Below are 55178 nucleotides of genomic sequence, written 5' to 3'. Positions count from 1 at the left end.
CACTTCTCGGGGTTGTGCCGCACTTCACTGATATTGCGACAGTTCTCCAAGTGGACGACCATCCCTTTGCCTGCAGACAAGTGGCCAACGATGGGGTCGCCGGGTATAGGCGTACAGCACTTGGCATAGCTCAGCACCAGGCCTTCGGTGCCCCGAATGGCCAATGGGTTTTCGTGGCTAGGCGAGGCCTCGCCTTCCGAAGCGAGCATTCGCCGCGCGACTACGTAGGCCATGCGGTTGCCCAGGCCAATCTCTTCGAGCAGGTCTTCGACTACATCAAGGCGGTACTCAGCCAGCAAATGCTGAATACGGTCGGCCGGTACGTGCTCCAGCGAGGCATCGAAGCTGTTCAACACCTTGTTCAGCAGCCGCTCGCCCAGGTTTACAGACTCTGACCGGCGTTGCAGCTTGAGCGCATGGCGTATATGCGTGCGTGCCTTGCCTGTAACCACGAAGTTGAGCCAGGCGGGGTTGGGCCGGGCGCCGGGTGCGCTGACGATTTCCACAGTAGACCCGCTTTGCAGCGGCTCGGACAGCGGTGCCAGGCGACGGTTGATCCGGCAAGCGATGCAACTGTTACCCACATCAGTATGCACAGCGTAGGCAAAGTCCACCGCCGTAGAGCCCTTAGGCAGCTCCATGATCTTGCCCTTGGGCGTGAACACATAGACCTCGTCCGGGAACAGGTCGATCTTCACACTTTCAATGAATTCCAGGGAGTTGCCTGCGCGCTGCTGCAGCTCCAGAACACCTTTTACCCACTGGCGCGCCCGTGCATGAGTACCTTTGGGCAACTCCTCGTTGTCGGACTTGTACAGCCAGTGCGCGGCAATACCGTTGTTGGCCATCTCCTCCATTTCCCGCGTTCGGATCTGGATTTCAATGGGCACGCCATGCATCCCGAACAAGGTGGTATGCAGGGACTGATAGCCGTTGGCTTTGGGAATGGCGATGTAATCCTTGAAGCGGCCTGGCAACGGTTTGTACAGATTGTGCACGGCGCCCAATACGCGGTAGCAGGTGTCCACCTTGTCTACCACGATGCGGAACGCATAGACGTCCATGATTTCATTGAAGGCGCGCCGCTTGCCGCGCATCTTCTTGTAGATACCGTAAAGGTGCTTCTGGCGCCCGCTCACGTCTCCTTCGATACCGTCCACGGCCAGGCAGTTGGCCAGGGAACTCTCGATCTTGTTGACGAGCTCCTTGCGGTTGCCGCGGGCACGCTTCACAGCCTGGTGGATACGCTCGGAGCGCATGGGGTGCATGGCCTTGAAACCCAGGTCTTCGAATTCCACGCGCACGTTGTGCATGCCCAGCCGGTTGGCAATGGGGGCGTAGATTTCCAGGGTTTCCTTGGCAATGCGTCGGCGCTTTTCACCAGAGAGCACTTCAAGCGTGCGCATGTTATGCAAGCGGTCAGCGAGCTTTACCAGAATCACGCGAATATCTCGCGCCATGGCCATGGCCATTTTCTGGAAGTTCTCGGCCTGCGCCTCTGCCTTGGTTTCGAAGTTCATCTGGGTCAGCTTGCTGACACCGTCGACCAATTCGGCCACAGTATCGCCAAACTGCGCGCAGAGCGCTTCCTTGGCGATACCTGTGTCTTCGATCACGTCATGCAGCATGGCCGCCATCAAGCTTTGATGGTCCATGTGCATGTCGGCAAGGATATTGGCCACCGCAAGAGGATGGGTGACGTAAGGCTCTCCGCTACGGCGGCGCTGACCGTCGTGAGCCTGTTCGGCGTAGTAGTACGCCCGGCGGACCAGGTTGACCTGGTCGTTACCGAGATAGTCCGACAACCGCTGGGCGAGAACGTCTATGCCTGGCAAGGAGGAACCTCCCGCCAGCAAGGCGCTATCGCCCAAACAGGTCGACAGGGCATACCCTTAAACGGCCTCGTTGGCCTCGTCTTCGAATGCGGTAAACAGCGGCTCTTCATCAACGATCTCTGCCTCGGCGATTACGTCGTAATCTATCAGGCCAGCAGCAATTTCGCGCAGGGCGACCACGGTAGGCTTGTCGTTTTCCCAACCTACCTTGGGCTCCTTGCCACCGGTTGCCAGCTGACGGGAGCGCTTGGTGGCGAGCATGACCAGCTCGAAGCGATTATCGACATGTTCAAGGCAGTCTTCAACGGTCACGCGGGCCATGGTGTTCCTCGTTACAAATACAGTGAGCCCCCGCATAAGCGGGTGAGCGGACTCGGTAGTTTAGAAAAACGCTAGCCTTAATGGAAGGGCTAGCGCTATGTCAGCCGGTATTTCCCTGGCCGTTGGTCAGCCGCGCTCGGCCAGCAGGCCCTGCAGCAGCTGCGCATGGCGCGTATTCTGCAGTGGCTGGGACAGGCGATTGGCGCGGAATATGGCTTTTAAATCAGACAAGGCTGTGGCGAAATCATCGTTGATGACCAGGTAGTCATACTCCACATAGTGGCGCATTTCGTTGACAGCCTCGCGCATCCGCCCCTCGATGATGTCATCACTGTCGGTGCCGCGGTTGGTCAGCCGCTGGAACAGGGCTTCCTGGGACGGCGGAAGAATGAAGATGGAGCGTGTGCCAGGAATCAGCTTGCGAACCTGTTCACCACCTTGCCAATCGATTTCCAGGATCAGGTCCTGGCCTGCATCCAGCGTCTGCTGAAGGCTGCTCATGGAGGTGCCATAGAGGTTGCCGAACACCTCAGCCTGCTCCAGGAAGTCCCCATGCTCGATCATTGCCAGGAAGGTGTCTCGGTCCACGAAGTGATAGTTCACGCCGTTCACCTCGCCGGGGCGCATGGCGCGCGTGGTGTGGGACACGGACACGCAGATGCCAGCGTCGGCGTCGATCAATGCGTTGACCAGGCTGGTTTTGCCAGCGCCGGAAGGCGCGGAAACGATGTACAGGGTGCCGGGTGTTGGTTTCATCAAAATAGCCTACTCAATGTTCTGTACTTGTTCGCGCATTTGTTCGATCAGCACTTTCAGGTTTACCGCAGCCTGGGTGCTGCGCGGGTCGAAAGCCTTGGAGCCCAGGGTGTTGGCCTCACGGTTGAGTTCCTGCATCAGAAAATCCAGGCGGCGGCCCGAGGCGCCGGGGCTGGCCAGCACACGACGCACTTCCTGCACATGGGTGGAAAGGCGATCCAGCTCCTCGGCCACGTCGCTTTTCTGTGCAAGCAGTACCATCTCCTGTTCGAGGCGGGCGGGGTCCAGTTCGGCCCGCATTTCGGCAAAGCGATCGAGGATCTTCTGCCGCTGGGTGGCCAGCATGTGCGGTACCTGCTCACGCAGGGCTGTAATGTCTTGGGCCATGGCATCTAGCCGATCGTTGATCAGCCTGGCCAGCTCGGCACCTTCGCGTGCTCGCCCAGCTTTCATTTCTTCCAGCCCTTCGCTGAACAGCGCCAACGCACTCGCCTGCAGCGCCTGGGTGTCCATGGGCTGGCTGGCAAGTACACCCGGCCACGCCAGAACGTGAAGCGGGTCAATAGGCGCCGGCTGCGCTATCAATGCAGCCACGGCTTCTGCAGCCTGGATCAACTCCCGGGCACGGTCTTTGTTCAGTTGCGGTGCGTGGGTAAACGTTTCTTCGTTCAGGCGAAGCGTACACTCTACTTTTCCGCGCGACAGGCCGGTGCGCAACGCCTCGCGCACGGCGCTTTCAAGCTCGCGAAAGGCATCTGGCAGGCGCAAGTGCGGCTCGAGGTAGCGATGGTTGACCGAACGCAGTTCCCAGGACAAGGTGCCCTGTGCACTGGCGCGCTCAACGCGGGCAAAGGCGGTCATGCTGTGGGCCATGGGCGCGAACCTCGTAGGGGCAGGTCGCCTGCAGGCGACAATAAAGGCGCAAGAGTGTACCTCAAGCACGCGCTGCTCCCAATGCACGGCGATGGTGCAACCCCGGCCCGTGTGTCGGTTTTGGTGTTTTAAATACCGGCACTGGCACTACGGCTTTATACTGTCGGGCAGTTTTTCAATCCGTACAGGTAAGCCAGATGAAACGTCCAAGTGGTCGCGCCGCCGATCAGCTTCGCCCGATCCGCATCACCCGCAACTACACCAAGCATGCTGAAGGCTCGGTGCTGGTGGAATTTGGTGATACCCGGGTGATCTGTACCGTCAGTGTCGAAAGCGGCGTGCCGCGCTTCCTCAAAGGGCAAGGGCAGGGCTGGCTTACGGCCGAATACGGCATGTTGCCGCGGGCCACGGGCGAGCGTAACCAGCGTGAAGCCAGCCGCGGCAAGCAAGGTGGCCGTACCTTGGAAATCCAGCGTTTGATCGGCCGTTCGCTGCGCGCTGCTCTGGACATGTCCAAGCTAGGCGATATCACGCTGTATGTGGATTGCGATGTGATTCAGGCCGATGGGGGAACGCGTACCGCCTCCATCACGGGCGCCATGGTTGCGCTGGTGGACGCGCTGAAGGTGATCAAGAAGCGCGGTGGGCTCAAGGGTGGTGACCCGATCAAGCAGATGATCGCGGCTGTGTCAGTGGGCATGTACCAGGGCGAACCGGTGCTGGACCTGGATTACCTTGAGGATTCGGCGGCTGAAACGGACCTAAACGTGGTAATGACCAGCGGCGGCGGGTTTATCGAGGTACAGGGAACAGCCGAAGGTGCACCGTTCCAGCCTGAAGAGCTCAATGCCATGCTGGCCCTGGCGCGTCAGGGTATGACAGAGCTGTTCAGCGTGCAGCAAGCTGCGCTGGCCGACTGAAGCCATGGCTCCTGTGCAGGCGTGAATTTCGCCTGCAGCGGGGCGGCCTGGCTTAGGGCCTGGCTTAGATAGTCAGCGTCCAGTCGTAGTCGGCAATGAAAGGCGCATGCTGGGAGAAGCGCGGTTGGCGCGGTAGCCGTGCACTGCGCACGAAGCGGCGAAGCCCTGGCGTTAGCAGCTGGTAGTCGAAGCGCCACCCAAGGTTCAGCATCTCGGCCTGCTCACTGTCTGGCCACCAGCTGTACTGATCGCCTTCGCGGCTGACTTCGCGCAGGGCATCCACGTACCCCATGTTGCCAACGACCTCGTCCATCCAGGCCCGCTCAGGCGCCAGGAAGCCCGGCGACTGCTGGCTGTCACGCCAGTTCTTGATATCCAGCTTCTGCTGGGCCACATACAGCGAGCCGCAGTAGATGTATTCCCGGCGTTTGCGACGCTGTTTGTCCAGATACCGGGCGAAATCGTCCATCAGCTTGAATTTCTGATTCAATTCCTCATCGCCGCCTCGCCCCGAAGGGAACAGCAGGGTCGCGATGCTGACCTTGTCGAAGTCTGCCTGCAGGTAGCGGCCGAAGCGGTCTGATGACTCGATCCCCAGGCCGCTGATGATCGCCTTGGGTTGCAACCGGGAATACAGTGCAACGCCACCCTGCGCTGGCACTTCCGCGTCCGCTGCATACAGGAAGTAACCATCGAGCTGGTAGGCGGAGTCGTCCAGTTCGAACGCCGAAGCGCGTGTATCCTGCAAGCAGATCACGTCGGCGTTCTGGGCCTGCAACCAGCTGAGCAAGCCACGCTCCACAGCTGCCTGTATCCCATTGACGTTCACACTGATGATCCGCATAAATGGCCCCAAAAATCTCGTGCGTGTATGATACCCGAGGTCAAGTTATTTAGCTAAATCCGTGGTATTCAGGACTTTTACATGCAAGCCTACCAGCGTGACTTCATTCGTTTTGCCATCGAGCGGGGCGTACTGCGCTTCGGTGAGTTTACCCTGAAGTCCGGGCGCACCAGTCCTTACTTCTTCAATGCCGGCCTGTTCAATACCGGCTCTGCCCTGGCGCACCTTGGGCAGTGCTATGCCTCGGCCATCGTCAACAGTGGCCTGCGCTTCGATGTGTTGTTCGGCCCTGCCTACAAGGGCATCCCTCTGGCGTCGGCAACTGCCGTAGCCCTTGCAGACAAGCATGGCCAGGACGTGCCCTGGTGCTTCAACCGCAAGGAAGCCAAAGACCACGGGGAAGGCGGTAGCCTGGTGGGCGCCCCCCTCAAGGGCAATGTACTGATCATTGATGACGTGATCACCGCCGGTACGGCCATTCGTGAGGTCATGACCATCATCCAGGCAGAACAGGCACATGCCGCCGCCGTATTGATCGCACTCAACCGCCAGGAGCGCGGCAAGGGCGAATTGTCTGCCATTCAGGAAGTAGAGCGTGACTACGGTATTCCCGTGGTCAGCATCGTGTCCCTGGACCAGGTGCTCGAATACCTTGCCGAGGATGTGCAGCTCAAGCAGCATCTCCCGGCGGTCGAGGCCTACCGCGCTCAGTACGGTATCTGATCATGGCCCGCGGCCTGGCGGGGTATGCAGTGTGGCTGCTGCCATTGGCAGTGTTTGCTGCTCCGCCGGTCGCACCCGTTCAGCTCTATCGCTATACGGATGACAAGGGGGTGACCGTGCTGGACCGTCAAGGCGTGCCCCCGGAGTTCGTGTCCAAAGGTTACCAAGTGCTCAATGCTCAGGGGCGTGTGCTGCAAACCATTGCGCCCGCCTTGACCGCACAGGAGGCGCAGGCCGCCGCTGCCGCACAGGCGCAGGCGCAGGCAGACGCCAAGCTAAGAGCGCGGTACACAGGTGTGGATGATCTGGAGCGGACGCGGCAGCGTCAACTGGCAGAGGTTGATGGGCAAATTTCCGCGACCAATGGAAACCTGCAGACTTTGCAGGCTCAACAAGCTTCGCTGCAAGGTGAAGCGGCCAATCAGGAGCGCAATGGCCAGCCCGTGTCGCCCGTGGTATTGGATCGGCTTGAAGCGCTACGCCAGCAGCGGGCGGCATTGACCGATCAGGTGCAGCACTATCAGCAGATGAGAGCAGACATAGATCGTGCCTTCACTGCTGATCGCGCCAGGTTGCAACAGCTGATGGCGCCCTAGAGGCTTTGGCAGGGTGCGTGAGCTTGCCCCACGCCTGCCTTAGGGCGGTGTCAGTGCTGTTTCTGGTTGCTGATCAAGGTGCCCACGCCGCTGTCTGTAAAGATTTCCAGCAATACGGCATTGGGTACACGCCCATCGATAATATGCGACGTGGTCACGCCACCCTGTACGGCTTCCAGCGCACAGCGAATCTTGGGCAGCATGCCGCCATAGATTGTGCCGTCGGCGATCAGCTCGTCGACTTGCTGTGTGGTAAGGCCGGTCAGCACTTTGCCTTCCTTGTCCATCAAGCCAGCAATGTTGGTCAGCAGCATCAGCTTTTCAGCCTTTAGTGCTTCAGCCACCTTGCCAGCCACCAAGTCAGCATTGATGTTGTACGACTCACCGTCGGCACCCACGCCGATTGGGGCGATTACCGGAATGAAGTCGCCTTTCACCAGCATATTGAGCAGGTCGGTGTTTACGCCGCTGACTTCGCCTACCAGGCCGATATCGATGATTTCAGGCTTGTCCATGCCTGGGGTTTGGCGCGTCACCGTAAGCTTGCGCGCACGGATCAGCTCTGCGTCCTTGCCTGTGAGGCCAATAGCACTGCCACCGTGACGGTTGATCAGGTTGACGATGCTCTTGTTCACCTGCCCACCCAGCACCATCTCCACCACGTCCATGGTCTGCGCGTCGGTCACGCGCATGCCATCGACGAAGTGGCTTTCGATGCTCAAGCGCTTGAGCAGGTCCGCGATTTGCGGCCCGCCGCCATGCACGACCACCGGGTTGATGCCCACTGCTTTCATCAGCACAACATCGCGGGCAAAACCGGTTTTCAACTCCTCGCTTTCCATAGCGTTGCCGCCGTACTTGATCACCAATGTTTTACCGACGAAGCGTCGGATGTACGGCAAGGCTTCGGACAGTACCTTGGCGACATTGGTGGCAGCAGTGCGGTCGAGGGTCATGCAGGGCTCCTAGCAGTTAGAAAGGTATGTTCAGGTCAGGTGCGACACGCTTGAGTTGCTCGCGGAAAACAGCCTTGATGCGCTCCAGCTCGGCCTCGTCTTCGGCCTCGAAGCGCAGCACCAGCACAGGCGTAGTGTTGGATGCACGCACCAAGCCCCAGCCGTTGGGGTAGTCTACGCGCACACCGTCGATCTTGTTCAGGCTCGCCTCGCCCCACTGAGCGTCGCTGATCAGCGAGTCAATGATGGTGAACTTGGTTTCCTCTGTCACCTTGATATTGATCTCAGGCGTGGAAACGTCGTTCGGGAATTTGGCGAATACGGCCTCGGCCGTTTCTTTGGTCTGGCTGAGAATTTCCAGCAGGCGAGCGGCGCTGTAGATGCCGTCGTCAAAGCCAAACCAGCGTTCCTTGAAGAACACATGGCCGCTCATCTCGCCTGCCAGCAAGGCGCCGGTTTCTTTCATTTTTTTCTTGATCAGCGAGTGGCCGGTCTTGTACATGACCGGGCGGCCTTGGTAGCCCTCGATCAGTGCCTTCAGGCGGCGGCTGCATTTCACGTCATAGATGATGTCGGCGCCTGGGTTGCGCGAAAGCACGTCCTGGGCAAACAGCATCAACAGGCGGTCCGGGAACACCACGGTGCCTTCGTTGGTTACCACACCCACGCGGTCGGCATCGCCGTCGAACGCCAGGCCTAGGTCAGCGCCGGTTTCCTTGACCTTGGCAATCAGGTCTTCAAGGTTTTCCAGCTTGCCTGGGTCCGGGTGATGGTTGGGGAAGTTGCCATCCACGTCGCAGAACAGCGGGATCACTTCGCAATTGAGGTGCTCGATCAGCTGTGGTGCGATCACGCCGCCTACACCGTTGCCGCAGTCTACGACCACTTTCAGTTTGCGGGGTACGGCGATGTCTTTCTGAATGTAGGCATCGTAGTGGGTAAGGATGCCGACCTGCTTGATTGTGCCCTGGCCGCTGGCCAGGTCATTGTCACGAATACGCTCGTACAGCTTCTGAATCTGTTCATTGGCCAGTGTGTCGCCAGCAATGATGATTTTGAAACCGTTGTAATTGGCCGGGTTGTGGCTACCGGTGAGCATTACGCCGGAACCGGCCCGTGCCTTGATGCCAGTTTCCAGGTTCTCGAGGTCGATCGCGGCGGCAAAGTAGAGCGCCCCGGTAGGCACCATGCCTACATCGGTGACCTGGCAGCCGCTGTCGGCCACGCCTTGGATCAGCCGTTCAACCAGCTCCGGGCCGGACAGGCGGCCGTCGCGGCCTACCGACACATGGGGCTCGCCCTGGGCCAGGCTCTGCGTGCCAATGGCACGGCCTATCCAGTAGGCGGTGTCGGCAGTCAGGGTATCTGGCACGATGCCGCGAATGTCGTAAGCGCGGAAAATGCTAGCGGGGACGGCTTGTGCATTGCTGTTCATAGCGGGGGAGTGCTCCATTCGCAGAAAGTCCTGGTCGGCGTCGAGAATCCCGACACCAAGTACGTCAGTCTCTTGAAACGGCGGCCGCGCACCCTCCGGCTCGGCGGAGCGGTGGGGGTTGGCAACCGAGGCGCTGCGATTCGTAATACTGTTCGGGTCAGGCGCCGTTGGGGCGCCGGGATTGGTCTGACGGTCACGCAAAGAGAAGCGAGCCATGGCTTGAGCCAGCCCGTTCAATTCCGAGAGGCTCAAACTGAACGCTTTGACGGCTTTTCCGCCTGAGAGTTCGTGCAGCAGGTCGTTCAATTGTCGTGCATCGTCTCGCAAGCGCCCTCGCAGCCCGCGGACGACCATTACCAAGGCTACCCAGAACGCACCGGCCACGATCAGCAGGGCAGCCAGGGTTAGCACAATCGAGACCCACTGCAGGGGCGCATCGTAAGCGCTGCCGGGCGTGAAGCGAAGGGCCCAGTGGGGGTTGCCCAGGTCCAACGTATAGGGCCGCGCCGCCCCCGGTGTGCCTGCCTGGTAGAGCACTTGTACCGGGCCATCGCCAAAGCGTTGCTGCAGCAGCAGTTCACCGGCCTGTGGAGGCAGAGAAGGCAAGCCACGCAGTGCTCGCTGCAAGTCCAAGGCAAGCAACACGGTCCCTACTACGGTTTGTGTGCCAGGCGCTCGTACGGCCGCCACGCTGTAGATCAGCCAGCGCTGGCCGGCCTGTTGGGCTTCAAGGGCAGGCGCCGGGCCCATTTCGCCACGCCGTAGCAGGTCTAGCGCTGCGAAGGTGAAGGGGGCGGCACGCCGAGGGTCGGGCTCACCTTGGCTGGTAGGTGTAACAAAAGCGTCCACCACCGCATCGCGAAAACGTAGCCCCGCTTCGGCGTTGCGCAACCGAGCCGAATCACCGCTTTGCAGTGCCGCTGCCAAGGCAGGGTCACTGGCTGCCGCTTGAGTATCGGCAGTGATTTGAGCAAATGCCTGGCGCAAAGTGGCGGCCTGTGCCGACGCAGCCGACTGCGCCAGCTGCCAACGCCAGGCCTGCTGCGAGGGCCCTGGCTGCCCGATCCATAGCAGCAAGGCCGCGACCAGCAGGCCGACCGCCGCGACGATCAGGCCTGGGCGCAACAGTTGCAGGTCAGTGGCACCTTCCTCGGAGGGCGGTGCTTTCGAGGCTTGCTCAGTAGTGCCTTTCACAACAGCTCCTTGTCGTTGTCCTTGAAAAGGCCTTGCGGTACTCAGTGGCTCCCGGAGTGCCCAAAACCGCCTGCGCCACGCTCGCTTTGGTCAAACGCTTCCACAATGTCGAACTGCGCTTGTACCACAGGTACAAGGATCAATTGCGCGATGCGCTCGCCTACTGCAATGTCGAAGGTGGTATTCCCACGGTTCCAGCACGACACCATCAGTTCACCCTGATAATCCGAATCGATAAGGCCCACCAGGTTACCCAGCACAATCCCATGCTTGTGACCCAGGCCTGAGCGCGGCAATACCAGTGCTGCCAGCCCAGGGTCGGCAATGAAAATGGAAAGCCCGGTAGGAATCAGCACCGTCTGGCCAGGCTCCAGGGTGATACTTGCGGGCAGCATGGCACGCAAGTCCAGGCCTGCAGAGCCGGGGGTAGCATAGGCGGGCAGGGGAAATTCGTTGCCCAGGCGCGGGTCGAGAATACGGGCTTGCAAAGCGTGCATGTTATTGAACCTGGTGAATGCGGGTGGCAATGAGCGCAATCAATTGTCGTGCGATCTTGCCCTTGCTGGTCTGGGGTAGCAGCGTTTCATTGAGCTGGCGATCAATGACGCTACAGGCGTTTTCTTCGCTGTTGAAGCCGATGCTGGGGTTGGCCACATCGTTGGCTACGATCAGGTCGAGGTTCTTGTCACGCAGCTTGCGGGCGGCGTAATCCAGAAGGTTTTCCGTTTCAGCTGCAAAACCTACGCTGAACGGCCGGTCCTGGCGACCAGACAAGGTAGCCAGAATGTCAGGGTTGCGCACCATGCGTAGCAGCATGCCATCTGCCGTGGCGGGATCTTTCTTGAGCTTCTGTGCGGCGATCACTTCTGGCCTGTAGTCGGCAACAGCGGCCGAGGCAATCAGAATGTCACAGGGCATCGCCGCTTCGCAGGCGGCCAGCATGTCACGCGCGCTGACCACATCGATACGGCTGGCGCGGTCAGGCGTGGGCAGGTGCACAGGGCCTGTCACCAGCGTTACCCTGGCACCGGCTTCTATGGCCGCCTCGGCCAGGGCAAAGCCCATCTTGCCGGAACTGTGGTTGGTGATGTAGCGCACAGGGTCGATGTTTTCCTGCGTAGGGCCGGCCGTGATCAATACATGCTTGCCGGTCAGCGCCTGGCGCTGGAAACAGTCGGCCGCCAAATGCGCTAGGTCCGTAGGTTCGAGCATCCTGCCCAAGCCTATGTCGCCACAGGCCTGGCTGCCGGATGCTGGGCCAAACAGCTTCAACCCACGGGCTTGCACCGTGTCGAGGTTGGCTTGGGTGGCCGGGTCGCGCCACATGGCCTGGTTCATGGCGGGGGCCAGTGCAACGGTGGCATCAGTGGCCAGCACCAGTGTGGTGAGCAGGTCATTGGCCAAGCCCTGTGCAATACGGGCTATCAAGTCCGCCGTGGCGGGCGCGATCAGCACAAGGTCTGCCCAACGCGCCAGTTCGATATGCCCCATGGCGGCCTCGGCCGCAGGGTCCAGCAGGTCCAGGTGCACAGGGTGGCCAGAGAGCGCTTGCAGCGTCAGGGGCGTGATGAATTCGCTACCACCGCGGGTCATCACCACACGCACTTCGGCACCCTGCTCCAGAAGCCGCCGAACCAGTTCAGCGCTCTTGTAAGCGGCTATGCCGCCGCCGACGCCGAGAACAATGCGTTTTCGATACAGCCGCTGCATTAAGCCTGCCTTTGTTCGGTAAAAGTTACGGTGGTTACGACTGGAAATAATCCCATGACGCAGGCTGGATAGGCCCAGCCGGCGTGCCGGAAAAGTTGGGCTAAGATAGCACAGCGCTCGCAACGGAGCAGCGGCGCCAATGGCCTACCAGGAGGGAATCATGGCTATTCGAGATTGGCCCGCGGCAGAACGCCCGCGGGAAAAACTGTTGAGCCGAGGCGCACAGGCGCTGACTGACGCAGAGCTACTGGCTATTTTCCTGCGCACCGGCGTAAAAGGCTGTGACGCTGTAGAGCTGGCCAGCCGATTGCTGGACGAGCTGGGTGGCCTGCGGGGGCTGCTGCAGGCAGACCTTCCTACCTTTAGCGGGCATATGGGGCTTGGCCAGGCCAAGTACGCACAGTTGCAGGCCGTGCTAGAAATCGCCAAGCGGCACTTGGCTGAACAGCTCAAGAGGGACTCTGCATTGGAAAGCTCCACTGCCGTGCGTGACTACCTCAAAGCCATGTTGCGCCACGAGCCTCACGAGGTGTTCGCGTGCCTGTTTCTGGATTCACGCCACCGAGTGCTGGGCTTCGAAGTGCTGTTCCAGGGGTCCATCAACAGCGCCAGCGTGTACCCTCGGCAAGTGGTGAAACGTGCCCTGGCACACAATGCAGCAGCCCTTATCCTGTGTCACAACCACCCTTCAGGTGTTTGCGCGCCCAGCCAGGCGGACCGTGACCTTACTGCCTTGATCAAGGACGCCTTGGCACACATCGAGGTTCAGGTGCTGGACCACTTCATTGTGGGCGAAGGCGAGCCTTTATCCATGGCTGAGCACGGGTTGTTATAGGCGCGCTGTGCTTATTCCACGCTAATGTGTGAGAAATCCTGGCGGCCGAACGGGCTGGGCAGGTAGCCCTTCAAGGTTTTGCTGGCTAATACGGTGACCTGGGGGTGAGCCAATGGGAGCCAAAGGGCCTGCTTCTGTATGAGCGCCTGGGCCTGCCGGTACAGTTCGGTACGTGCCTTCTGAGTACTGCCGGTTTTGCCCTTGGTAATAAGGCTATCCAGTGCAGGGTCGCAGTAGCGCGCGAAGTTGGTGCCGGACTTGACCGCCGCACATGAAAACTGCGGTGTAAGGAAGTTGTCGGGGTCGCCGTTATCACCTGCCCAGCCCATGAACAGCAAATCATGCTCACCGGCCTTGGCGCGCCGAATAAGCTCGCCCCATTCGATGGTGCGGATGTCCGCCTTGATCCCCACCTGCGCCAGGTCGGCCTGAAGCAACTGCGCGCCAGCCGCAGGTGCAGGGTTGAGCAGGCTGCCGCCAGGCCGCGTCCAGATCGTGGTACTGAAGCCGTCCTTCAAACCCGCTTCTGCCAGCAAGGCGCGGGCCTTTTCAGGGTTATGGCTGTACAGGTGCGGGTCCGCTGCATAACCCCAGGTGGTAGACGGATAGATACCATTGGCCGGTTGAGCAGTGCCTTCGAAGACAGCCTTCAGGTAGCTGGCCCTATCAAACGCCAGGTTGATGGCCTGGCGCACTTGTGGCTTGTCCAGCGGCGGGTGTTGGCTGTTGATGGCCACAAAGGCAGTCATGAAGGCGGGTGTATCAAGTACCTGTAGCTTGGTATCGGATTTGGCGCTGGCGATATCCTGCGGCTTGGGCGACAGAGCAACCTGGCATTCCCCCGCGCGTAAGCGCTGCATGCGGGCATTTGGGTCCGGGGTGATGGCGTAGATCAACGGGTCGACGGCAGGTTTGCCACCGAAGTACTGCGGGTTGGCCTTGTAGCGAACCTGGGCGTCCTTTTGATAGCGCACAAATATAAAAGACCCGGTACCAATAGGTTCTGAGTTGAGCCTTTCAGGCGTACCTGCCTTCATCAACTGATCGGCGTATTCGGCAGAATAAATAGAAGCGAAGCCCATGCTCAGCGTAGCCAGGAACGTGGCATCGGGATGGTCCAGCACAAAGCGCACCGTGGCGGCATCGGGTGCTTCTACCTGTTTCACGAGCCCAGGCAACTGCATGGACTGAGCATGGGGGAAGCCGCTTTGCGCCACCTTGTGCCAGGGATTGGCCGGGTCCAGCATGCGCTTGAAGCTGAATACCACGTCTTCAGCCGCCAGGTCGCGGGATGGCTTGAAGTAATCGGTACTATGGAAATGTACACCTTTGCGCAAGTTGAAGGTGTAGGTAAGCCCGTCGTCACTGACTGACCAGCGTTCAGCAAGGCTGGGTATCACTTTGCCGGCGGCCGCATCGAAGTCCACCAGGCGGTTCATCAATACATCCGCTGACGCATTGGTAGTGGTCAGCGAGTTGTACTGCACCACGTCAAAACCTTCAGGGCTGGCTTCAGTGCACACAGACAGTGGTTTGGCCTGGGCGGTGGCGCAAGCGCCCAGTATCGCGAGCAGCAAAGGGGTATAGGCAAGACGCATGGTCGATTCCTTGGCTTTTAAGGTGGGCCATCTGCCGGTGCAGTCTGGAAAATCCTAACCCTAGAGATCTTGTTTCGTTCGCGCCATTCAAATTTTCGTATTGGCTCGACGAATGGTGCTGTGGCTACAACCGTTGTACGCCAAGCGCCGCGTGCGCTTGCGCGGTTTCCCTTTACCCTTGAAGGTTGTTGTGGCACGGGCTTTCTGGTATAAAGCAGCGCTCTTTTCTAGGGGTAGAGCGTTTACGCTTGTGGCCGAGCCTGTATAGCCGAGCCGTCCGCCCCTGCGAAACACGGTGTTTGAAGGGTTTCGAGCCTTCGCGCCAATTTTGACTGAGAGATAAAGCGGCCAACCCATGCCGGGTTGGGCATGTGGTTTAGAGGGCTGAGGCATGTCGAGAGTCTGTCAAGTTACCGGTAAGGGTCCGGTAACCGGGAACAACATTTCCCACGCAAACAACAAAACCCGTCGTCGTTTCCTGCCGAACCTGCAGCATCATCGCTTCTGGGTTGAGTCGGAAAAGCGTTTCGTGCGCCTGCGCGTATCTGCCAAAGGCATGCGTATCATCGACAAGCGCGGCATCGATGCCGTTCTGGTTGATATCCGCCGCGATGGCATCAAGGTCTAAGGGAGAGAATCATGCGTGAATTGATCCGTTTGGTGTCAAGCGCCGGTACTGGCCATTTCTACACCACCGACAAGAACAAGCGTACTACCCCCGACAAGCTCGAGATCAAGAAATTTGATCCGGTGGTTCGCAAGCACGTGCTCTACAAGGAAGCCAAGATCAAGTAATTGGTCTGCGCTAACGAAAAAACCCGCACCCTGGTTTCACGGTGCGGGTTTTTTTATGCACAAGGCAAGGCCGATGCAAGGGTCAGTTGAAGGCGAATCCGGTGATCACACCCTTTTTGTCTGTCTGAACATGGATACGCATAGGGTCATAGTTTCTGGTAGACACTTCGTTAGGGCCTACTACCCGGTCTCGGCCGGTTGCCTGGGTAATCTGAGCCTTTACGCTGTCAGCGTACTGGGTGCCAATCAGGTGCTGAAGGGCTTGGGTCACTTCTTCGTTGGTCATGGTCAACGCCTTGTAGATAGGGTGCCTCGGTCGAGGCAGGCCGATCATCCGGCGGAGTCTGTGGGCCATGGTGATACTTATTTAGGCTCGAACTTTAGGGTCGAACACCACGTACACCTTTCGGCACGCCTCCAGCACCTCCCAAGTGCCTTTGAAACCAGCTGGTATCACGAAGCGATCGCCAGCCCGAACCGTGCGGGCGTTGCCGACATCATCGCGTATCACGGAAACGCCTTGCACGATTTCGCAATATTCATGCTCGCTGTAGTTGACGGTCCAGTGCCCTACGGCCCCTTCCCACACACCTGCAGAGAACTGGTCGCAAGGGCTGCTGTAATGATTGAACACTGCCTGGTCAGGCTCCCCTGAGAGGATCTTTTCAGCAGCAGGGCGATAGCGCAGTGGGTCAGGGGTAGCAACAGCGAAGTCTAGGATCTGCTCGATGCCCATGGCGGCCTCCGGTTTGTTCGATAAAACATGCATGAGACTGCCGCAGGCCTGGCCCTGTCAAATATATTGAAAGCGGTGCAGGGGTGGTTTAGGGTAAATGCCCTTGGTCGAGCTCGGAGCCGGTTACTGTTGCAGCGCTAATGCAGTGCGGACGCAGTGCGAGCGCAGTGCGAGCGCAGTGCGAATGAACCGCAAACCTCCCTTGGCCCATCCCTATAAAGGAGTTCGTTATGTCTGATCTGACGCTGGCTGACTGGCAGCAGCGCGCCCAAGGCTTGAACGTCGAAGGCCGTGCCTTTATCAATGGCCAGTACACACCTGCGGCCTCGGGCGCGACCTTCGAATGCCTCAGCCCGGTAGACGGTCGGCTGCTGGGCCAGGTCGCCAGCTGCGACGAAGCCGATGCCAACCTGGCCGTGGAAAATGCCCGCCAGGCCTTCAATGCAGGGGCCTGGTCACGCCTTGCACCGGCCAAGCGCAAGGCCGTGATGATTCGTTTCGCAGGCTTGCTCAAAGCCAACGCTCAAGAGCTGGCACTGCTTGAAACCCTGGACATGGGCAAGCCGATCAGCGATTCGTTGAACATTGACGTACCAGGCGCTGCCAATGCCTTGAGCTGGAGCGGTGAGGCCATCGACAAGCTGTACGATGAAGTGGCCGCCACGCCCCACGACCAGCTTGGCCTGGTAACCCGCGAGCCAGTGGGTGTTGTGGCCGCCATTGTGCCTTGGAACTTCCCACTGATGATGGCTTGCTGGAAGCTGGGCCCTGCACTTTCAACGGGTAATTCGGTGGTACTCAAGCCCTCCGAGAAATCCCCACTGACCGCTATCCGTATCGCACAGCTGGCCATCGAGGCCGGTATTCCTGCTGGCGTACTGAACGTATTGCCAGGCTACGGCCATACCGTAGGCAAGGCGCTGGCCTTGCACATGGATGTCGATACGGTGGTATTTACCGGCTCTACCCGCATCGCCAAGCAACTGATGGTGTATGCCGGTGAGTCCAACATGAAGCGGGTATGGCTGGAGGCAGGGGGTAAGAGCCCGAATATCGTGTTTGCCGACGCGCCGGACCTGCAAGCCGCAGCCGCCTCTGCGGCCAGCGCCATTGCCTTCAACCAGGGCGAAGTGTGCACCGCCGGGTCGCGCCTGCTGGTGGAACGCTCGATCAAGGACCGCTTCCTGCCGATGGTGGTAGAGGCCCTGGCGGGTTGGAAGCCCGGTAACCCGTTGGACCCAGCGACCAACGTGGGTGCCCTGGTCGACACCCAGCAGATGAACACGGTGTTGTCTTACATTGAAGCCGGGCATAGCGAGGGTGCCACCTTGCTGACCGGTGGCAAGCGCATTCTGCAGGAAACAGGCGGTACCTATGTAGAGCCGACCATCTTCGACGGCGTGAGCAATGCCATGCGTATCGCCAAGGAAGAGATCTTCGGGCCTGTCTTGTCAGTGATCACGTTCGACTCCGCCGAGGAAGCTGTGGCCATCGCCAATGACACGCCTTACGGGCTCGCCGCCGCCGTCTGGTCTTCCGACCTGTCCAAGGCGCACAACACCGCCCGCGCCTTGCGCGCTGGCAGCGTGTGGGTGAACCAGTACGACGGTGGTGACATGACGGCACCTTTCGGTGGGTTCAAGCAATCGGGTAACGGTCGCGACAAGTCGCTGCACGCCTTCGACAAATACACCGAACTGAAAGCGACCTGGATCAAGCTGTAAACCCTGGCAGGTGCTTGAATGGCCCCCGACCGACACCGGCCGGGGGCTTTTTTATCATGGTCGCAGGAGCGCATCTATGCGGTGGGGCACGTATTTCGCGGTACTGGCGTCGGTGCTGAGCGTGGGCCTGGCGCTGGGCATGAGCATGCCGCTGGTATCGCTGCGCCTTGAGCACTGGGGCTACGGTACGTTCGCCATCGGTACTATGTCGGCCATGCCGGCAATCGGTGTGCTACTGGGCGCGCGCGTGTCGAGCCGCCTCGCAGCAAGGTTCGGTACCGGCCGTGCCATGCAGCTGTGCCTATGGGCCGGCGCGGTATCCATCGGGCTGCTGGCCATATGGCCCAGTTACGCCGTGTGGGTAGTGCTGCGCCTGCTGATTGGCAGCGTGCTAACCATCGTGTTCGTGCTAGGCGAAAGCTGGATCAACCAGCTTGTGGTAGAGCAATGGCGCGGCCGGCTGGTGGCGCTTTACGGCTGCTGCTATGCCTTGAGCCAGCTGGCCGGGCCACTGTTGCTAGGAGCCATCGGCACTGAGCACGACTATGGGTTCTGGCTGGCAACCGGGTTGTTGCTGGTATCGCCGCTTTTATTGCTAGGCCGTGGCGGTGCGCCGCTTACTGAGGCAGTGACGGTGACCTTGGGGGACCTGGCGGTGTTCTGCCGGCGCCTGCCTGTGATCGCCTATGCCATTGCGCTGTTTGCCGGCTTTGAAGCCCTCATTCTTTCTTTACTACCGGTGTATTGCCTGCAACAGGGTTACGACACCCGCATCGCCTTGTACATGGTCAGCGCGGTAGTGCTGGGCGATGCAGTGTTGCAGTTGCCTATTGGCGCCCTGGCCGACCGCCTGCCCAGGCGTGGGCTGTTTCTGGGCTGCGCCGGGGCGCTGGCAGCTAGCAGCCTATTGATCCCATTGGCGATTCACCATCCCGTGGTATGGGGGCTGTGGGTGCTGTTCGGCGCAAGCGCAGGTGGCCTGTTTACGCTATCCCTGGTATTTATCGGGGAACGGTTTCGCCACGATGAACTGGTGCGGGCCAACGCGCATGTGGCGCAGCTCTGGGGAGTCGGGTGCCTGGCAGGCCCATTGATTGCGGGTGCGGGGAACCAGTGGCTTACCGGGCACGCTTTACCTCTGATGATGGCAGTGGGCGCAGCGGGCTTGGTTATCCTGGCATGCAGGCAATCCCAATGGGCAGTGCGAGTGCAGGCCTAGAGCAGTTTTTCCAGCCCAATACGCTCGCTCACCCAGGCATTGAACCGCCGCCACCAATCTCCGGGCTCCTTATGCAGCACGTGCAGCTTATGGTTGTCCTCGGTGACCCACTCAAGCCCATCGCCTTGAAGTTCGACCTGGTAGCTCAAGGCAGGTGACATGCCTTCGAGCGCCAGCGCACGGGTGTAACCGGCCAGTTCTGGGCTATCGACCAGCACGCCGACTTCGGTATTCCACAACACTGAGCGCGGGTCGAAGTTGAATGAGCCAATGAAGACCTTTCGCTGATCGAACACCATCGCCTTGCTATGCAGGCTAGAGGCCGAGCTGCCATGCAGGCGATAGGAGAACCCTGCGTCATCACCTGGTTGGCGTCGAAGCTCGAACAGCTTCACACCGTGCTCCAGCAACGCCTTGCGATAGGGCGCGTAGCCCCCGTGCACTGCTGGCACGTCGGTGGCTTCCAGTGAATTGGTCAGCAGCGCCACCTTCACGCCTTCGTCAGCCCGGCTGGTCAGGTACAGCAGGCCTTGGTCTCGGGGTACGAAGTAGGCCGAAATCAGCAGCAGCTCTTGCTGAACACTGAGAAGCTCAGGGGCCAGTTGGGTAGTGAGCAATAAATGAGGGTCGGGTTCGCCGCTGGACAGGATCTTGGCGGGCGCATCCCACATGACAGTGCTGGGTGCCCAGATCAGCTCCTGCCGCCAGGTCGCCAGGCGAGGCTCACTACGGTAGCTCATCAAACTGTCGTACAGCGTTTTCTGTTTTACGCTGGCTTTGCGCAACGAGGCATCGAGGCGCTCACGAAAGCCGGGCAGGGCCTTCTGTGCAGCAGGAATATCGTACAACTCCCGCAGCGGCCGGCTTAGCCGATGGTTCCAGTACTGATCGAAGCTGTAGCCCAGGTCTCGAGCCACAGGCCCCATGCCCAGCAGGTCGATATCGGTAAAGTTGAGGTTGGGCTTGGCGTCGAAGTATTCATCACCCAGGTTACGACCGCCTACGATGGCGGCGCTGTCGTCAGCAATCCATACCTTGTTGTGCATGCGCCGGTGCTGCTGGGACAGGTCCAGCAGGCGCCCAAAGGCACGCGTTGCACCTGTTGCGCGCCCCAGGTGGGTAGGGTTGAACAGCCTGACTTTGATGTTGGGATGGCTGGCGACGGTACCCAGCAGGTCCTGAAGGTCATCGCTGGCCGTGTCGTCCAAGAGAATGCGCACGCGCACGCCTCGGTCAGCCGCATCCAGCACTTCACGCATCAGGGCGCGAGTACTGAGGCCGTCGTGCACAATGTAATACTGCAGGTCGAGGCTGGTCCGGGCGTTGCGGATCAGCTCGGCACGCGCTCTGAAGGCTTCCCCACTGTTGGGCAGCAGGCGAAAGCCGGACAGGCCGGGGTGGGCGCTGGCCTGTTGGAGAATGGAGCGGCCAAAGGCTGATTGGCTTGCTGGAATACGCTCACTGGGTATGGGCTGCACTGTCTGGCCCGCACAACCGCACAGCAGCACACCGAGCAGCATTGTGGCCAGCAGGCGGGCATGTAAGGCCATAGGGTTCTCGCTGCCGTTTACACAGGGTTATTTACGATTGCGTATGTGACACCCGCTGGGCTTGGAAAGTTACGGCTGTGCCGTTTGCAGGTTGGCCAGCAACTCGCTTGCCGTTTCGCCTACTTTGCGAACCGCGGTTTCCACCGCAGGCGAAGGGCGAGACGCGAAGTTCATGCGCAGGCAGTTACGGAACTTGCCCGAAGCCGAGAAAATACTGCCCACGGCAATCTGTACGCCCCGAGCCAGAAGCATCTGGTTCAACCGCAACGTATCAAAGCCCTCGGGCAACTCGACCCACAACATAAACCCACCCTGGGGCCGGCTGGCGCGGGTGCCTGCTGGAAAGTACCGCCTTACCCACTCCGTCATCTGGTCGCGCCCACGTTGGTATTGAGTGCGCATGCGGCGCAGGTGCGGCTCGTAGTGGCCACCTTCCACAAAGTCTGCGATGGCCAGTTGGGGCTGGGTGGCCGTACTGCCGGTGCTGATGTATTTCATGTGCAGCACGCGCTCCAGGTAGCGCCCAGGTGCCACCCAGCCAACCCGCAGGCCAGGTGCCAGGGTTTTGGAGAACGAACTGCACAGCAATACGCGCCCGTCCAGGTCGAAAGACTTGATGGTCCGCGGCCGGGGATAGGTGTAGGCCAGGTCGCCATAGACGTCGTCTTCAATGATGGCAACGTCGAAGCGTTGGGCGAGGGTCAACAGTTGCTGTTTGCGCGCCTCAGGCATGATGTAGCCCAGGGGATTATTGCAGTTGGGCGTGAGCTGGATGACTTTGATAGGCCATTGCTCAAGGGCCAGCTCCAGGGCTTCCAGGCTGATACCCGTAAGGGGGTCGGTAGGAATTTCCAAGGCTTTCATGCCTAAGCCCTTGAGGGTTTGCATGGCCCCGAAAAAGCTGGGCGAATCCACCGCCACGATGTCTCCGGGTTCGCAGATGGCCCGTACGCTGCTGGACAGCGCCTCGTGGCAGCCGGTAGTCACCACCACGTCGGCGGCGGTCAGGCGGCAGCCGGAATCCACCATCAGCCGGGCAATCTGCTCTCGCAGGGCTTCGGTGCCATAGATGGTGTCGTAATGCAGCCCAGGCATGTCCTGCCGCCGGCTCAGCCGCGCCAGGCTCTTCATCAGCGGCGCAAGCGTTGGGCTGGTGATGTCGGGCATGCCCCGCCCCAGCTGGACAATATCCTTGCGAGGCGGGTTGCGAACCAGCTCTACCACCTGATCCCACTGGGAGATCTCCACAGGCCGCTGCGCCGGCCGGCCCACTTCAGGTAAGGCAGGAAGGGTTTTGCTGGACACGAAATAACCGGATTTAGGCCTGGGCACCGCCAAGCCGTTGTCTTCGAGCAAACGGTACGCCTGCTGTACGGTACTCAGGCTCACCCCGTGTTCGGTACTGAGCGCACGCACGGAAGGCAAACGATCGCCAGGGCGATACAGGCCCTGCTCAATTCGATCCTCCAGCAGCCGTGCAAGGTTCATGTACAGGTTCATGAGAGTGGCCTTCGAAAAAGACAATACAGATTGCGGAAAAATACAGCATTCAGCTGCTGATTGAACCTATCTGTATGGAGAATATAGCCAATAGTTGAATCTGTAATGGTTTTTGCCATCAGGGCATGCTCTCTCCATTGATACACGGAGGTGAGCACCATGAATGGCTTTACAGCGATACGGTTGTTGTCAGCACAGCAACAGACGCTTCACGCACCGGCAGGGCTGGGTTGCTGGGGCCTGTTCTGGCATCGCTGGACGACAAGGCAGCAATTGCGGGCGCTGTCTGCTCAAGAGCTGGCGGATGTGGGGTTGACCGTACAGCAGCAGCGCATGGAAGGTGTGAAGCCGTTTTGGCGCAGTTAACGTTCAAACAGCCCCCAGCCCCCAGCCCCCAGCCCCCAGCCCTATGCCAGCGCCTTCAACCGATGCCATAGCATGCCCATGGCCAATAACGGGGAGCGTAGGTATTTGCCGCCTGGGAAGGTCATGTGAGGCACCTTGGCGAACAGGTCAAAGCCGCCTCCTACCTGGCCTGTAATGGCCTCGCCGAGCAAGCGGCCGGCCAGGTGCGTGGCGTTGAGCCCATGGCCGGCATAGGCCTGTGCGTAATACACATTGGGATGGCTGTGCAGCCGGCCTATCTGGGGCAGGCGGTTGGCGCCGATGCCGATCATGCCTGCCCATTGATAGTCGATCCGAGTGCTATGCAATTGAGGGAACACCTTGAGCATCTTTGGCTGCATGTAGGCCGCGATGTCCCTAGGGTCGCGGCCTGAGTAATGGCACGCGCCCCCGAACAGCAGACGGCGGTCTGCAGACAGCCGGAAATAATCCACGGTCACCTGTTGGTCGCAGGCCGCCATGTTCCGGGGCAGTATCTCATGGGCTAGAGCCTCTGGCAGAGGCTCGGTCGCGATCACATAGCTACCTGCTGGTAACACCTTACCGCCTAATTCCGGGTTCAGGTCATTGAGGTAGGCGTTGCAGGCCAGCACCAATGTAGTGGCGCATACCGTGCCACCCTGGGCGTGCACTTTCACCTTCGGGCCGTAGTCGATCCGTGTTACCGGTGACTGTTCGAACACCTGCACGCCCAGCTGCTGCGCCACGGCCGCTTCGCCCAGGGCCAGGTTCAGGGGATGCAAGTGGCCTGATCCCATGTCCACCAGCCCACCTTTATAACGGTCTGAACCGACTACGCTGGCCAACTGGTGCGGTGCGATCAGCTCCATGGCATGGCGATAGCCCAAGCTGCGCAGCTCGGCAATATCAGCGGCAAACGCTTCGAACTGGGCAGGCTTGTTGGCCAGGTCGCAGTAGCCCCAGGTCAGGTCACACGCGATAGCGTACTTCTCTACGCGCTGCCGGACGATTTCAACCGCTTCAAGGCCCATGTGCTTGAGTGAAAGCACGCCTTCGTGCCCAAGCACAGGCGCAAACTGGTCTACATCGTGGCCCACGCCTCGAATCAGCTGGCCGCCGTTGCGCCCCGAGGCGCCCCAGCCTATGAGCCGGGCCTCCAGCACAGCTACGCTCAGGCCCCGCTCGGCCAGCTCAATGGCCGTGTTCAGGCCACTGAAGCCGCCCCCAACGATACACACATCGACGTTCACTTCACCCTGCAACGCAGGGTACGCCGTATGAGGCTGGCAACTGGCGGCATAGTACGAAGGAGCATGTGCTGGCGAGTAAGGTGCGCGCTGAGCCATGGCAGCCATGGGACCGTCCTGTGGAAAGGGGTGTTAGCTAAATTTAACAGCTTGCCGCGTGGGGGGCGAATTCAGTCAGGCACTGGCAAGGTGAGGCTTTCTTTTACTTCTTCCATCACGATATAGCTTTTGGATTCGCGCACATGGGGCAGCTTCAGCAAAATGTCGCCCAGCAATTTGCGATAGGACGCCATTTCCGAAATGCGGGCCTTGACCAAGTAATCGAAGTCGCCAGAGACCAAGTGGCATTCCAGTACGTGCGGCAACTTGAGTACGGCCCTACGGAATTCCTCGAAGGTGTCACCCGACTTGTAATCCAGGCTAATCTCTACGAACACCAGCAGGCTGCCTTTGAGGTGCTGTGGGTTGAGGCGCGCGTAGTAGCCCATGATGATGCCTTCCCGTTCCAGGCGCCGTACGCGTTCCGTGCAAGGCGTGGTCGACAGGCCCACCTTTTCGCCCAGTTCGGTAAAGGACAAGCGCCCGTCAGCCTGTAGCAGCCGCAGGATGCTGCGATCGATCCTGTCCAGCTCACGCTTGGTCTGATGCTGGGTGCGCATAGGTGATGCCCCTCCAAAAAAGCCGATTCTGCCGAGAATTCCCTCCAAATATAGCCTCGTATATAGTGAATAGCACTGGTTTTGACTCCTTATACTGCCGCTATTTCGCCACTTATACAGTCGGACTGCGGGCTGCCCGCGTTCCAGGAGTTGAACATGCGAGTTCTGGTGCTGGGCAGCGGTGTCATTGGCACAACCACGGCGTATTACCTTGCCCGGCAAGGGTTCGAGGTAGTGGTGGTAGACCGCCAGCCAGCGGTGGCGATGGAAACCAGCTTTGCCAACGCGGGCCAGGTGTCTCCAGGCTACGCGTCTCCCTGGGCGGCCCCTGGCATTCCCCTCAAGGCTCTGTCCTGGCTTGCCCAGCGCCATGCGCCGCTCGCTATCAAGGCAACCGGCAGCCTGGATCAGTACCTGTGGATGGCGCAGATGCTGCGCAACTGCACGGCCAGCCGCTACGCCATCAACAAAGAGCGCATGGTGCGGCTGTCCGAATACAGCCGCGATTGCCTCGATGAGTTGCGTGCCGAAACAGGCATTGCCTACGAAGGCCGCACCCTGGGCACCACACAGGTGTTTCGCACGCAGGAACAGTTAGATAACGCGGCAAAGGACATTGCGGTGCTCAAGCAGTCCGGGGTGCCGTTCGAAGTGCTTGACCGTGCTGGCATCGCACGCGTGGAGCCAGCCTTGGCGGCCACAGGCGATCTGTTGGTAGGGGCGCTACGGCTGCCCAACGACCAGACCGGCGATTGCCAGATGTTTACCACTCGCCTGGCGCAAATGGCCCAGGCCCTGGGTGTCGAGTTTCGCTTTGGCCAGACCATCGAGCGCTTGGTGCAGGCCGGTGGTGAGGTAAAAGGCGTGATGATAGACGGGAAGCTGGAAACAGCCGACCGGTATGTGCTGGCGCTGGGCAGTTACTCGCCAGCCCTGCTTAAACCACTGGGTATCAAGGCACCGGTGTATCCCCTCAAGGGCTATTCGCTGACTGTTCCTATTACCGATCCCGCCATGGCACCGGCCTCTACCATTCTGGATGAGACCTACAAGGTAGCCCTTACACGTTTTGACAACCGGATTCGTGTGGGCGGCATGGCGGAAATCGCCGGTTTTGACCTGTCACTCAATCCGCGCCGGCGTGAAACGCTGGAGATGATCGTGAATGATCTCTATCCTCGGGGCGGTGACTTGGCTCAAGCCAGCTTCTGGACTGGCCTGCGGCCGACGACGCCGGACGGTACGCCTATCGTAGGCGGCACCGCCCTGCGCAACCTGTTCCTCAATACCGGGCATGGCACCTTGGGTTGGACCATGGCCTGCGGCTCTGGCCGCCTGCTGGCGGACCTGATGGCACGCAAGAAACCGCAGATCAGCGCCCAGGGCCTTGATATATCCCGCTACACCCATTCACAGGAGAACGCCCGGCATGGTCATCCAGCGCCAGCTCACCAATGAGCGCATGAGCCAGATTGTCACCCACAATGGCGTGGTGTATCTGGGAGGGCAGGTTGGCGATGATTTGAACGCCAGCATCGAGCAGCAGACCCGGGAAACCTTGGGCAGTATTGAGCGCTTGCTCGACCTGGCAGGCTCCAGCAAGGAACATTTGCTGTCAGTCACCATTTACCTGAAAGACATCGATGCCCACTTTAAGGGCATGAACGCCGTTTGGGACCAATGGCTACCCAAGGGCGTAGCACCGGCCCGCGCCACTGTAGAAGCCAAGCTGTGCGAGCCGGGCATTCTCGTAGAGTTGTCGGTTACCGCTGCCCTCAAGTAATGCTTCCTCGCCCGGCCTGCTTATGAAGCAGCCGGGTTTTTTATTGTGTTTTAACCTTGAACGAGCACTTCCATGCGCCCCGCCCGTGCCCTCATCGACCTTCAAGCCCTACGTGACAATTACCAGTTTGCTCGCGAGCTGGCGGGCGCCCGTGCCTTGGCCGTGATCAAAGCCGATGCGTATGGCCATGGCGCAGTACAGTGCGCGCAAACACTGGCAGATAGCGCCGACGGTTTTGCCGTGGCCTGTATTGAAGAAGCACTGGCGCTGCGCGAAGCGGGACTTCAGGCGCCCATTCTTTTGCTTGAGGGGTTTTTCGAGGCCAGTGAGCTACCGCTTATCATCGAGCATCGCCTGTGGTGTGTCGTGCATTCGCTGTGGCAGGTCGACGTTATCGAGCAGGCCGTACTGCAAGGGCCTTTGACCGTCTGGTTGAAAATGGACTCGGGCATGCACCGCGTCGGTGTAAGCCCTGCTGAATATGCTCAGGCCTATCAGCGCCTGCTGGCTACTGGCAAGGTCGCGAAAGTAGTGCTGATGAGCCATTTCTCCAGCGCCGACGAGCTGGACAACCCCCGAAGCCTGGAGCAGGTGGCGCAGTTTACCCAAGCCACTGAAGGGCTACAGGCTGAAACAAGCCTGCGCAATTCCCCCGCTGTATTGGGTTGGCCTCAGGTGAAAAGCGATTGGGTGCGGCCCGGTATCATGCTGTACGGTGCCACGCCCTTTGAGCACGCCCAGGCCAATGCCGATGCGCTCAAGGCTGTCATGATCCTGGAGTCACGGGTGATCAGTGTGCGCGAGCTACCGGCAGGTGAACCTATCGGGTATGGGCAGCATTTTGTAACGGAGCGGCCCATGCGGGTGGGTGTGGTGGCCATGGGTTACGCCGATGGCTATCCGCGCCATGCGCCCACTGGGACGCCTGTCGTGGTGGCTGGCAAGCGCAGCCAATTGCTGGGGCGGGTGTCTATGGACATGCTGTGCATTGATCTCACGGATGTGCCAGAGGCGACGGTTGGCAGCCTGGTGGAGTTGTGGGGCCGCCAAGTGCTAGCCAGCGAAGTGGCAACCTGGGCCAATACCATTCCTTACCAGCTGTTCTGCAACCTGAAGCGTGTACCCTTGGTGTACAGCGAATAGCCCGTCCCTAAACCCTTGGCCCGGTACGGCTGTTGTAAATACTGAACACTGTTGCCATCATGCTGTTCATTATTTCCAGCAGATACCCCGGGGAGGGTCCCGCCATTGGACGTCGGTGAACGATTGCAAGCCATCCGCAAGCTCAAGGGCCTGTCTCAACGGGAGCTGGCCAAACGTGCGGGGGTGACCAACAGCACCATCTCGATGATCGAGAAAAACAGCGTAAGCCCTTCGATCAGTTCCTTGCGAAAGGTGTTGAGCGGCATCCCTATGTCAATGGTGGAATTCTTTTCCGAAGAATTGGCGCCTGAAAGCTCTGCGCAAATTGTGTACAAAGCCCACGAGCTGATCGACATTTCAGACGGCGAAGTCACCATGAAACTGGTAGGGCGCGGCCATTCCAGCCGGGCCATTGCCTTCCTTTCGGAAATCTATCCCCCTGGCGCTGACACGGGCGAAGAAATGCTCACCCACGATGGCGAGGAAACGGGCATTCTTCTGGAAGGCCGGTTGGAGCTGGTCGTTGGCCTGGACACGTTCGTACTGGAAGCCGGCGACAGCTATTACTTTGAAAGCTCACGCCCGCATCGTTTCCGCAACCCTTATGATGTTCCAGCACGGCTGATCAGCGCAGCCACGCCCGCGAATTTCTAGAAGCTGCAGCAAAAGATTCGGCAGGTTCCCGGCCTGCGCCTTCGGCTACAACCGGTCCTGCAGGGTGCTGTGCAAGGCGCCTGATGCGGGATAGGTTCCTGATACAGGTGGAGCGATCCTGCGGGAGCCCGCGCGCAGCGGGCGAACTTAGGCAAGTACGTAGCGTGAAACGAGCTCCGGATTCGCCTTCGACTGCAACCGATCTTGCAGGGTGCTGTGGTGGGCATGGCTTCTGCGCTTGAGCGGGCACCATGTGCTTACGTCAGCAATACCGAAACATTCCGCCACCCTGCGGTCATAATCACCAAAGCATCCGAAAGGGAGGTTGTGATGACTGAAGTGGTAAGCCTGGAACGTGCGGTTGATGTGGTGCTGGAACGCCTGCCCGCACATATCCGATTGGGCCTTCCCCTGGGCCTTGGCAAGCCGAACCGCTTCGTGAATGCACTGTACGCCCGCATCAAGGCACTTCCTGAACGGCAACTTACGGTCTATACCGCCCTGTGCCTGAGCCGTCCATCGTTGGGCGATGGCCTGCAACGCCGCTTCCTTGAGCCTTTCATCGAGCGCGTATATGGCGACTACCTGGAACTGGACTTCGTAGCAGACCTGGCTACCGATGCGTTGCCGCCTAATGTACGCATCGAACAGTTTTTCATGCAGGCCGGTGCTACGGGGAGCAGCCAGCAGGCTCAGCAGGCCTATGTCAGCAGCAATTACAGTCATGCGGCACGGGATATCAACGCACAGGGTATCAACCTGGTTGCACAACTGGTGGCCGAAGCCCCCGAACGCTCAGGCTTTCTCAGCGTGAGCTGCAACCCTGACATCACCCTTGACCTGCTACCTATGCTGGAGCGTCGACGCTGGGAAGGCCAGGCCATTCTGGTGTTGGGCCAGGTACATGCCGACCTGCCTTACATGCCTGGCGATGCCGAGTTACCCCGGGAGCAATTCGACCTGCTGATCGATACACCCGAGCACAGCACGCTGTTCTCCACCCCTAATCAACCAGTAGGTATTCGCGAGCATTTCATCGGCCTGCACGCCAGTACCCTGGTCCAGGATGGCGGCACGCTACAGATCGGTATTGGCGCATTAGGCGATGCGATCACGGCTGCACTGCTTACCCGGCAAGCCGATAACCCGGCGTACCGTACGGTGATCGATGAGGCCCAGACAGGCCAGTGGGCCGGCTTGATCCATCAGGAAGGCGGGCTGGCGCCCTTCGCGACAGGCCTGTACGGATGCAGCGAAATGTTTGTGAACGGCCTGCTGGTGCTGGCCGACGCAGGCATACTGCGCCGCCGTGTGCTGGGTGGGCCGGAAGGGCCCGACCCTGTGCTGGACACGGAAGGCGCGGTGTTGCACGGCGGCTTTTTCCTAGGGCCTTCGTCGTTCTATGCACGTTTACGGGAAATGCCCATGGAGGCCCGGGCGCGCTTCGCCATGACCGCCATCAGCTATGTGAACACGCTGTATGGCGACGAAACACTCAAGCGCCAGCAGCGTACTCATGCACGGTTCATGAACACCGTGCTGAGTGTCAATCTGCTAGGCGCTGCGGCGTCCGATCAGTTACCCGATGGGCGTGTACTCAGTGGCGTAGGCGGGCAGTTCGATTTTGTGGTGCAGGGGCAGGAACTGGAGGGCGCTCGCTCTATTCTCCTGCTGCGCAGCTGGCGTGAAAGCGGCGGCACGGTAACGTCGAACATTGTCTGGGAGCAGGGGCAGTGCACGATCCCTCGGCATTTGCGCGATATCGTGATCACGGAGTACGGCATCGCCGACCTGCGCGGCAAAAGCGACGCGCAGGTGATAGAAGCGTTGTTGAACATCGCTGACTCGCGCTTCCAACCCGCCCTGCTGGACCAGGCGCAAATGGCAGGCAAGTTGCCTCGCGACTTTCGCCTGGACCAACGTTTTACCGATAATACGCCGCAGTGGCTGGAAGACATCCGTGCCCGGCAGCCTCACGTCTTCCCCGAATACCCGTTGGGCAGCGATTTCACTGCCACCGAGAAGGACCTGCTGCGAGCGTTGAATTGGGTGAAAAGCAAGTTCCATTTCACCGAGCTGCTGGACCTTGGGCGTGCTGCACTGGAGGCGCCTGACGCCTCGTTGTACCCTGAGGAACTGGCGCGCATGCGCCTGGACGCGCCTTCAGGCCTGCGTGAACAGCTTGAGCAACGGCTGTTGCTGGCAGGGCTGCAGGCGACCCGACTGTAACCTTTTTAAAAAGTATCACCCATGAACACACCGCTGTTTTCAAGGCATGCCCGGCGCCTGCTCATGGCAGGATACGCCGTTCTAGGCGTTCAAAGCTTGGCTCAGGCCGACCTGCGCTGTGGCACGGCCCTTGTATCCGAGGGGGCGTCCACCTATGCCGTGCAGAAAAAATGCGGCCCACCCGTGCACCGTGAAGTGATCCCGGCAGCGCTGGCCGCCGACGGCACCCGGCGCGCCCAGGCAGCTACCATTGAACACTGGGTGTACGGGCCTCGCAATGGTGCGACCTACCAGCTGAAGTTTATCGACGGCACGTTGGTGAGCATCGACTTGTCACGCTGAGATCAGCTGGGCAGAAAACTCACCTCACCTCCGGCCAGGGAGGCAACACGCGCCAGAGACTCCACACGATAGCCTTGCTCTTCAAGCTGCGCGCGGCCGGTCTGGAACGACTTTTCAATCACGATACCTAGCCCGGCCACTTCCGCCTCGGCCTGGTGAATGATGGAAATCAACGCCTGCGACGCCCGGCCATTGGCCAGGAAGTCGTCGATGATCAGCACCTTGTCACCCTTTTGCAGGTGCCGGGGCGAAATGGCCACGGTGCTCTCGGTCTGCTTGGTGAACGAATACACCGAAGCGGTGAGCAGGTGCTCGGTCAACGTCAGTGACGCATGCTTGCGGGCAAAGATCACCGGTACACCCAGGCATAGCCCGGTCATCACGGCGGGCGCAATGCCGGACGCTTCGATGGTGACGATCTTGTTGATACCCAAGCCGCCGAAACGGCGGGCGAATTCTTCGCCAATAGCCTGCATCAGTGCGGGGTCGATCTGATGGTTGAGGAAGGCATCGACCTTCAGTACTTGGTCGGACAATACAATACCTTCTTCACGGATCTTGTTATGCAGGGCTTCCACGAGGGCTCCTTGGGTCAGCGCTTGAGCATGGCGCGGATGTCGGCCAATGCATGGTTGCCCCGGGCGGCTTTCACCTCCACGGGGGTGTCTTGCAAACCTTCCCAAGCCAGGTCATCGGCGGGAAGTTCGTCAAGGAAACGGCTAGGCGCGCAGTCGATGACTTCACCGTACTGCTTGCGTTTGGCGGCGAAGGTGAACGCTAGCGTTTGACGTGCGCGGGTGATACCCACGTACGCCAGCCGACGCTCTTCTTCGATGGTATCGGCCTCGATGCTGGAGCGGTGAGGGAGAATTTCCTCTTCCATGCCCATGATGAACACGTAGGGGAACTCCAGGCCCTTGGACGCGTGCAGCGTCATCATCTGCACACCATCGGCCCCTTCCTCTTCCTCCTGCTGGCGTTCGAGCATGTCACGCAGCACCAGTTTACCGATGGCATCCTCAATCGTCATGCCGCCGTCTTCATCCTTGTCCAAGGTATTTTTCAGGGCTTCGATCAGAAAGGCCACGTTCCCGATGCGGTAGTCGGCAGCCTTGTCACTGGAACTGTTCTGGCGAATCCAGTTTTCATAGTCGATGTCTGCCACCATGGCCTTGAGTGCGGCGATGGGGTCGTCTTGGGATACCTGCTGGCGCACGCCATCCATCCAGCGCTTGAAGCGCTGCAGGCGGTCTACGAAACGGCTGTCCAGGTGCTCGCCCAGGCCCAGCTCGGCACTGGCCTCGTACATGGAGGTATTGCGCTGGGTGGCGTAGTTGCCAAGCTTTTCCAGGGTTGTGGAGCCGATTTCCCGGCGCGGCACGTTGATCACGCGCAGGTAGGCGTTGTCGTCGTCCGGGTTCACCAGCAGGCGGAAGTAGGACATCAGGTCTTTCACTTCCTGGCGGGCGAAGAAACTTGTACCGCCTGACAACCGATAAGGCACCTGGTGGTGCTGGAGCTTGAGCTCGATCAGTTTGGCCTGGTAGTTGCCACGGTACAGGATGGCGAAATCCCGGTAGGGGCGGTCGGTGCGCAGGTGGAGTGTGAGGATTTCCATCGCAACGCGCTCGGCTTCAGCGTCTTCGTTCTTGCAGCGAATCACACGGATTTCATCGCCGTGGCCCATTTCGCTCCACAACTGCTTCTCGAACGCATGGGGGTTATTGGCGATCAGCGTATTGGCGCATCGCAGAATACGACTGGTAGAGCGGTAGTTCTGCTCCAGCATCACGACTTTCAGGGAGGGGTAATCCTCCTTGAGCAGCATGAGGTTTTCCGGCCGGGCACCGCGCCAGGCATAAATGGACTGATCGTCATCACCTACTACGGTGAACTGGTTGCGGGTGCCAATCAGTTGTTTCACCAACAGGTATTGGCTGGCGTTGGTGTCCTGGTACTCGTCGACCAGCAGATAACGCACACGGTTCTGCCACTTCTCCAGGATATCGGCATGCTCCTGGAACAGCTTGACCGGCAGCAGGATCAAGTCGTCGAAATCCAGTGCATTGTAGGCCTTGAGCGTGCGCTGGTAGGCTGCGTACACGATGGCCGCGGTTTGTTCACGGGGGTTGCGGGCCTCTTCAAGTGCCTGGGGCGGAAGGATCAGGTCGTTCTTCCAGCTGCCGATCATGTGCTTGATTTCGTCGGCACCGTCGTCCCCGGCGTACTCCTTTTGCATGATATCCGTGAGCAGCGCCTTGATGTCGCTTTCATCGAAGATCGAAAAGCCTGGTTTGTAGCCTAGCCGGGCATACTCCTTACGGATGATGTTCAACCCCAGGTTGTGGAAGGTTGAGACGGTAAGCCCGCGGCCTTCGCTGCCGCGCAACAGGCTGGTCACGCGCTCCTTCATTTCGCGTGCCGCCTTGTTGGTAAAGGTTACGGCCACGATGTATTGGGCGCGCACGCCGCACTGTTGCACCAGGTAGGCAATTTTGCGGGTAATAACGCTGGTCTTGCCTGAGCCTGCGCCAGCGAGCACCAGCAGCGGGCCGCCTACGTAGTTCACTGCTTCTTGTTGCCTGGGGTTGAGCCGAGACATGAATTCCAGATAGGTTTGCCAAAAAAAGGTCGCGCATTTTAGCAGGGCGTGCGCTATCTGCCGCGACCGTCTCTCGACCCCCTGAGATTTTCTATATATTTTGATACTTTTACGTCATGGCCGTAGCGCTGCTTACAGCCATGACGCAGATCGTGGCGTATGTGTCAGCGAAAATCATTATCATCTCCAGGGCGCATCCCTGTGCTACCCCTGCGTAAAGTGTCTTCACGCTCATAAGGAGCTCGCTTGTCCACGCTCACCGAACCCTTGCGGTTGCTGTTGATCTCGCAACAGGATGCGTGGGAGGCTGCGTTGCGCAGCTGTCTCGACACGCTGGGGGGGCCATGGACGCTGGCACGGGCAACCACGTGGGGGCCACCCTGGGACCTTGAAACCGTCACCGCTGAAGCCGGCCTGCTGGTGGTATTGGCCACGCCGGAGTGCCAGCCGGCTGCAGGCCGGTGCGGTTGGCCCCAGGTATTGCTGCTAGAAGCCGAGCCAGGCGAGCCGCCGGCCGGCGCTAGCGACTGGCTTGTCATGCAGGGCCTGGACGCCAGTGCGCTGCGGCGTTGTTTGCGCCATGTGCAGGAGCGCAACCTGTTGCAGAGCACGCTGCAGCGCTTGGCGGAGGAGGATACCCTCACCGGCATCGCCAACCGGCAGGGCTTTCTTGCCATGTTGGCCGCCCGGCTGGCAAGCGGCGACGGCCGTGGCCTGGCCCTTGGGCACCTGGACCTGGACAACTTCCGCCATGCCAACGATTGCCTGGGCTATCAGGCCGGGGACGGGCTGATACGCCAGGTGGTGGCACGGCTCAAGGCACAGCTTGCGCCAGGCGACCAATTGGCACGCCTGGGTGGTGACGAGTTTGCCTTGCTGATCGATACGCAGCGCGACCCCTCGCGTGCCGAGCGCCTGGCCGAGCAGATCACCGAAGCCTTGGCAGACCCCTATTGGATAGAAGGGGAAAGCCTGCTGATCGGCTGCAGCCTGGGCATCGCCCACGGCCGGCAACGTACAGACCCCGACCCGCTGATGTGGCATGCGCACATGGCCATGCGCCAGGCGAAAAGCATCCAGGGTTGTACGTTTCATGTCTTCAACGAGCAGGCCAACCGCCAGGCGCGCAACAAGGTAGACCTGGAAGGTGAACTTCGCCGTGCACTGCGCAGGGACGAGCTGGAGATGCACTACCAGCCACGGCTGGACCTGGGTAACGGCCGAATCGTAGGGCTTGAGGCCCTCGTGCGCTGGCGCCATGCCGAGCGAGGGCTATTGGCGCCCAGCGAGTTCGTGCCGTTGGCCGAGCAGAGCGGGCTGATCGTACCCTTGGGCTACTGGGTGCTCGCACGTGCGCTTGAAGACATGCAGGCCTTGCGGCAGGCGGGTATTGCGCCTTTGCATATGGCAGTCAACCTCTCGTTCAGGCAGTTTCAGGACAGTCAGTTGCTGGGCACCCTCAGCCGCCTGATCAATGATCGCGGAATCGATGCCAGCTGGCTTGAGTTCGAGCTGACGGAAACAGCGGTGATGCGCCGTAACGACCAGGTGCGCCATACCATGGATGCGCTGCGCCAGCTGGGCGTGCGTTTCTCGCTGGACGATTTTGGCACCGGTTTTTCTTCCTTCGTACACCTCAGCAGCTTGCCTATTGCGCTGTTGAAGATCGATCGCAGTTTTGTTGCGCATATGAATGAGCGGGCCGAAAGCCGGCAACTGGTGCGGGCTATGGTCAACCTGGCCCACAACCTCCACTTGGAGGTTGTGGCCGAAGGTGTGGAAACCGCCGAACAACTTAACGAGCTAAGGGCCTATGGGTGCGATCAGGCGCAAGGTTTTCTGATCAGCCGGCCCATGCCCTTGAGCGCCTTGCTGGCCTACTTGCAAACCGGCCTGAACCGGCACAGCGATGCCCGGCTGCGCTAGGCCTTGTACGAAAAGTGGCTGCGCTCGCCGGCTTTGCGTACAAACCCTAAGCAGTCATAGGGCTCCGCTGCCGGCTCCGGCCTGCACAAGCGGTGGCTTCAATCGTTTCATCTTGGCTTCGAATGCCAGTGTCAGGCAGATGGCCGCGCAGGCCAGCCCAAGCGCCAGCCCCCACCACACGCCTACGGCGCCATGGCCGAAGTGGAATGCCAGTAGCCAGGCAGCAGGCGCACCTACCAACCAGTAGCACGCCAGGCCCACCAGAAATGTAAGGCGGGCATCCTTCAGGCCGCGAATGGCTCCCATGGCTATGGTTTGTACGCCGTCGAACAATTCGAACCAGGCGGCCACCGCAAGCAGTTGCATGGCCAATTGGAAAATGGCAATGAATGCCGGGTCTGAGCCGTCAATAAACAGACCCACCAGCTTGCCAGGCACCAGCCACAACACCAGTGAAAAGCTGAGCATGATGATGGCCCCAAAACCAATGCCCAAGCGACCCGCCTTGTGGACCTGGCCCAGTTGGCCCGCGCCATAATGGCGCCCAATGCGTAGCGTTACCGCGTAGGAAAGCCCAGCAGGGACCATGAATGCCACGGACACGATTTGCAGCGCAATCTGATGTGCGCCTAGTTGAGTTTGCCCCATGTTGCCCATGCACAGGGCCGCGAAGGCAAAGAGCCCTACCTCTACGGCGTAGGTGCCGCCGATGGGAAGGCCCAGCCGCCATAGCTCCTTGAGTGCCTCACCACAGGGCCTGGACAGGCCATTGAGGAAAGGGTAAGCCGCATAGCTAGGGTTGCGATTGATGTAGAACGCCAGCGCCAGGCCCATGGCGGTAGCCACTGTTGCCGTGACCATGCCAATGCCGGCAAGCCCCAGCGGCGGCAGGCCAAAAGTGCCGTTGAGTACGGCCAGGTTGAGCACAAGGTTCAGCAATGTGCCTGCAATGCTGATCACCATGACCGGCGCTGCCTTGCCTACCGCGCTGGTAAAACCGCGCAGTGCCATGAAGCTGAGCGAGCCGGGCAGGGCGAATGCCAGTACTTTGAGAAATTCACTGGCCGCTGCCACGTTTTCCGGCGTTTGCCCGAGGCGGAGCAACACCGGTGGCAGGTTCCACAGCAGTAGGCCTCCGGCTATCGCCAGGCCCCAGGCCAGCCACAAACCTGCCTGGGTCAGCCGGGTCACCCCAGCCGTGTCTCCTGCGCCCTGGCGAATGGACGCCAATGTGCCTACCGCAGCCATCACACCGACGCAGAAAATGGACACGAATGAGTAGCTGGCGGCCCCTAGGCTACCCCCTGCCAGGGCTTGGGGGCCGATACGGGCCATCATGATGGTATCGGTCAGGATCATCAGCATGTGTGCCAACTGGGAGGCAATCAGCGGGCCGGCCAGGCGTAACAGGGCCTTGAGTTCAGAGCGGGCAGTAAGCGGCATGGGAGGACACGGATCCGACTGTAATCAGCCGGTGATTCTGCGCTTTGCCGGCTCTACCTACAAAAGGATAATAGCGATCGATGACATGAGTTTTAGTCATACTGGCTTTTGCTTTGGCAACTGAACCTATAGCCTGAAACCGCCCTTGGCTGTCTGAGCCCGAACCTCCCCATGACCCGTCGCCTACCCCCGCTATACGCGTTGCGAGCCTTTGAGGCTGCCGCCCGCTACAGTTCTTTCACCCGCGCTGCCGAAGAGTTGGCCATTACTCAAAGCGCAGTAAGCCGCCACGTGCGTACCTTGGAAGAGCACTTCGCTTGCAAGTTGTTCGTGCGGGCAGGGCGCAGCCTGGTCCTGAGTGAATCTGGCCGTCTGCTGCTTCCGGGTGTGCGTGAAGGCTTTTCTTCCTTGGAGCGAGCCTGCGCCACGCTTATTGGGGAAGATGGCATTTTGCGCATGAAAGCGCCTTCAACCCTGACCATGCGTTGGCTGCTGGCTCGCCTGAGCCGTTTTCGCCATTTGCAAAGTGGCAACGAAGTACAGCTCACCAGTGCCTGGATGGATATCGACGACGTGGACTTCAACCTGGAGCCCTTCGACTGCGCCGTGTTGCTGAGCAATGGAACCTTTCCTTCTGATTGGGAGGCCACGTGGCTATTTGATGAACTGCTGATTCCCGTCGGTGGGCCTGAACTCCAAGCCCAGGCGCCGTGGACTGCTGACCAGTTGGCCAATGCCGAGCTGCTGCACCCCACACCGGACCGGCGCGACTGGCGCAGCTGGCTACGGCGTACTGGGCTGGACCACAAGGTTTCCATTCGGGGTGGGCAGGTGTTCGATACCTTGGAGCTGGGCATGATCGCTGCGGCTCGCGGCTATGGGGTGTCCATCGGAGATTTATTGATGGTGGCCGAGGACGTAGCGGCCGGTCGTCTCAGTTTGCCCTGGCCCACGGCAGTGGCCAGCGGTGAGAGCTATTATCTGGTATGGCCTGGCACACGGCCCGGAAGTGAGCGTGTCCACCGGCTCAGCGAATTTCTTCGTAGCGAAGCCGCCAGCATGAAACTGCCTGCGGTCACGTTGCTTCGCTAGCCTCTTGAGCAAATAACCCTGCCTGACGCTCAAGTATGCGCCTGCCCCGCCGAAGTCATGACAGGGATCCGGCGGCAAGGGATCCATACGACCTTTGTCTATACCCTTGGAAGCGATCGAGACCGGCAAAGCTGGCACTTCCAACAGGAGCTGAAATGAAACAACCACGTGCCTTTATTGCCCGACAACTTGGTATTGCGATTGCGCTTGTACTTGTTGTGGTAATCAGCGGGAGTACCGTTTTTGCCCTGCGTTCGTTGGACCAGGCCAACCTGGCCACACGGCAGGAACACATGGCCAGTGAGGCACGGCTGCTGTCTGACCAGCTTGATACCTTCCACAATACCCTGCGTGAAAGCACCCAACGTTTGAGCGGCCTGTTCGAGTCCCGCTTCAGTGCTGGCTTAAGCCTTCACCCTGACCAGCCAGTAACGGTCGCCAACCTGGCAACGCCAGGCTTGTGGCTGGGCGAGGAAGTGTTGAACAACGACTTCCGGGAAGTGGATGATTTTCGCAAGATGACCGCCGGTGTGGCCACGGTCTTTGTACGCAGCGGTGAGGATTTTGTGCGCATCAGCACTTCGCTGACCAAGCAGGACGGTACCCGCGCCATCGGCACCGCGCTCGATCATGCTCATCCGGCCTACCAGCGGCTGTTGACTGGGCAGAACTACGTGGGTGCCGCCAACCTGTTCGGCCGCTCGTACATGACCCAGTACACGCCCGTGCGCGATGGGGGCGGCAAGGTGATCGCGGTGCTGTTCGTAGGCTTCGACTACACCGATGCGCAGAAAGCGCAGTTCGACAACCTGGCGCAGTTCCGTATTGGGAAAAGCGGCTCTCTGGCGTTGCTGGATGCGCAGAATCAGTGGCTGGTACCACCTGCCGGTGTGAAGAACCTTGAAGCGGCGGCTACGGCTATTCGTGAGGCGGGCAATACGGGTAAAGGCCACTTCTGGAATGACGGCCAGGCTGAGTATTACTCATTGGCACAACCGTTCGCCCAAGGGCCCTGGAGCGTAGTGGCCAGCATGCCGCTTGAAGAGCTGCGCGCCGTGACCTGGAACGTAGGCACCAAGTTGATGCTGGGTAGCCTGCTGGCTACGGTGCTGGCTGTGGGCGCGGCGATGATCCTGCTGCGCCGCCGGCTCAAGCCGCTGGGCGACCTGGTGAACCAGGCCGAAGCGTTGGGCGCCGGAGACCTGGAAGCGCGCTTGACGGTGGCGGGGAACGACGAAATCGCACAACTGGCGCGTAGCTTCAACCACATGGGCGAGGCACTGGCTACCATGGTGCGCCATATCCGTGTCGCATCCGAACAGGTCAGCGATCGTGCACAAGCGCTTTCAGGCCTGTCTGCCGGTGCGTATGAAGGAATGGAGCAACAAAGCGGCGAAATCACCAGCATGGCGGGCGCAGTGGAAGAATTCAGTGCCACCTCGTTGAATATCGCAGACAACATGAGCGAAACCGAGCGCGTGGCCCAGCAGAATGCCGAGCACACCCGCACGGGTCGCGCTTCCATGGAACAAGCTTCTTCCTCGCTGGAGCAGATCGCTGGCGCCCTGGGCGACACGGCAAAGGTCATCGACACCCTGGGGCAGCGGTCCCAGGAAATTGGCGGAATCGTTGGTGTGATCACGTCCATTGCCGAACAGACCAACCTGCTGGCGCTTAATGCTGCGATCGAAGCGGCACGTGCGGGTGAGCAGGGCCGAGGCTTTGCCGTGGTGGCAGACGAAGTGCGTAGCCTGGCTTCGCGTACGCGTCAGGCCACAGATGAAATCTCCACCATGATTGCCAGCATCCAGCAGCAGACTGGCCAAGCGATCCATACCATGGAGCAGGGCAACCAGCTGATGCAGGAAGGCCTGTCCCGCAATGCCAGGGTCGCTGATGCCCTGTCCCGGATCGACGAGCAAAGCCGCATGGCAGGGCAGCAGTTTGCAGCCATCGCTACCGCGACCCAGGAACAAAGTGACACCGCCACGTTGTTGAGCAGCAACCTGCAAAGCATTGCTCACGCCAACAGCGATCAGCGTGAAGTGGTCTCCAACCTGGCCACCACCGCACGCGACCTGGAGAGCGTGGCGGCTGGCCTGAGCCGTGAAGTGGACCGTTTCCGGGTTCGCGGCTGATTCACAGTAGCTTCACACCCAACTGTGCCTCGCATGCCAGTAGCGAGCGCCGTTGGGTGTTTTCATACACCTCCATTTCGTTGACCACGGGCCGCCCCAGCGCGCGCTCGAACTGCGCACGGTTGGCGTTGCTGCCGTATTCGGTGCGTGCTTCGTCGCCCAGGTTGGACTGGAAGATGCCTGCTGCACTGACCGGTAGAAAGTCTTCATACACCAAGGGGTCGCATTGGATATCGCCATCAGCGATCAACGTGTCCAGGCGTTTGCCTGAGGCGTCACCGGCCAGGCCTTGGGCTGTAGGGGTATAGCGGAACCACGCCAACCCTTGACGCCGCAGTGCTTGAGCCTCATCTGGAAACGCGGCGAATGCCTGTTCCAGCAGCGCTTGATAGCGCCCTGGGTCGCGCTCGGCAGGCACGCCCTCAAGCCCTGCCCGGGCTTTGTCCAACAGTTGGTCATACAATTCACGGCCGGCTGGCGTAAGCGCCGCGCCGCGCTGCTCGATTTCGCCAAAGCGGGCGGTGTGCGTGCCCAGGGTGGCTGGTTCACTGTCGGTGAAGGCGACCTGCTCTTCCAGAGCCTTGAAGCTGGTCTGCCGAAGCAGGATCGGCAGTTGGCGCCGTGGCGGCCCCTCGATCACGGCCTTGGGCGGAATGGCGCGGGTTGGCATCAAGGCCTGCACGTTGTCGATGTCCAGTGTGCGGGGCGTAAGGTGGTTGATATGGGGGCCATTGAAGGCCACCACGTCAGCGATCAACCGGTGCTGGTCATGCAATCGCTGGTACTGGGCCTGGGTAACCGTGGCCTGGCGGTGCCAGCGGAAGGTTTCCAGCGCCTGGGTCACGAACGTGTCCGCTTCGCTGTCCGTAAGGCCGCCCTGAGCTTCATGCTGTGCAATCAACGCCAGTGCCTTGGGTGTGAAGATCTGGCGCTTGGCCAACAAGCCTGCCGCCATTTCGCGCAGCCCCGCGTCGTTGATCAGTTCCAGGCGCAGCAGCGAAGTGAACACACGGAAGGGGCTGATGCCCAGGCTGTCTTCATGCACGGCACGGAAGGCTGTGGAATGGACCGGCACTCCAGCTGGAGACAGGTCGTAGTAGCCCACGGGTGTCATACCCATTACCGCAAACAACCGGGCAAGGGTAGCCAGCTCCTCGGCAGTGCCTACCCGAATGGCCCCGTGGCGTTCCTCATCCAAGCGCGCCAGGCCCCCGCTTCGCTGAAGTGCCTTGGCCATGGCCGGCTGGTTGGCCAGGGTTTCCTGGTTTACCTGCGCCACCAATTCCATCAGGTCGCCATACAGCGGTACTTCGGCCCGGTACATGGCTGACATGGCGCGCGAGAAGCGGGCGCGGATGTGGTCCGGGCTCACATAGTCGGGGGTAGGCATGGCGTGTTCCTTGGCGAGGGTAGGCAGGGCTTATTCAAGCGGCAGCGACGGCCTATGGGCAAGCGATAAAAAGTGCGGGCTTCATTCCTTATTTTCCGAAAGGCCCAGGTTACGACCTTTGCCAGGGGCGTGTGTTTTCTATCATTCCCCTGAGGAATGATGTGCTGCCAAATCATCGCTTGAGGGGGGCGGCCTGTGCCGTGGACTATCAACGTTATTGCGGCTGAACCTTATTGGAGATTTCACATGATCGACGGTTTGCTGGAGCGCCTGGGCGTGCCTGCCACGGCGTATCGCAACGGTAACCATCCTGTATTCACCCCCATTGATGGCAGCCAGATCGGTTCGATCACTCTGCAAGGCAAGGACGAGGTGGCTGCCCGTATTGGCGCCGCACAGGCAGCATTCCTGGCCTGGCGTAACGTACCAGCACCTCGCCGTGGCGAGCTGGTGCGCCAGTTCGCAGAGGTGCTGCGCGAGCACAAGGCGCTGCTAGGTGAGCTGGTGTCCGTGGAAGCCGGCAAGATCACCCAGGAAGGCCTGGGCGAAGTACAGGAAATGATCGATATCTGCGATTTTGCCGTGGGCCTGTCCCGCCAGCTGTACGGTTTGACCATCGCCTCCGAGCGCCCAGGCCACCATATGCGCGAAAGCTGGCACCCACTGGGCGTGGTTGGGGTGATCAGCGCCTTCAACTTCCCTGTGGCCGTCTGGTCCTGGAACACCGCGCTGGCGCTGGTGTGTGGCAATGCCGTGGTGTGGAAACCTTCGGAAAAAACCCCGCTTACTGCCTTAGCGTGCCAAGCGCTCCTTGAAAAAACCCTGGCACAGTTTGGTAGCGATGCGCCGCCGGGCTTGGCACAGGTGCTGTTGGGTGACCGTGAAGCCGGTGAGACCATGGTGGATGACGCCCGCGTGGCCTTGGTGAGCGCTACAGGCAGTACCCGCATGGGCCGCGAAGTAGGGCCACGTGTAGCCGCCCGCTTTGGTCGCAGCCTGCTGGAACTGGGCGGCAACAACGCCATGATTCTTGCGCCCAGTGCCGACCTGGACCTGGCCGTGCGCGGGATTCTGTTCTCGGCCGTCGGCACCGCGGGCCAGCGTTGCACTACCCTGCGCCGGCTGATCGTGCACCGTTCCATCAAGGACGACGTAGTCGCCCGTGTAAAAGCTGCCTACGGCAAAGTACGTATCGGAGACCCACGGGAAAACAACCTGGTGGGGCCATTGATTGACCAGCAAGCATTCCAGGCCATGCAGGATGCCCTTGACCGTGCCCGTAACGAAGGCGGCGTGGTCTTCGGAGGGGAGCGGCAACTGCAGGCCCAATACCCGGACGCCTACTATGTCGCCCCCGCTGTGGTGGAAATGCCCGGCCAGAGCGCGGTGGTGCGCCATGAAACCTTCGCGCCTATCTTGTACGTGATCGCCTATGACGAGTTTGAGCAAGCGCTGGCGCTGAACAACGAAGTGCCGCAGGGGCTGTCCAGCTGTATTTTCACCACCGATGTACGGGAAGCTGAGCGCTTCCAGAGCGCCTGCGGCAGTGACTGCGGTATCGCCAACGTAAACATTGGCACCAGTGGTGCAGAAATCGGCGGCGCCTTTGGTGGCGAAAAGGAAACGGGCGGTGGCCGGGAGTCTGGCTCCGATGCATGGCGCGCCTATATGCGCCGGCAGACCAACACCGTGAACTATTCACGTGAGTTGCCCCTGGCCCAAGGCATTGTGTTCGACTGATCTCTGTACTTAACCCCACCGTGAGAACCTGCGATGTCGCCTCGCCCCTTGCGTCAGGAATGTTTGTGGGAACGTGTGCTACCTCCGGCGGCCCCTGCTCTGGGGCTTACCGATCAGGTGCGCACCCAGGTGTGTGTGATCGGCGGTGGTATCACCGGCCTGTGCGCTGCCATTCGCCTGCGGGAACAGGGTTATCAGGTCGTCGTGCTGGAGGCCCACGAAGTAGGGCATGGCGGCTCCGGGCGCAACGTGGGGCTGGTGAACGCGGGCACCTGGATCAAGCCGGACGATGTGGAGGCTACGCTGGGCACGGCGGTGGGCGGCCGCCTGAACAAGGTACTGGGCGAAGCCCCCGCCCAGGTGTTCGACACCATCGCCCGTTACACCATCGACTGCCAGGCCCACCACCAAGGCACACTGCACATGGCGCACAGTGCCGCGGGCGCGGAGGACCTTCAGGCCCGCCACGACCAGTGGCGCCGCCGAGGGGCCAACATCGAATTGCTGTCCGGTGCTCGTTGCCGCGAATACTGCGGTACCGACAAGGTGGCGACCGCCTTGCTGGATCACCGCGCGGGCACGATCAACCCCATGGCCTACACCCGAGGCCTGGCCGCCACCGTCCAACGTTTGGGCGGCCTACTGTTTCAGAATGCGCCTGTTACCGGCCTGCAGCGCGAGGGCACCAGCTGGCGGGTAACGACAGCCACGGGCAACGTCGAGGCTGACAAGGTCGTTATTGCTACCGGCGCCTATACCGAAGGCGACTGGAACACGGTCAAGAACAACTATTTCCGCGGGTATTACCTGCAAGTGGCCTCCGTGCCTTTGAGCGGCCCGGCCGCAGAGGCGATTTTGCCCCATGCCCAAGGCTCATGGGACACCCGCATGGTGCTGAGCAGCATCCGCCGTGATGACCAAGGCCGCCTGCTGCTAGGCAGCATGGGCCGGCTGGACAACAAGCCTGCGTGGTTCGTACGCGGCTGGGCTGACCGCATCCAGCGGCACTACTTCCCCGAACTGGGCCGCGTGGAGTGGGAAAGCCATTGGACGGGCGCCATCGACTTCACCCCAGACCACCTGTTGCGCCTGTATGAGCCCGCGCCAGGCCTGATTGCCGTGACAGGGTACAACGGCCGGGGCAATACCACTGGCACGGTGCTAGGTGCGGCCATGGCAGATTTTGTGATCAACGAACGCGTGGCTGATTTGCCCATCCCGTTCTCCCAAGACCAGCCTGTAAGCCTGCCTGGTTTGCGCACCGGCCTCTATGAAACCGGGTTTTCGCTGTACCACGCCGGGCAATGCTTAAGAGTAGTGTTGTAACGGCTGACCCTGAATCCTTGGATCAGGCGCATGTAGGAGCCTGCGAAGCGGGCGCAGCGCGGGCGCAGCAGGCATGTACCGTTCACACTTCTCACCCCACCGCCGGCCGATACTGCAACGCCTCCGCCAAGTGTGCCCGCTCGATACCCGGCGCTTCTTCAAGGTCGGCCAATGTGCGGGCCACTTTCAGCAAGCGGTGCGCCGCCCGCAACGACAGCGTAAGCCGTTCGCAGGCCTGCTCCAGCCAGGCCTCATCCGCTTTTGGCAACTGGCAGTGAACCCTCAGGGCGTTGAGGTCCAGCAAGGCATTGGCGCAGCCTTGCCGTTCCAATTGCCTGTCCCGTGCCTTGGCCACCTGGGCTGCGACGGTAGCCGTGGACTCTCCCCGTGGGCCGTTGGGGCTCAAGGTGGTGGTTTCACGGGCCACCGTTACGTGCAGGTCGATACGGTCCAGTAAAGGGCCGGACAGCTTGTTGCGGTAGCGGTCCACTTGTTCGGTGGTGCAGCGGCAGCGGCCGGTGCTGTCGCCCAGGTAGCCGCAGGGGCAGGGGTTCATGGCGGCCACCAGTTGAAAGCGCGCCGGGAAGCGGATTTTGTCGCGGGCACGTGCGATCACGATTTCGCCGGACTCCAGCGGCTCGCGCAGTACCTCCAGTACCTTGCGGTCGAATTCGGGCAATTCATCCAGAAAGAGCACCCCATGGTGCGCCAGCGTGATCTCCCCCGGCTGCGGCCGGCCACCGCCGCCTACCAACGCCGCACCCGAGGCGGAATGGTGCGGATGGCGGAAAGGCCGTTGTGGCCAGCTGTTCAGCGGCACATGGCTGGCCACTGAGTGAATGGCAGCCACTTCCAGCGCTTCATGTTCGCTCAAAGGCGGCAGCAAGCCTGGTAGCCGGCTGGCCAACAAGGTTTTACCCGTGCCCGGTGGCCCGCTGAACAGCAGGTTGTGGGCCCCGGCAGCGGCCACCAGTAACGCCCGTTTGGCGGCGATCTGGCCTTGCACTTCGTTCAGGTCCGGATAAGGGCGGGCCACCAGGCACAGGCCTTGGGCCTTGAACGGGCTGAGGGGTTGCTGCCCATTGAAGTGGCCGACCAACTCCAACAGGGTGTTTACGGCGATCACGGTTAGCCCATTGGCCAGTGACGCTTCCTCGGCATTGGCCTGCGGCACCACCAGCGTATGGCCAGCGTCCCGTGCAGCCAGGGCGGCGGGCAACACGCCCTGCACCGGCCGTACCGCGCCAGACAATGCCAGCTCCCCCAGGCATTCCACCTCTCGCAACGCCTCCACCGGCACCTGCCCACTGCCAGCCAGGATACCCAGCGCAATGGCCAGGTCGAACCGCCCGCCGTCCTTGGGCAAGTCCGCCGGGGCCAAGTTGAGGGTAATGCGCCGTGGCGGGAAAGTGAGCCCGGAATTGACGATAGCGCTACGCACCCGGTCCTTGCTCTCCTTCACAGAGGCTTCAGGCAACCCTACCAGGGTCAAGGCGGGCAGCCCGTTGGCCAAATGCGCCTCCACCAGAACGGCGGGTGCACCAACCCCAACCTGGGCACGGCTGTACACGATAGCGAGCGACATGGCGGCTCCTGTGAATACGCTTCCTTGCGAAGGGGGAAGCTTAAATCAGGAGGCCGAGGGTAGGGGAGGGAGTGTAAAGCAAGATATGTATAGGGCTAGGTAGCAATGTAAGCGGCTGCCACAATGCATCCCCTCTATCAAAGGTTTATGCGCAATGCCCAACACCCTCCACATCGCCGCTGCCCTCCTGCTGAACAACGAAGGCCACACCCTGCTGGTTCGCAAGCGCGGCACGGCCTTTTTCATGCAACCTGGTGGCAAGATCGAAGCGCACGAGCAACCTGTTCAAGCCTTGGCCCGTGAGCTGGAGGAAGAGCTGGGTGTGCGTATCCAGCCTTCGCAAGCCACCTACCTTGGGGCTTCTAGTGCACCGGCTGCAAACGAGCCAGGGTTTCAGGTGCACTGTACGTTGTTCGACGTCGTGATCGACACTCAGGTGGTGCCGGCTGCCGAAATCGAAGAAGCGGTGTGGGTGAGTGCCCAGCAGGCACAGGCTTTGTGCCTGGCGCCGCTGACAAGGGATTGGGTGCTGCCGCAGTTCTTTACCGAACGTGCATCATAGCCAGTAGGTTCCAACACAACCCTGTGGGAGCTGGCAGAGCCAGCGAACAAGGCGCCCCTTCAGTGCAGGCTATCTACCGCTCGGCTATAGTCTTGCGACGCCTTCAATGCCAGGAATCGCCTTATGTCGCGCCTCACTGCCAAGGATTTCGCCCCGGAGTTGCTGGAACTCTACGATTACTATGCCCATGGCCGCATCAGCCGCCGGGACTTTCTGGACCGCGCAGCGGCCTTCACCGTGGCAGGGTTGTCGGCTTCGGCCTTGTTGGCGTCACTAAGCCCCAATTACGCCCTGGCCCAGCAAGTGGAGTTTACTGACCCGGACATCGTGGCCGAATACGTGCTGTACCCCTCGCCCCAGGGCCACGGCCAGGTGCGAGGCTACCTGGTGCGGCCCGCCAAGAAGGAAAAAGCCCCAGCGGTGGTCGTGGCTCACGAAAACCGAGGGTTGAATCCTTATATCGAGGACGTGGCGCGGCGTGTGGCCAAGGCCGGTTTCGTGGCCCTGGCGCCGGATGGCCTGACCTCGGTAGGCGGTTACCCTGGCAACGATGACAAAGGGCGAGAGCTGCAGCAGAAAGTGGACCCGCAAAAGCTTATGAACGACTTTTTCGCAGCCATCGAATGGATGAAGGCGCACCCGGCAGCCACCGGAAAAGTCGGCATCACTGGCTTCTGCTATGGCGGTGGCGTTGCCAACGCAGCGGCCGTGGCCTACCCCGAGCTGTCAGCCGCCGTACCCTTCTATGGTCGCCAGCCCAAGGCCGAAGACGTGCCCCGCATCAAGGCGCCCCTGCTGTTGCACTACGGTGAGCTGGACACGGCCATCAACGAAGGCTGGCCCGCCTATGAAAAAGCGCTCAAAGCCAATCACAACACCTATGAAGCTTACGTGTACCCTGGCGCCAACCACGGCTTCCACAACGACTCCACCCCTCGTTACGACAAGGCCGCCGCAGACCTGGCCTGGCAACGCACAATCGATTGGTTCACCCGCTATCTCGCTTGAAGCTTGCAGCTCAATGAGCCAACCCACCATCGCCCATATGCTGCTCTAGCCGCGCCCGTAACCAACGTTCCGCCGGGTCTGTATCGGTGATGCTCAGCCATACCATGGACAATTCCAGGGCCGGGGTTTCGAACGGCAGAGGTTCGGCGTGCAGGTTGCCCCACGCCTCCATGGCCGTAGCGGCATAATCCGGGCAACCTGCGAGCAGGTCGGTGCCGGCCAGGATCGAGGGCAGTGAACTGAATTGGGGCACGGACAGCACCACCTTGCGAGTGCGCCCAATTTCATCCAGCCACTCGTCCGCAATACCGCGTGTATTGGCCGTATGGGACACCACCACATGGGAGCGGCTGCAGTACTCGTCCAGGGTCAAGGGGTGCTGTGCACCGTCGGCGCGCAATACCCGGGCATGCATTCTGCGCAGCAGCTTGCGCTTGGCATTGGCGGGCAGGCCACGGGTTTGGCTGATGCCAACAGTGATGTCGCCCGCCGCCAGCAGGTCGGGGATGCGCCAGTAGTCCACGTGCTGCACCACCACAACCACGTCCGGGGCCTCCTGTCGCAGCGCACGCAGCAACGGCGGCAGCAGGCCGAACTCCACGTCATCCGACAAGCCGATCCGGAACGTCATCTTGCTGGTGGCAGGCTCGAAGTCGTGGCTAAGGCTTAGCGCAATCGACAGCGCGTCCAAGGCGGGGGAGAGATGCTTGATGAGCGCTTCTGCGCGGGCAGTGGGCTCCATGCGGTGGCCTACGCGGATGAACAAAGGGTCATTGAACAACACGCGAAGCCGATTCAGCGCGGCGCTGATGGTTGGCTGGCCTAAAAACAATTTTTCCGCCACCCGGGTGACATTACGTTCAAGCATCAAGGCTTCGAACACCACCATCAGGTTGATATCAGCCTTGCGCAGTTCGTTGCGATTCATCGGCAGGGATCGGTGGGGGGTGAGGGGGAGAGCGTACTGATAGGCGCTGTAGCAGCGCCCGTGTTCAGTCTTGCCGAGTGGTGGTAGCCGGCGCTGCAGGCAGCCGTGCTTCAAACTCGGCCAGCTGCGCTTCAAGGGCGTCTACCTTGGCGCGGGTGCGGGCAAGCACGGCCATCTGTGTATCGAACTCCTCGCGGCTTACCAAGTCCAGCCGGGCAAAGGCACTTTGCAGCAGCGTACGGAACTGGCTTTCGAACTCTTGGCGAGGGGGTAGGGTATTGCCACCCAGCAAGCGGCTTGCTTGATCGGTAAGGGCATCGAGGAAGGCTTTTGGCGCAAGCATGAGGGCAGGTTCCAATAAAGAAGACTGGCCAAAGTGTAACACGGGGTTTGACGCCTGCTGGCGACCTTACACTGCACACTTGTTGGGCGGTGCTCCCGCCTGTGACGCACCAATAGTGTGCGTGGCTTGGCGCCAGGCCCTGCTTTCTAACCTAAAAAACTGCCTCGGGCTGGCTGAATTCGGCAAGCGGCCGAAGGTGGCAAGGTTTCTGCTTGGAGGCAGCAGAAGACCCTGCACTGATGGCGGCCTGAACGGCGAACACAGTGCATAGGCGGAACGGGGAAGTGTTCTGCCAAGACAGGTATCCGATACACAGCGGCGCCGCCTGCGCCGGGTTACAAAGTCGGACACTGCGCTTAGACTTGAGTCGGGTTTGTTTTCCTGGGGCAAGTCCACCAATTCGGGAGAAAGTTTCATGAAGCTAGTCACTGCCATCATCAAGCCGTTCAAGCTGGACGACGTGCGCGAGTCGTTGTCGGAAATCGGCGTGCAGGGCATCACCGTCACTGAGGTCAAGGGTTTTGGCCGGCAGAAGGGCCATACCGAGCTGTACCGTGGCGCGGAATACGTGGTGGATTTTCTACCGAAAGTAAAAATCGATGTAGCCATCGACGACAAGGATCTGGACCGGGTGATCGAAGCGATCACTAAAGCCGCCAACACCGGCAAGATCGGTGACGGAAAGATCTTCGTGGTCAACCTGGAACAAGCGATTCGCATCCGTACCGGCGAAACCGATACCGACGCCATCTAAGCCGACCCTAAAAACGCCCCAGGAGTAAACAATATGACTCTGCGTCAATTCGCAGGGCTAGGCGCCCTGTTGTCTCTCATAATGCCAGGCCTGGCCCTGGCTGATGAGGCGGCGGCACCTGTGCTCAATTCCGGCGACACCGCCTGGATGCTTACCTCTACCGCGCTGGTGCTGTTCATGACCGTGCCCGGCCTGGCCCTGTTCTATGGTGGCATGGTGCGCTCCAAGAACGTGCTGTCGGTAATGATGCAGTGTTTTGCGATTACAGGCCTGGTGACGGTGCTGTGGTTCATCTACGGCTACAGCATGGCGTTCGATACCACTGGTATGGAACAAGGCGTGACCAACGTCAATTCCTTCGTGGGCGGCATGGGCAAGGCGTTCCTGGCAGGTATCACGCCAGCCAGTGTCACATCGGCCACGGCATTGTTCCCGGAAGCTGTGTTCGTGACCTTCCAGATGACCTTCGCGATCATTACACCGGCCCTGATTGTAGGCGCTTTTGCTGAACGCATGAAGTTCTCGGCCATGCTGGTGTTCATGGGCGTGTGGTTCACCCTGGTGTATGCGCCTATCGCGCACATGGTGTGGAGCGGTAATGGCGGCCTGCTGTGGGACTGGGGCGTGCTGGACTTCGCTGGCGGCACAGTGGTGCACATTAACGCAGGTATTGCGGGCTTGGTGACCTGCCTGGTGCTAGGCAAGCGCAAAGGCTACCCCACCACCCCGATGGCGCCTCACAACCTGGGCTACACCCTGATTGGTGCGGCCATGCTGTGGGTAGGCTGGTTCGGCTTCAACGCCGGCTCTGCCGCCGCTGCCAATGGCACCGCGGGCATGGCCATGCTGGTGACCCAGATCGCGACTGGCGCTGCAGCCTTGGGCTGGATGTTTGCCGAGTGGATCAGCCACGGCAAGCCAAGCGCGCTGGGCATCGCTTCGGGCGTAGTGGCAGGCCTGGTTGCCATTACCCCGGCAGCCGGTACGGTTGGCCCAATGGGCGCACTGATCATTGGCCTGGTGGCAGGTGTGCTGTGCTTCTTCAGTGCTACAACACTCAAGCGCAAGCTGGGCTACGACGACTCCCTGGACGCCTTTGGCGTACACGGCGTCGGCGGCATCATTGGTGCCTTGCTCACCGGTATCTTTGCAGCACCGGCCATGGGTGGCTTCGGTACGGTAGAGGATATTGGCGCGCAACTGTGGATTCAGGCCAAAGGCGTAGGCTTTACCCTGATCTATACCGCCGTGGTGACCTTCGTCATCCTGAAAGTACTGGACATGCTCATGGGGCTGCGCGTGTCGGATGAAGAAGAAGCGGTCGGCCTGGACCTGGCTCAACACAACGAGCGCGGTTACAACCTTTAAGCCTGTTGGCGAGCCGGTTGGCAAGCCGGTTGGCAAGCCGGTTGGCGAGCCTGAAGGCACGCCATTCGTAAAAAAATGCCCGGTACGCCGGGCATTTTTTTTATCCTTTTTTGTCACTGCTTTGAACGGCCTGCCAAGCGTGTCCCGGATCTATTGGGCGTAATACAGGGTTTCTACCTCTGTAGGAAAAGCCAACACTAATACAGGACTTTGCTTTTTTTTCGAGCGCGCTAGAATGCGCCCGAAATGTGCGGAGAGCGTTATGTGGCAACAGACGCCGATTACCCTTGCAGCAAGGCCCCGAGGGTTTCACTTGGTCACCAGCGAAATACTCGCGGGCCTTCCAGCCCTGGCAACGTGCAAAGTAGGCCTGCTGCATCTCTGGTTGCAACATACGTCGGCTTCACTGACGGTCAATGAGAACGCCGACCCCGCAGTGCGTCGGGATTTCGAGCGGTTCTTCGACCAATTGATACCGGACGGCGCTCGCGGTTATGAGCACAATGACGAGGGCGACGATGACCTGCCCGCGCATTTCAAGGCCAGCCTGCTGGGCTGCCAGCTCAGCCTGCCAGTGCGCTCCGGGCGCCTGGCGCTGGGGACCTGGCAGGGGATTTACCTGGGTGAGCACCGAGACCACGGTGGCCCCAGGCGTTTGATCGCCACTTTGCATGGCGAAGGCTAAGGGCACAGGCCCAGCGTATTTCTATCAGCCGCGCCGAACTCGCCGGTACGGCTGGGCTATATACAATTGCTCCGGCAACACATGAGGTAGGACCATGAGCGACGACGATCTGGAACAAGATGACTTGGAAGTAGGTGACGAGGACGACACCGAGGAAGGCCTGGAAACGGCCGCCGAAGACGTCGCCGATGATGACAGTGGTGCCAGCGACAGCCCGGCGCCTGCCGGCAAGGGCAAGAAAGCCGCTGTCAGCGTGGATGAGCTTCCCAGTGTCGAAGCCAAGCAAAAAGAGCGGGACGCCTTGGCCCGAGCCATGGAAGAGTACCTGTCCCGTGGCGGTCAGATACAGGAAGTGGAGCCCAATGTAGTGGCGGATCCGCCCAAAAAACCGGACAACAAGTACGGTAGCCGGCCTATCTGAAGCCACCCCTGTAAGAAGCCCGTCGTCGCTGCGGGCTTTTTATTGCCCGTTGGTTAGTCCCAGCTGGCCAGCAGCGCCGGCAGCTCTGCCAACGTCGCTACCTCGGCATCGGGTAGGGCTTGCCCTTCCCATGGCAGCCGCAATGGGTTGTACCACACAGCCCTGAAGCCGGCCTGCTTGGCGCCGGCAATGTCGTCATGGGGGTTGTCGCCCACATGCACAGCGTTGGCTGAAGTGGCGCCACCACGGCGTAGTGCCTCTTCGAAGGGGCGCGGGTCGGGCTTGCCTACGCCCACGTCCTCAGCGCATAACGCAAAGCTGAAGTAATCTGCTACACCCAACCGCCTCACATCGGCATTGCCGTTGGTGAGCGCCCCCAGCGTATAGCGCTGTGCCAGAGTCTCAAGGGTGGCAGGCGCGTCGGGAAAGAAACTGACCTGGTGGCGCGCTTCCAGGAACACCTCGAATGCTTCGCGTGCCAGCCCTTGTGCTTCAGCCTGCGGATACCCGGCTTCGTTCAGGGCAATGAACAACACTTGCTCGCGCAGGTAGCTGATGCGGTGGGCCAGGGCTGGCGTGGCAGTCACCAGCCGCTGGCGAATCTCATGCAGGCGTTCGGGTGGGAATGGCCCCAGTTGTGGCGCATGCGCAGCCAGCCATTGGCGCAAAACGATTTCTGCACTCTGAATGACCGGCGCGGTGTGCCATAGCGTGTCATCAAGGTCAAAGGTCACCAGCGTAATGGTCATGGTTGTTCCGTGTCCTTGTTGCGTTTGGCGCGAGGGTGCGCGTTATCGTACACCTTGGCCAGGTGCTGGAAGTCCAGGTGCGTGTAGATCTGCGTGGTAGAGATATCCGCGTGCCCTAGCATTTCCTGGACCGCGCGCAGGTCTTGCGAGGATTCGAGCACGTGGCTGGCGAAGGAGTGCCGCAGCATGTGAGGGTGAAGCCTTTGGCCCAGTTCTCGTTGCCCAGCGGCCTGCACCCGTAGGCGAATGGCTTGCGGCCCTAGCCGCTCCCCCCGTTTGCTGATGAACAGGGCATCGTCCACAGGGCTGCCCAGGCCCCGGTAGGTCAACCATTGCCGCACGGCCTCCCGGGCCTTGCCTCCCACAGGCACGACGCGCGCCTTGTTGCGCTTGCCCTGTACCTCTACCAGGCCCTCGGACAGGTCCAGCGAGGTCAGATCAAGCCCCGCCAGCTCTGACAGGCGCAGGCCAGACGAGTAGAAGAGCTCCAGCATGGCGTGATCACGCCGCCCAAGAAAATCATCCTCCGCCCCCCCATCGAGCAGCTGCTGCGCACGGTCGGCATCGAGCACCTTGGGCAGCCGGCGTTCGCCCTTGGGCGCGGCCAGCCCCACGGCCGGGTTGTGATCGCATAACGCTTCACGCAAGAGCCAGCCATAGAAACCACGAACGGCTGAAAGCAAGCGGGCGAGGCTTTTGGGTGCCTGCCCATGCTGATGGAGCCGGGCAACCAGCCGGCGCAGCAAGGGTGCAGTGAGTTCAGGCCAAGTGGCTACGCCCGTTTGCTCACAGTATTCGACTACTTTGGCCAAATCGTTGCGGTAGGCCGCCAGTGTATGCACAGACGCTTGCCGCTCGGTGCGCAGATGGTGGTAATAGCCCGCCAATTGCGCCTGGAGGGTCATCGTACTGGCCTGGGCATGCTTGTGAAGCGCGGTAGCACGCGGCTGAGCACTTCAGCAATGTGGGCCAGAAACAGCGTGCCTACCGAACTCTTGTAATGATCGGCGTCGCTGCTACCAATGGCGAGCACGCCGATTACACCTTGGTGGACCAGCGGTGCTAGGGCAGTGGAGGCGACTTGAGGATGCTCTGTGCCGAAGAGGAACTCCAGTTCATGCTGACGCAGCACGCCGGTCACCGGCCGGGGGTCGGCCAGCAATGCGCCTAGGGCATGCTGGGCTTCGCCAAGGGTGACCGAGCGGCCTACTGAGGTGGGCACGTCCGTAAACAGCACAAGGCTCACAAAAGGCACCTTGAACGACTGGCGCAGGCTGTCGTCCATCGCCATCACTACCTCTTCAAGGCTGGTGGCGTCCAGTAGCTCCAGCATCAACCGGCGTGTCTTGTCGAACAGGCGATCGTTGTCGCGTGCCACGTCCATCAACTGTGCCAGCCGTTGCCGCAGTTCGGTATTGCGACCTCTCAGCAGGGCCAGTTGATGCTCGACCAGCGAGATGGTATCGCCCCGCTGGTGTGGGATATGCAAGGTGGCCAGCAGCGCTTGATGGTCAACAAAAAACGAGGGGTGCTGCTCCAGGTACGCCACTACAGCCGCGGCATCAACCTCGCCCTTGGTATCAGGTTCGTGACTCATCGTGGTTGAGCTCCCATGGTCAGAGGCGTACTTGCCCCTCGTAGACGCGTACGGCAGGGCCGGTCATCAACACAGGTTGGCCCGGCCCGGCCCATTCCAATGCAAGCCTGCCGCCGGGCAAGTCCAGGGTCAGGGGTGAGTCCATCCAGCCTTGGGCAATGGCCGCAACGGCCGCTGCGCAGGCACCGGTGCCACAGGCGCGCGTTTCACCTGCGCCGCGCTCCCATACACGAAGCTTACCCCGCTGGCGATCGATTACCTGCAAGAAGCCTGCATTGACGCGTTCCGGAAAGCGCGAATGGTGTTCGATCCGCGGCCCTAACACCTGAACCGGCGCGGCCTCCACATCGTCCACGCGCACCACGGCGTGAGGGTTACCCATGGACAGCGCCGCGATGTCATAGGCTACGCCGTCCACCTCCAGCACATGAGTAAGTTGGTCATGCTCAGCCTGGAACGGTACCTGGGCCGGGGACAGCCGGGGAGGGCCCATGTCCACACGCACCTGGCCGTCATTCTGAACGTCCAGTTCGATAACACCCTTCTTGACCTCAACGCGGATCTTCTTCTTCGCCGTTAGGCGTTTGTCCAGTACGAACCGTGCGAAGCAGCGCGCGCCGTTGCCGCATTGCTCCACCTCGGAGCCGTCGGCATTGAAGATCCGGTACCGGAAATCCACGTCCGGGTTGGTGGGCGCTTCGACGAGCAACAACTGATCGAAACCGACACCCGTGTTGCGGTCGCCCCATTGGCGAGCGTGCTTGGGGGTAATGTGGGCATGCTGGCTGACCAGGTCGATCACCATGAAGTCATTGCCCAAGCCATGCATCTTGGTAAAACGCAGGAGCATGGCTATTACTCCGGCAACAGGCTTTCGCCCGCAAAAAGCTCGGTGATGGTTTCACGGCGGCGAACTTCATGGGCCGTGTCCCCGGCCACCAGCACCTCGGCACAACGGCCGCGCGTATTGTAGTTGGA

54 protein-coding genes (2 of these 54 only partly in view) are annotated in these 55178 nt (G+C 60.5%); 26 read left to right on the top strand and 28 right to left on the bottom strand.

The genetic code is table 11. The features are described 5' to 3' along the window. From spoT to HBH25_RS08470, 4 genes are all read right to left on the bottom strand, one after another. Positions 1 to 1835 carry the 5' portion of a bifunctional GTP diphosphokinase/guanosine-3',5'-bis pyrophosphate 3'-pyrophosphohydrolase gene (gene spoT, locus HBH25_RS08485; protein WP_168083449.1) on the bottom strand. Its footprint begins 274 nt before the window's first position, so 1835 of the gene's 2109 nt are visible here — the first part of the coding sequence; it begins with the start codon at positions 1833 to 1835; the stop codon falls past the left edge of the window. A 57-nt stretch (positions 1836 to 1892) separates the two neighbouring features. Next, entirely contained in the window at positions 1893 to 2156 is a 264-nt protein-coding gene (gene rpoZ, locus HBH25_RS08480) for a DNA-directed RNA polymerase subunit omega (protein WP_168083447.1), read from the bottom strand. Between the two features lie 126 nt (positions 2157 to 2282). Next, entirely contained in the window at positions 2283 to 2912 is a 630-nt protein-coding gene (gmk, locus tag HBH25_RS08475; protein ID WP_168083445.1) for a guanylate kinase, read from the bottom strand. A 9-nt stretch (positions 2913 to 2921) separates the two neighbouring features. Continuing rightward, positions 2922 to 3785 (bottom strand): YicC/YloC family endoribonuclease, encoded by an 864-nt coding sequence (locus HBH25_RS08470; RefSeq protein WP_168083443.1) that lies wholly within the window; start codon positions 3783 to 3785, stop codon positions 2922 to 2924. Positions 3786 to 3982: 197 nt separating this feature from the next. Here HBH25_RS08470 and rph point away from each other — a divergent pair, with 197 nt between their 5' ends. Next, positions 3983 to 4705: a ribonuclease PH gene (rph, locus tag HBH25_RS08465; RefSeq protein ID WP_168083441.1), complete on the top strand. Its 723-nt coding sequence runs from the start codon at positions 3983 to 3985 to the stop codon at positions 4703 to 4705. Positions 4706 to 4769: 64 nt separating this feature from the next. Here the strand turns inward: rph and HBH25_RS08460 are convergent, their stop codons facing one another. After that, positions 4770 to 5549, bottom strand: a complete 780-nt coding sequence (locus HBH25_RS08460) for an exodeoxyribonuclease III (protein WP_168083439.1) — start codon at positions 5547 to 5549, stop codon at positions 4770 to 4772. An 81-nt stretch (positions 5550 to 5630) separates the two neighbouring features. On the opposite strand from HBH25_RS08460, the gene pyrE reads away from it, so the two are divergent. Both pyrE and HBH25_RS08450 read left to right on the top strand, forming a co-directional pair. Then, the gene (pyrE, locus tag HBH25_RS08455; RefSeq protein ID WP_168083437.1) at positions 5631 to 6272 is read left to right on the top strand and encodes an orotate phosphoribosyltransferase; all 642 of its coding nucleotides are present in this window, start codon (positions 5631 to 5633) and stop codon (positions 6270 to 6272) included. A 2-nt stretch (positions 6273 to 6274) separates the two neighbouring features. Next, positions 6275 to 6868, top strand: coding sequence for a DUF4124 domain-containing protein (locus HBH25_RS08450; RefSeq protein WP_168083435.1), 594 nt, complete (start codon positions 6275 to 6277; stop codon positions 6866 to 6868). A gap of 50 nt (positions 6869 to 6918) precedes the next feature. On the opposite strand, the gene argB is transcribed toward HBH25_RS08450, so the two are convergent. From argB to coaBC, 4 genes are all read right to left on the bottom strand, one after another. Further along, complete coding sequence (argB, locus tag HBH25_RS08445) at positions 6919 to 7824, bottom strand: acetylglutamate kinase (RefSeq protein ID WP_168083433.1); 906 nt, start codon at positions 7822 to 7824, stop codon at positions 6919 to 6921. Between the two features lie 16 nt (positions 7825 to 7840). Further along, the gene (locus tag HBH25_RS23070) at positions 7841 to 9259 is read right to left on the bottom strand and encodes a phosphomannomutase/phosphoglucomutase (RefSeq protein ID WP_195755881.1); all 1419 of its coding nucleotides are present in this window, start codon (positions 9257 to 9259) and stop codon (positions 7841 to 7843) included. Positions 9260 to 10494: 1235 nt separating this feature from the next. Next, on the bottom strand, positions 10495 to 10950 hold the full coding sequence (gene dut, locus HBH25_RS08435; protein WP_168083429.1) for a dUTP diphosphatase: 456 nt from the start codon (positions 10948 to 10950) through the stop codon (positions 10495 to 10497). A 1-nt stretch (position 10951) separates the two neighbouring features. Then, positions 10952 to 12163, bottom strand: coding sequence for a bifunctional phosphopantothenoylcysteine decarboxylase/phosphopantothenate--cysteine ligase CoaBC (gene coaBC / locus HBH25_RS08430; protein ID WP_168083427.1), 1212 nt, complete (start codon positions 12161 to 12163; stop codon positions 10952 to 10954). 160 nt (positions 12164 to 12323) lie between these two features. Here coaBC and radC point away from each other — a divergent pair, with 160 nt between their 5' ends. Beyond that, positions 12324 to 12998, top strand: coding sequence for a RadC family protein (gene radC / locus HBH25_RS08425; protein WP_168083425.1), 675 nt, complete (start codon positions 12324 to 12326; stop codon positions 12996 to 12998). Positions 12999 to 13009: 11 nt separating this feature from the next. On the opposite strand, the gene HBH25_RS08420 is transcribed toward radC, so the two are convergent. Next, positions 13010 to 14596, bottom strand: a complete 1587-nt coding sequence (locus HBH25_RS08420; RefSeq protein ID WP_168083423.1) for an ABC transporter substrate-binding protein — start codon at positions 14594 to 14596, stop codon at positions 13010 to 13012. 391 nt (positions 14597 to 14987) lie between these two features. On the opposite strand from HBH25_RS08420, the gene rpmB reads away from it, so the two are divergent. Together rpmB and rpmG are read left to right on the top strand one after the other, a co-directional pair. After that, complete coding sequence (gene rpmB / locus HBH25_RS08415; protein WP_168083421.1) at positions 14988 to 15224, top strand: 50S ribosomal protein L28; 237 nt, start codon at positions 14988 to 14990, stop codon at positions 15222 to 15224. Positions 15225 to 15235: 11 nt separating this feature from the next. Beyond that, a complete protein-coding gene (rpmG, locus tag HBH25_RS08410; RefSeq protein ID WP_168083419.1) occupies positions 15236 to 15391 on the top strand; it encodes a 50S ribosomal protein L33 in 156 nt (51 codons plus the stop codon). An 82-nt stretch (positions 15392 to 15473) separates the two neighbouring features. Here rpmG and HBH25_RS08405 read toward each other — a convergent pair whose 3' ends face one another. Next, on the bottom strand, positions 15474 to 15677 hold the full coding sequence (locus tag HBH25_RS08405) for an I78 family peptidase inhibitor (protein WP_168083517.1): 204 nt from the start codon (positions 15675 to 15677) through the stop codon (positions 15474 to 15476). 81 nt (positions 15678 to 15758) lie between these two features. After that, the gene (locus HBH25_RS08400) at positions 15759 to 16127 is read right to left on the bottom strand and encodes a cupin domain-containing protein (protein WP_168083516.1); all 369 of its coding nucleotides are present in this window, start codon (positions 16125 to 16127) and stop codon (positions 15759 to 15761) included. Positions 16128 to 16357: 230 nt separating this feature from the next. Here HBH25_RS08400 and HBH25_RS08395 point away from each other — a divergent pair, with 230 nt between their 5' ends. Continuing rightward, positions 16358 to 17851: an aldehyde dehydrogenase gene (locus tag HBH25_RS08395; protein ID WP_168083417.1), complete on the top strand. Its 1494-nt coding sequence runs from the start codon at positions 16358 to 16360 to the stop codon at positions 17849 to 17851. Between the two features lie 76 nt (positions 17852 to 17927). After that, positions 17928 to 19070 carry an MFS transporter gene (locus HBH25_RS08390; protein ID WP_168083415.1) on the top strand — a complete coding sequence of 381 codons (1143 nt, stop codon included), beginning with the start codon at positions 17928 to 17930 and terminating at the stop codon, positions 19068 to 19070. Here HBH25_RS08390 and HBH25_RS08385 read toward each other — a convergent pair. Both HBH25_RS08385 and HBH25_RS08380 read right to left on the bottom strand, forming a co-directional pair. Further along, positions 19067 to 20620, bottom strand: coding sequence for a phospholipase D family protein (locus HBH25_RS08385; RefSeq protein ID WP_168083413.1), 1554 nt, complete (start codon positions 20618 to 20620; stop codon positions 19067 to 19069). The two genes, HBH25_RS08390 and HBH25_RS08385, sit on opposite strands and share 4 nt — an antisense overlap. A 69-nt stretch (positions 20621 to 20689) precedes the next feature. Next, the gene (locus HBH25_RS08380) at positions 20690 to 22120 is read right to left on the bottom strand and encodes an aminotransferase-like domain-containing protein (protein ID WP_168083411.1); all 1431 of its coding nucleotides are present in this window, start codon (positions 22118 to 22120) and stop codon (positions 20690 to 20692) included. Positions 22121 to 22279: 159 nt separating this feature from the next. Here HBH25_RS08380 and HBH25_RS08375 point away from each other — a divergent pair, with 159 nt between their 5' ends. Further along, positions 22280 to 22486 (top strand): DUF1127 domain-containing protein, encoded by a 207-nt coding sequence (locus HBH25_RS08375; protein WP_168083409.1) that lies wholly within the window; start codon positions 22280 to 22282, stop codon positions 22484 to 22486. A 41-nt stretch (positions 22487 to 22527) separates the two neighbouring features. Here the strand turns inward: HBH25_RS08375 and HBH25_RS08370 are convergent, their stop codons facing one another. Both HBH25_RS08370 and HBH25_RS08365 read right to left on the bottom strand, forming a co-directional pair. Beyond that, entirely contained in the window at positions 22528 to 23841 is a 1314-nt protein-coding gene (locus HBH25_RS08370; RefSeq protein WP_168083407.1) for an NAD(P)/FAD-dependent oxidoreductase, read from the bottom strand. 62 nt (positions 23842 to 23903) lie between these two features. Beyond that, positions 23904 to 24392, bottom strand: a complete 489-nt coding sequence (locus HBH25_RS08365) for an Lrp/AsnC ligand binding domain-containing protein (protein WP_168083405.1) — start codon at positions 24390 to 24392, stop codon at positions 23904 to 23906. Between the two features lie 156 nt (positions 24393 to 24548). On the opposite strand from HBH25_RS08365, the gene dadA reads away from it, so the two are divergent. From dadA to HBH25_RS08335, 6 genes are all read left to right on the top strand, one after another. Beyond that, entirely contained in the window at positions 24549 to 25850 is a 1302-nt protein-coding gene (gene dadA / locus HBH25_RS08360; protein WP_168083403.1) for a D-amino acid dehydrogenase, read from the top strand. After that, complete coding sequence (locus HBH25_RS08355) at positions 25822 to 26175, top strand: RidA family protein (protein ID WP_168083401.1); 354 nt, start codon at positions 25822 to 25824, stop codon at positions 26173 to 26175. Before dadA ends, HBH25_RS08355 begins: the two co-directional genes overlap by 29 nt. A 72-nt stretch (positions 26176 to 26247) precedes the next feature. Then, on the top strand, positions 26248 to 27318 hold the full coding sequence (gene alr / locus HBH25_RS08350) for an alanine racemase (RefSeq protein WP_168083399.1): 1071 nt from the start codon (positions 26248 to 26250) through the stop codon (positions 27316 to 27318). 105 nt (positions 27319 to 27423) lie between these two features. After that, positions 27424 to 27972: a cupin domain-containing protein gene (locus HBH25_RS08345; RefSeq protein WP_168083397.1), complete on the top strand. Its 549-nt coding sequence runs from the start codon at positions 27424 to 27426 to the stop codon at positions 27970 to 27972. 330 nt (positions 27973 to 28302) lie between these two features. Next, positions 28303 to 30201 (top strand): acetyl-CoA hydrolase/transferase family protein, encoded by a 1899-nt coding sequence (locus HBH25_RS08340; protein WP_168083395.1) that lies wholly within the window; start codon positions 28303 to 28305, stop codon positions 30199 to 30201. A gap of 21 nt (positions 30202 to 30222) precedes the next feature. Further along, positions 30223 to 30543 (top strand): DUF2845 domain-containing protein, encoded by a 321-nt coding sequence (locus HBH25_RS08335; protein WP_229631851.1) that lies wholly within the window; start codon positions 30223 to 30225, stop codon positions 30541 to 30543. A 2-nt stretch (positions 30544 to 30545) separates the two neighbouring features. Here the strand turns inward: HBH25_RS08335 and HBH25_RS08330 are convergent, their stop codons facing one another. After that, positions 30546 to 31121, bottom strand: coding sequence for a xanthine phosphoribosyltransferase (locus HBH25_RS08330; protein ID WP_168083393.1), 576 nt, complete (start codon positions 31119 to 31121; stop codon positions 30546 to 30548). A 14-nt stretch (positions 31122 to 31135) separates the two neighbouring features. Next, positions 31136 to 33145 carry a DNA helicase Rep gene (rep, locus tag HBH25_RS08325; protein WP_168083391.1) on the bottom strand — a complete coding sequence of 670 codons (2010 nt, stop codon included), beginning with the start codon at positions 33143 to 33145 and terminating at the stop codon, positions 31136 to 31138. 246 nt (positions 33146 to 33391) lie between these two features. Between rep and HBH25_RS08320 the strand changes: the two genes are divergently transcribed. Beyond that, complete coding sequence (locus HBH25_RS08320) at positions 33392 to 35071, top strand: putative bifunctional diguanylate cyclase/phosphodiesterase (RefSeq protein ID WP_168083389.1); 1680 nt, start codon at positions 33392 to 33394, stop codon at positions 35069 to 35071. Positions 35072 to 35125: 54 nt separating this feature from the next. Here HBH25_RS08320 and HBH25_RS08315 read toward each other — a convergent pair whose 3' ends face one another. Then, a complete protein-coding gene (locus tag HBH25_RS08315; RefSeq protein ID WP_168083387.1) occupies positions 35126 to 36514 on the bottom strand; it encodes a NorM family multidrug efflux MATE transporter in 1389 nt (462 codons plus the stop codon). Positions 36515 to 36685: 171 nt separating this feature from the next. On the opposite strand from HBH25_RS08315, the gene HBH25_RS08310 reads away from it, so the two are divergent. Then, on the top strand, positions 36686 to 37606 hold the full coding sequence (locus HBH25_RS08310; RefSeq protein ID WP_168083385.1) for a LysR substrate-binding domain-containing protein: 921 nt from the start codon (positions 36686 to 36688) through the stop codon (positions 37604 to 37606). Between the two features lie 155 nt (positions 37607 to 37761). Next, positions 37762 to 39744 carry a methyl-accepting chemotaxis protein gene (locus HBH25_RS08305; protein WP_168083383.1) on the top strand — a complete coding sequence of 661 codons (1983 nt, stop codon included), beginning with the start codon at positions 37762 to 37764 and terminating at the stop codon, positions 39742 to 39744. A gap of 1 nt (position 39745) precedes the next feature. On the opposite strand, the gene hglS is transcribed toward HBH25_RS08305, so the two are convergent. After that, a complete protein-coding gene (gene hglS / locus HBH25_RS08300) occupies positions 39746 to 41134 on the bottom strand; it encodes a 2-oxoadipate dioxygenase/decarboxylase HglS (RefSeq protein WP_168083381.1) in 1389 nt (462 codons plus the stop codon). Between the two features lie 246 nt (positions 41135 to 41380). Between hglS and amaB the strand changes: the two genes are divergently transcribed. Both amaB and amaA read left to right on the top strand, forming a co-directional pair. Next, a complete protein-coding gene (gene amaB, locus HBH25_RS08295; protein WP_168083379.1) occupies positions 41381 to 42874 on the top strand; it encodes an L-piperidine-6-carboxylate dehydrogenase in 1494 nt (497 codons plus the stop codon). A gap of 33 nt (positions 42875 to 42907) precedes the next feature. Further along, complete coding sequence (gene amaA / locus HBH25_RS08290) at positions 42908 to 44200, top strand: L-pipecolate oxidase (RefSeq protein WP_168083377.1); 1293 nt, start codon at positions 42908 to 42910, stop codon at positions 44198 to 44200. A gap of 91 nt (positions 44201 to 44291) precedes the next feature. On the opposite strand, the gene HBH25_RS08285 is transcribed toward amaA, so the two are convergent. After that, positions 44292 to 45785, bottom strand: a complete 1494-nt coding sequence (locus HBH25_RS08285; protein ID WP_168083375.1) for a YifB family Mg chelatase-like AAA ATPase — start codon at positions 45783 to 45785, stop codon at positions 44292 to 44294. Between the two features lie 154 nt (positions 45786 to 45939). On the opposite strand from HBH25_RS08285, the gene HBH25_RS08280 reads away from it, so the two are divergent. Both HBH25_RS08280 and yghX read left to right on the top strand, forming a co-directional pair. After that, entirely contained in the window at positions 45940 to 46347 is a 408-nt protein-coding gene (locus tag HBH25_RS08280) for an NUDIX hydrolase (RefSeq protein WP_168083373.1), read from the top strand. A 123-nt stretch (positions 46348 to 46470) separates the two neighbouring features. Beyond that, positions 46471 to 47355 carry a YghX family hydrolase gene (yghX, locus tag HBH25_RS08275; RefSeq protein WP_168083371.1) on the top strand — a complete coding sequence of 295 codons (885 nt, stop codon included), beginning with the start codon at positions 46471 to 46473 and terminating at the stop codon, positions 47353 to 47355. A gap of 10 nt (positions 47356 to 47365) precedes the next feature. Here the strand turns inward: yghX and HBH25_RS08270 are convergent, their stop codons facing one another. Next, on the bottom strand, positions 47366 to 48283 hold the full coding sequence (locus HBH25_RS08270; protein ID WP_168083369.1) for a LysR family transcriptional regulator: 918 nt from the start codon (positions 48281 to 48283) through the stop codon (positions 47366 to 47368). Positions 48284 to 48347: 64 nt separating this feature from the next. Beyond that, positions 48348 to 48626 (bottom strand): accessory factor UbiK family protein, encoded by a 279-nt coding sequence (locus HBH25_RS08265; RefSeq protein ID WP_168083367.1) that lies wholly within the window; start codon positions 48624 to 48626, stop codon positions 48348 to 48350. Positions 48627 to 49041: 415 nt separating this feature from the next. Between HBH25_RS08265 and glnK the strand changes: the two genes are divergently transcribed. The 4 genes from glnK to sutA all read left to right on the top strand — a co-directional run bounded on the left by glnK (position 49042) and on the right by sutA (position 51854). Beyond that, complete coding sequence (gene glnK, locus HBH25_RS08260) at positions 49042 to 49380, top strand: P-II family nitrogen regulator (protein WP_002555808.1); 339 nt, start codon at positions 49042 to 49044, stop codon at positions 49378 to 49380. Positions 49381 to 49413: 33 nt separating this feature from the next. Continuing rightward, a complete protein-coding gene (locus HBH25_RS08255) occupies positions 49414 to 50748 on the top strand; it encodes an ammonium transporter (RefSeq protein WP_168083365.1) in 1335 nt (444 codons plus the stop codon). A 262-nt stretch (positions 50749 to 51010) separates the two neighbouring features. Continuing rightward, positions 51011 to 51433: a secondary thiamine-phosphate synthase enzyme YjbQ gene (locus HBH25_RS08250; RefSeq protein WP_168083363.1), complete on the top strand. Its 423-nt coding sequence runs from the start codon at positions 51011 to 51013 to the stop codon at positions 51431 to 51433. Between the two features lie 94 nt (positions 51434 to 51527). After that, complete coding sequence (gene sutA, locus HBH25_RS08245; RefSeq protein WP_168083361.1) at positions 51528 to 51854, top strand: transcriptional regulator SutA; 327 nt, start codon at positions 51528 to 51530, stop codon at positions 51852 to 51854. A 53-nt stretch (positions 51855 to 51907) separates the two neighbouring features. Here the strand turns inward: sutA and HBH25_RS08240 are convergent, their stop codons facing one another. The 5 genes in view from HBH25_RS08240 to lysA are tightly spaced (at most 19 nt apart) and all read right to left on the bottom strand, a layout consistent with a single transcriptional unit that may run on beyond the window. Next, a complete protein-coding gene (locus tag HBH25_RS08240) occupies positions 51908 to 52603 on the bottom strand; it encodes an HAD family hydrolase (RefSeq protein ID WP_168083359.1) in 696 nt (231 codons plus the stop codon). After that, entirely contained in the window at positions 52600 to 53508 is a 909-nt protein-coding gene (xerC, locus tag HBH25_RS08235; protein ID WP_168083357.1) for a tyrosine recombinase XerC, read from the bottom strand. The genes HBH25_RS08240 and xerC overlap by 4 nt, the downstream gene beginning before the upstream one ends. After that, on the bottom strand, positions 53505 to 54200 hold the full coding sequence (locus tag HBH25_RS08230) for a DUF484 family protein (protein WP_168083355.1): 696 nt from the start codon (positions 54198 to 54200) through the stop codon (positions 53505 to 53507). The genes xerC and HBH25_RS08230 overlap by 4 nt, the downstream gene beginning before the upstream one ends. Positions 54201 to 54219: 19 nt before the next feature. Beyond that, positions 54220 to 55050 (bottom strand): diaminopimelate epimerase, encoded by an 831-nt coding sequence (gene dapF, locus HBH25_RS08225; protein WP_168083353.1) that lies wholly within the window; start codon positions 55048 to 55050, stop codon positions 54220 to 54222. 5 nt (positions 55051 to 55055) lie between these two features. Next, a protein-coding gene (lysA, locus tag HBH25_RS08220) for a diaminopimelate decarboxylase (RefSeq protein ID WP_168083351.1) crosses the window boundary here: on the bottom strand, positions 55056 to 55178 show its 3' portion. 1125 nt of this gene lie beyond the right edge of the window; 123 of the gene's 1248 nt are visible here — the last part of the coding sequence; the start codon falls outside the window, past its right edge; its stop codon occupies positions 55056 to 55058.

The sequence above is a fragment of the Pseudomonas quercus genome (genome assembly GCF_012033695.1).
GTDB classification, from domain to species: domain Bacteria; phylum Pseudomonadota; class Gammaproteobacteria; order Pseudomonadales; family Pseudomonadaceae; genus Aquipseudomonas; species Aquipseudomonas quercus.
The sequence above is the reverse complement of the archived record's forward strand: the minus strand, read 5'-3'. Positions and strand labels throughout refer to the sequence as shown.

What these genes read in the sequence shown, in the direction of transcription:
- HBH25_RS08395 (WP_168083417.1), top strand. Translation starts at nt 16,358, where the DNA reads ATGTCTGATCTGACGCTGGCTGACTGGCAGCAGCGCGCCCAAGGCTTG.
- HBH25_RS08405 (WP_168083517.1), bottom strand. Translation starts at nt 15,677, where the DNA reads ATGACCAACGAAGAAGTGACCCAAGCCCTTCAGCACCTGATTGGCACC.
- rpoZ (WP_168083447.1), bottom strand. Translation starts at nt 2,156, where the DNA reads ATGGCCCGCGTGACCGTTGAAGACTGCCTTGAACATGTCGATAATCGC.
- HBH25_RS08280 (WP_168083373.1), top strand. Translation starts at nt 45,940, where the DNA reads ATGCCCAACACCCTCCACATCGCCGCTGCCCTCCTGCTGAACAACGAA.
- rph (WP_168083441.1), top strand. Translation starts at nt 3,983, where the DNA reads ATGAAACGTCCAAGTGGTCGCGCCGCCGATCAGCTTCGCCCGATCCGC.
- HBH25_RS08285 (WP_168083375.1), bottom strand. Translation starts at nt 45,785, where the DNA reads ATGTCGCTCGCTATCGTGTACAGCCGTGCCCAGGTTGGGGTTGGTGCA.
- xerC (WP_168083357.1), bottom strand. Translation starts at nt 53,508, where the DNA reads ATGACCCTCCAGGCGCAATTGGCGGGCTATTACCACCATCTGCGCACC.
- HBH25_RS08250 (WP_168083363.1), top strand. Translation starts at nt 51,011, where the DNA reads ATGTGGCAACAGACGCCGATTACCCTTGCAGCAAGGCCCCGAGGGTTT.
- amaA (WP_168083377.1), top strand. Translation starts at nt 42,908, where the DNA reads ATGTCGCCTCGCCCCTTGCGTCAGGAATGTTTGTGGGAACGTGTGCTA.
- HBH25_RS08470 (WP_168083443.1), bottom strand. Translation starts at nt 3,785, where the DNA reads ATGGCCCACAGCATGACCGCCTTTGCCCGCGTTGAGCGCGCCAGTGCA.
- amaB (WP_168083379.1), top strand. Translation starts at nt 41,381, where the DNA reads ATGATCGACGGTTTGCTGGAGCGCCTGGGCGTGCCTGCCACGGCGTAT.
- sutA (WP_168083361.1), top strand. Translation starts at nt 51,528, where the DNA reads ATGAGCGACGACGATCTGGAACAAGATGACTTGGAAGTAGGTGACGAG.
- HBH25_RS08265 (WP_168083367.1), bottom strand. Translation starts at nt 48,626, where the DNA reads ATGCTTGCGCCAAAAGCCTTCCTCGATGCCCTTACCGATCAAGCAAGC.
- HBH25_RS08380 (WP_168083411.1), bottom strand. Translation starts at nt 22,120, where the DNA reads ATGAACCTGTACATGAACCTTGCACGGCTGCTGGAGGATCGAATTGAG.
- rep (WP_168083391.1), bottom strand. Translation starts at nt 33,145, where the DNA reads ATGTCTCGGCTCAACCCCAGGCAACAAGAAGCAGTGAACTACGTAGGC.
- HBH25_RS08420 (WP_168083423.1), bottom strand. Translation starts at nt 14,596, where the DNA reads ATGCGTCTTGCCTATACCCCTTTGCTGCTCGCGATACTGGGCGCTTGC.
- HBH25_RS23070 (WP_195755881.1), bottom strand. Translation starts at nt 9,259, where the DNA reads ATGAACAGCAATGCACAAGCCGTCCCCGCTAGCATTTTCCGCGCTTAC.
- dadA (WP_168083403.1), top strand. Translation starts at nt 24,549, where the DNA reads ATGCGAGTTCTGGTGCTGGGCAGCGGTGTCATTGGCACAACCACGGCG.
- argB (WP_168083433.1), bottom strand. Translation starts at nt 7,824, where the DNA reads ATGACCCTCGACCGCACTGCTGCCACCAATGTCGCCAAGGTACTGTCC.
- hglS (WP_168083381.1), bottom strand. Translation starts at nt 41,134, where the DNA reads ATGCCTACCCCCGACTATGTGAGCCCGGACCACATCCGCGCCCGCTTC.
- HBH25_RS08315 (WP_168083387.1), bottom strand. Translation starts at nt 36,514, where the DNA reads ATGCCGCTTACTGCCCGCTCTGAACTCAAGGCCCTGTTACGCCTGGCC.
- dut (WP_168083429.1), bottom strand. Translation starts at nt 10,950, where the DNA reads ATGCACGCTTTGCAAGCCCGTATTCTCGACCCGCGCCTGGGCAACGAA.
- HBH25_RS08270 (WP_168083369.1), bottom strand. Translation starts at nt 48,283, where the DNA reads ATGAATCGCAACGAACTGCGCAAGGCTGATATCAACCTGATGGTGGTG.
- HBH25_RS08460 (WP_168083439.1), bottom strand. Translation starts at nt 5,549, where the DNA reads ATGCGGATCATCAGTGTGAACGTCAATGGGATACAGGCAGCTGTGGAG.
- yghX (WP_168083371.1), top strand. Translation starts at nt 46,471, where the DNA reads ATGTCGCGCCTCACTGCCAAGGATTTCGCCCCGGAGTTGCTGGAACTC.
- HBH25_RS08335 (WP_229631851.1), top strand. Translation starts at nt 30,223, where the DNA reads ATGAACACACCGCTGTTTTCAAGGCATGCCCGGCGCCTGCTCATGGCA.
- HBH25_RS08340 (WP_168083395.1), top strand. Translation starts at nt 28,303, where the DNA reads ATGACTGAAGTGGTAAGCCTGGAACGTGCGGTTGATGTGGTGCTGGAA.
- gmk (WP_168083445.1), bottom strand. Translation starts at nt 2,912, where the DNA reads ATGAAACCAACACCCGGCACCCTGTACATCGTTTCCGCGCCTTCCGGC.
- HBH25_RS08310 (WP_168083385.1), top strand. Translation starts at nt 36,686, where the DNA reads ATGACCCGTCGCCTACCCCCGCTATACGCGTTGCGAGCCTTTGAGGCT.
- pyrE (WP_168083437.1), top strand. Translation starts at nt 5,631, where the DNA reads ATGCAAGCCTACCAGCGTGACTTCATTCGTTTTGCCATCGAGCGGGGC.
- HBH25_RS08255 (WP_168083365.1), top strand. Translation starts at nt 49,414, where the DNA reads ATGACTCTGCGTCAATTCGCAGGGCTAGGCGCCCTGTTGTCTCTCATA.
- HBH25_RS08305 (WP_168083383.1), top strand. Translation starts at nt 37,762, where the DNA reads ATGAAACAACCACGTGCCTTTATTGCCCGACAACTTGGTATTGCGATT.
- HBH25_RS08385 (WP_168083413.1), bottom strand. Translation starts at nt 20,620, where the DNA reads ATGGCCTTACATGCCCGCCTGCTGGCCACAATGCTGCTCGGTGTGCTG.
- rpmG (WP_168083419.1), top strand. Translation starts at nt 15,236, where the DNA reads ATGCGTGAATTGATCCGTTTGGTGTCAAGCGCCGGTACTGGCCATTTC.
- glnK (WP_002555808.1), top strand. Translation starts at nt 49,042, where the DNA reads ATGAAGCTAGTCACTGCCATCATCAAGCCGTTCAAGCTGGACGACGTG.
- coaBC (WP_168083427.1), bottom strand. Translation starts at nt 12,163, where the DNA reads ATGCAGCGGCTGTATCGAAAACGCATTGTTCTCGGCGTCGGCGGCGGC.
- dapF (WP_168083353.1), bottom strand. Translation starts at nt 55,050, where the DNA reads ATGCTCCTGCGTTTTACCAAGATGCATGGCTTGGGCAATGACTTCATG.
- alr (WP_168083399.1), top strand. Translation starts at nt 26,248, where the DNA reads ATGCGCCCCGCCCGTGCCCTCATCGACCTTCAAGCCCTACGTGACAAT.
- HBH25_RS08230 (WP_168083355.1), bottom strand. Translation starts at nt 54,200, where the DNA reads ATGAGTCACGAACCTGATACCAAGGGCGAGGTTGATGCCGCGGCTGTA.
- HBH25_RS08450 (WP_168083435.1), top strand. Translation starts at nt 6,275, where the DNA reads ATGGCCCGCGGCCTGGCGGGGTATGCAGTGTGGCTGCTGCCATTGGCA.
- HBH25_RS08355 (WP_168083401.1), top strand. Translation starts at nt 25,822, where the DNA reads ATGGTCATCCAGCGCCAGCTCACCAATGAGCGCATGAGCCAGATTGTC.
- HBH25_RS08375 (WP_168083409.1), top strand. Translation starts at nt 22,280, where the DNA reads ATGAATGGCTTTACAGCGATACGGTTGTTGTCAGCACAGCAACAGACG.
- radC (WP_168083425.1), top strand. Translation starts at nt 12,324, where the DNA reads ATGGCTATTCGAGATTGGCCCGCGGCAGAACGCCCGCGGGAAAAACTG.
- HBH25_RS08390 (WP_168083415.1), top strand. Translation starts at nt 17,928, where the DNA reads ATGCGGTGGGGCACGTATTTCGCGGTACTGGCGTCGGTGCTGAGCGTG.
- HBH25_RS08370 (WP_168083407.1), bottom strand. Translation starts at nt 23,841, where the DNA reads ATGGCTGCCATGGCTCAGCGCGCACCTTACTCGCCAGCACATGCTCCT.
- HBH25_RS08400 (WP_168083516.1), bottom strand. Translation starts at nt 16,127, where the DNA reads ATGGGCATCGAGCAGATCCTAGACTTCGCTGTTGCTACCCCTGACCCA.
- HBH25_RS08365 (WP_168083405.1), bottom strand. Translation starts at nt 24,392, where the DNA reads ATGCGCACCCAGCATCAGACCAAGCGTGAGCTGGACAGGATCGATCGC.
- rpmB (WP_168083421.1), top strand. Translation starts at nt 14,988, where the DNA reads ATGTCGAGAGTCTGTCAAGTTACCGGTAAGGGTCCGGTAACCGGGAAC.
- HBH25_RS08240 (WP_168083359.1), bottom strand. Translation starts at nt 52,603, where the DNA reads ATGACCATTACGCTGGTGACCTTTGACCTTGATGACACGCTATGGCAC.